Raw genomic sequence first — 57,006 nt, forward strand, 5'->3', positions numbered from 1 at the left:
GCGGTTCTGAATGTAGCGGTGGCTGAGCTTGGCCGCGGCCACGATCGCGGCGTCCTGGATGCGGATGCCGTGGTGGGCCTCGAACTTGTCGCGCAGGCCGCGGAGGATGGCGATCGTGTCGTCGACGCTGGGCTCGTCGATCATGACCGGCTGGAAGCGCCGCTCGAGCGCCTTGTCCTTCTCGATGTGCTTGCGGTACTCGTCGAGCGTGGTGGCGCCGATGCAGCGCAGCTCGCCGCGCGCGAGCGCCGGCTTGAGCATGTTGGCGGCGTCCTGAGCGCCCTCGGCCTTGCCGGCGCCGACGAGGGTGTGGAGCTCGTCGATGAAGAGGATGATGTTGCCGTTCGCGGCCGCGACCTCCTGCAGCACGGCCTTGAGGCGCTCCTCGAATTCGCCGCGGTACTTGGCGCCGGCGACCAGCGCCGCGAGGTCGAGCTGGAGGAGCTTCTTGTCCTTGAGGCTCTCGGGCACGTCGCCGGCGGTGATCCGCTGGGCGATGCCCTCGGCGATCGCCGTCTTGCCGACGCCGGGGTCGCCGATCAGCACCGGGTTGTTCTTGGTCCGGCGCGACAGCACCTGCAGCGCGCGGCGGATCTCCGTGTCGCGGCCGATCACCGGGTCGAGCTTGCCAGCCCGCGCGGCCGCGGTGAGGTCGCGGCAGTACTTCTGCAGCACCTCGTACTTCTGCTCGGGGTTGTCGTCCTGCACCGTCTGGGTGCCGCGGATCTCCGCCAGCGCCGACAGCAGCAGGTCGCGGTTGCCGCCGAGCTTGGCCAGCAGCTCGGCCGCGCGGATCTTCTGCTTCGCGGCCTTGGGGCTGAAGCAGGCGAGGATCAGGTGCTCGGTGCTGACGAAGCGGTCGTGCAGCTGCTCGGCCTCGGTCGCGGCGAGGTCGAGGAGCTCGCGCAGCTCGTGCGACGGCGGCGGCTGGTCGCCGCCCTGCACGCGCGGCTGGCGGCCGAGCTCGGCCTGGATGGCGCGCAGGACCGCGGCGCCGTGGATGCCGGTGCGCTCGAGCAGCGGCAGCGCGAGGCCGCCTTCTTGCTGCAACGAGGCGAGGAGGAGGTGCAGGCTGGTGGTCTCGGGATGACCGAGCTCGCGGCTGATGGCCTGGGCGTGCGCGAGCGCCTGACGGGTCTTGAGGGTCGCAGTTTCGGGGTTGAAGACGGCCATGGGGGTTCCTCGGGCGGGCGTCGACAGAGAACTCGGGGGACTGCGGTAGCCTGGGCTCGCGTGTCAAAATGGCAACGCGATGGCGCGATGGCGTGGGCGTCCCGAGACCTCACGCGCCGGCCGCACTTGCGCGAGCGCCTGCCAGGGCTCAAGCTTTTGAGCTTGCGCGCGCGGTGGCAGTTGCGGCCGGCGAGGTTCCCGGGCAGCTTCAAGCGAGCCATGGCTCGCGTCCCTGCCGTCGTCGGTCCGCTGCTCGCTGCCCTCTTCCTCGTGAGCTCGTGCGGCGCGCCGGCCTCGAAGGCCGAGGCGACGGGGTCGAAGACGGGCGCGCCCGCGACGGCGTCGACGCCCGCCGCGGCGAACCCGCCGCCGGTCGTCGCCCCGGGGGTGCAGAGCGACGGCGAGATCGTGTCGGCGGTGAAGTGGATCGAGGGCGATCTCGAGGCGGCGCTCGCCGCGGCGAAAGCGGAGGGCAAGCCGGTGTTCGTCGACGTCGGCGCGTACTGGTGCCCGCCGTGCCGCGAGCTCGAGGAGAAGGTGTTCGTCCGCGAGGATGTCGGCGCGGCGCTGGCCAAGTACGTCGCGCTGCACGTCGACGCCGAGAAGGGCGAGGGGCCCGAGCTGGTCGCGCGCTACAAGGTGCAGGCCTATCCGACGCTGCTGGTGCTCGACGCCAGCGGGGTCGAGAAGGGCCGCATCGTCGACGCGATGGAGCCGCCGGCCCTGCTCGCCGCGCTCGCGAAGATCGCCGCGGGCGGCGACGTGCTCGCCGAGCTCGAGCAGAAGGTCGCGGCCGCGCCCGACGACCTGCAGGCGCGCTACGAGCTGGGGGCCGCGTACGCGCTGGCGGCCCGTCGCGCGCAGGCCGACGCGGAGCTCGACCGCGTGATCGCGGGCGACCCCGACAACGCCAAGGGCCTCGCGGCCAAGGCGATGTCCGACCGCGCGGCCTTCCTCGTGGCGAAGATCGACGGCGACTCCGAGCGGGCGATCGCGCTCTACAAGGAGCTGCAGCAGAAGTTCCCCGCGGCCAAGGAGAGCGTGCGGGCGTACCGGGCGATCGGCCGCGAGCTGCACAAGCTCGGGCGCGACGACGAGGCGGTCGTGAGCCTCGAGGCGATGGTCGCGAGCGACCCGAACAACATCGACCTCAAGAGCTCGTTCGGATGGTTCGCCTTCCGCGAGCGTTGCGGGCAGGCGCAAGCGCTCGCGGCCGTCGACGCCGCGAGCGCGCGGCAGCCCGACAACGCCGAGCTCCACTACTTGCGGGCCGAGCTGCAGCACCAGCTCGGGCGCGGCGCCGAGGCGGTCGCGGCCATCCGCGAGGCGTCCCGGCTCGAGCCCGAGTCGGCCTTCTACAAGCGCCAGGTGCGGCGCTTCACCGAGCTGTCTGGAGGGACATGATGGCGATGACCACCGGCATCGTCGCGCTCGCGAGCGCGCTCGCGCTGGCGGCGCCCCCACCGCCGCCGAGCGACCCCGAGTCGATCGGCGGCTACTACGCTTTCGGCGAGAACCGCGAGCGCGAACCGGTCGACGGCCACGAGAAGGTCGTCACCGGCTCGATCATCATGCCGCTGGGCCTCTTGCGCACCGGCTTCGGCGTGGCGATGTACGTGATGGCCTCGCCGCAGTACTGCAACCGCATCTACGGCACCAACGCGAGCGACCAGACGTGCCGCGGCCTGCAGATCTACGGGCTCGTCGGCGTGGGCATGGGCGGCCTGATGGCGGTCACCGGCGCTGTGTTTCTCGCGTGGGGCCTGACCCAGCGGGCCCGGCACCATCGCTGGATGCGGGACCACGGCATGGCGATCGCGCCGATGATGTCCCGAGAGGTGCGCGGCTTTTCTTTCGGCTTCCGCTTTTGAGGCCGCTGCGCTGCGCGAGGGCTTGCGCGGTGTCGCCGTCGCATCGCCGTGACACGCGCGCGCCGAGGCGTGCATTTGCAGCGGCCGCTGGCCCGGATGCGCTCGCTATCAGGGTCAGGCCGACGTTTCGCACCGCGCGCCGCGCAGATCTGCCCTTCGCAGGAAAGCTGCGACCGGCCGGCGTGATCGGTATAGTGGCCGTCACGGACGCCCGGACACGGCCCGTGCTTCGGTGTCCAACTCGACGGGCCCCCGTCCTCGACCCTCAACTTCACCCAACTCTCGAAGGAACCTTCCGCTTATGAAGCGCGCGTTGATTTCTAGCCTCGTGGCTGTCGGCCTGGTCGGCTGCGGTGACGACGGCAAGTCAGTGGACACCACGGCCAGCAGCAATTCGATGACGGGCGGCATCATGACGCTGCCGGGCACCACCGTCGAGCCGACCACCACGACCAGTGCCAGCGACCCGACCACCGAGACGGTGCCGACCGGGACGGTGGGCCCGACCACCGACACGGAGACGGGCAACACCACGTTCGACCCGAACGACTGCGGCGAGGCGGTGGTCGACATCCCGGTCGTGACGCCGAACGTCATGCTCGTGCTCGACAAGTCGGGCTCGATGGTCACCCCCGACAAGGGGTACTGGGACCACGACGGCGACGACGCCAACGACGACGGCATCCAGGACGCCGATCCCATGATGATGGCGCAGGCGACCCCGAAGATCACGCGGTGGAAGTCGCTGTACAGCGTCGTCGACTTCATCACCGGCACCTTCCAGAACTCGATGAACCTCGGCGCGGTGCTGTTCCCGTCGAAGATGGCGGCCTCGGCCTACAACGCGACGGCCTGCCCGGTGAACATGACGCCCGAGGTGGAGATCGCGCCGATGAACGGCCAGGCGATCCTCAACGCCATCCCCGGCGCCGACGAGACCGACGCGACCATCAAGGGCGGCACGCCGGCGACCAAGGGCGTCAAGGCGGCGCTCGCCGAGCTGGCGACCATCCAGGACGGCCAGCCGCAGTTCATCATCCTCGTCACCGACGGCGCCGCCAACTGTCGCGAGGACGCGGCCAACAACTCCGAGCTGTTCGAGCAGTACGACGACAACCTGGGCATGGTGGTCGGTGACGCGTTCACCAACCTCAGCATCCCGACCTACGTCGTCGGCATCGCCATCAAGGACGAGACCAGCCCGACCGCCAACGACGGCAACCCGGACAACACCAACGCGTTCGGGAAGCTCAACGAGCTGGCCGACATCGGCGGCCGCCCGCGCGACGGCGACGTCAAGTTCTACGACACGCAGAACCAGGTCGAGCTGCAGATGGCGCTCGAGGAGATCTCGATGCAGATCCTGAGCTGCACGATCAGCCTCGACCCGGTGCCGAAGTACCCCGACTACGTCGAGGTCAGCGTCAACGGCACGATGTTCGGCAACACCCAGGTCACGACCTGCGACGGCAGCGAGAACGGCTGGATGTTCACGACGCCCGACAAGAACGAGATCATCCTGTGCGGCACGGCCTGCTCCGACTTCCAGATGAGCGGCGTCCTCGACGCGCAGTACCGCTGCCCCAACTCGGGCTAGCGCTCGCGGCGGCGTGACGGCGCTTCACCGCCGGTGAAGCTCCGCCGCGCTCGCCCGGGTCTCAAGTTCACGACCGCGGGGTCGCTGGAATGGCGGTCCTGCGGTTTCTCGTTGGGTCCCGGCCCGCGCGCGGGTCAGGGCTGGGGCTCGAACTGGGCGCAGGCCGAGACGACGTCGTCGAGCACGTCGCTGAAGGTGGCGGCGAGGTCGCCCTGGCAGATGTTCTGGAACAGGCCGCGCTCGCGGAAGCCGCGGGTGATCGAGATGATCCGGCGCCCGGGGGCGGCGTCGCCGTAGACGCCCTGACACACGGTCTCGGGCATCTCGAACACGCCCTGGCCGCCGGCGATGGCGAGCACCACCAGCCGTTCGAGGTCGCCGCCGACGGCGTCGACGACGCGCTGGCGGATGTTGACCGAGGTGTCGAGCACGAAGTCGTAGGTGTCCTCGTCGGTGAGGATGACGATGAACACCAGCGAATCGTCGCGCAGGAAGCCGTCGTTGGCCGGGTCGTGCAGCGCCTCGGCGAGGTTGTAGTAGGTCATCTCCTCGGTGCCGCTGCGGGTGGCGGCGACGCAGGCGAACTCGTCGGCGAAGCCCGGCGACGGGCCGACCAGCCAGCGCTGCCCGGGCGGCAGGCCGCAGTCGGTCTCCGGGCTCTCGGGGGTCATCGGGAAGTCGCGGTGCGTGTGCATGGCCGTGTAGCCCTGCTCGCTCGAGACCACGCCGACGTGGAAGTCCTCGACGTCGGTCAGCTCCTCCAGCAGCGCGTCGGTGAACTCGGCCAGCACCGGCGGCATGCCGTTCGCGCCGCGCAGCGCGTCCTGCTCCTCGTCCATGCTGCCCGAGCCGTCGATGGCGAACAGCAGGTCGATGCGCTTGCAGCCGGTCGGCGGCTCGTCCGGGTCCGGCTCCTCGTAGTCGAAGTCCTCGCAGGTCCGCACCGCCAGCGGGGCGAAGTCGGCCAGCGCCGCCGCGTACGAAGTCTCCGACTTCTCGTAGTGGCGGCTCTTGTCGCTGACCGCCAGCGAGAACATGTTGAGCTCGGGCGCGCCGTCGCCGTAGGTGAAGGCCGAGACCCGCCGGCGGTCGCCCTCGCCGACCAGCCGCAGGTACGCCTCCGAGGCCTGGCCCGGCTGGGCGTACATGTTGGACTGCTTGTCGTCGGTCGCGGCCACCAGCATGGCGAGGCCCGTGGCCCCGGGCGCCGGCCAGTCGGCGCGCTCTAGCACCGGGAACATCAGGCCCGAGAACATGTAGTTGCCGACGTCGAAGTCGCTGGCGTAGACGTTGAAGCGGTCGAGGGTGCAGCGCAGCGCGTCCGCGGCCCCGGGCGCGACCTCGCCGCCGGCGCCGAACACGAGGATCGGATCGTCCGGGGCGTTGCCCGCGGCCGGCAGGCAGTCGGTGGTCGCCATGAACTCGGTGCCGACGTTCGGCAAGATCCGGATCGTCGCGCCTGTCTCTTCGACCAGGTGCTCGAAGGTCTCGACCAGCGCGTCCTGATCGCCGGCGCCGTAGATCTTCGCGCTCGGGTGGAGCACCAGCGAGACGTCCATCTGGGCGCAGAAGGTCGGCGCCGGCGGGCCGCCGGTGTCGGTCTCGCCGCCCGTGGTCGGGGCGAGCGTGGTGGTCGGCGCGGGGCTGTCGCCGGTGGTCGCGGCCGTGAGGTCGATCGCGCCGCTGGTGCTCGTGGACGTGGCCCCGTCGGTCGCGGCGGCGCTGCCGTCGCCGCAGGCGGACAGCAGGGCCGCCAGCGACGGCGACAGCCATGGGCGCAGGCGCTGCATCGTCTGCCCCGAGCAATAGGCGATGTCGCGGGCGCTGTCGAGCGCGTGCTAGCGTGCGCCCATGTCCGCCGCGTCCTCGCCGGTCCCGGGCCTCGACCCGCTGCGCGCCCGGCTCATCGAGCGCCTGCCGAAGGCCGAATTGCACCTGCACCTGGAGGGCTCGGTCGAGCCGGAGCTGGCGCTGGCGCTCGCGCGCAAGCACGGCAAGCCGCTGCCCGGCGACGAGGCCGGCGCGGAGGGCCTGCGCCGCAGCTACGTGTTCAAGGACTTCGGCGAGTTCGTGCGCATGTACCTCGCCATCTCGGCGTGCCTCACCGATGCCGAGGACTTCGCGGCGATCGTCGTCGACCTCGCGCGCAAGCTCGCGGCCGAGAACGTGCGCTACGCCGAGGTCACGTTCACGCCGATGACCCACGTGAACCGCGGCGTGACCGGCGACACGCTGCTGGCCGGGCTCGCCGAGGGCCGCGCGCGCGCCCGGACCGAGCACGGCGTCGAGCTGGCGTGGGTGTTCGACATCGTCCGCCACCGCTTCGCCGAGGGCGCGCCGACGCTGGCGCTGGCGCTCGAGGGCCGCCAGGTCGGGGTGATCGGCCTCGGCTTCGCCGGCCCGGAGTCGCCGCAGTGGCCGACCGCGCCGTACGCCCCGCTGTTCGCCCGGGCCCGCGCCGAGGGCCTGCGCTCGCTGCCTCACGCCGGCGAGCTCGACGGGCCGGGGAGCGTCTGGAGCGCCCTGCGCGAGCTCGGCGCTGACCGCATCGGTCACGGCGTCCAGTGCCTCGCCGACCCGGCCCTGGTCGAACACCTGCGCGAGCATCAGGTCCCGCTCGAGGTGTGCCCGACCAGCAACGTCGGGATCGGTCTGTATCCAGCCCTGGCCGCTCACCCGCTGCCGCAGCTGCTGGCCGCGGGCCTGCACGTCTCGCTGGCCAGCGACGACCCGCCGATGTTCGCCACCTCGCTGGCCGAGGAGTACCGCCGCTGCGCCGCCGCGTTCGGGTGGGACGCGCCGCAGATCGCCGCCCTCGCCCGCAACAGCGTCGAGCACAGCTTCATGCCGGCCGAGGCCAAGGTGCGGCTGCTTGCCGAACAGGCGGCGGTGCTCGCCGAGCTGCACACACTGGCCGGCGCCCCGCCGATGTGACTAGGCGCTGCGCGGTCCCGTTCGCGGCGCTGGGCGGGGTGGCCGCCGGAGTCGGCGCATTCGCATGCCTGTCACGTAGAACGACGGTTCGGTTATCCTCCGCGCCCGGCAGCGATGCCAGGAGGACGTATGACCGACGACTCCAATGATCCCGAGGCGGTCTCGGTCGTGGTCCCGCGGATCGAGCGGATCCACGACCTGCTCGCGTCGATCTCCCTCGACGAGTTCGACCCGGCCGCCGATCTCTTGCCGCTCACGCACACGGACCGCTTCGGCGCGCTCGAGGAGACGATCAACCTGTTCGCGCTGCAGCTCGACGTCACCGTCCGCGAGCACCGGCACACCATCCGCGAGCTCGAGGAGTCGCGGCGCGAGCTCGAGGACAAGCTGACGACCATCGACGAGCAGCGCGCGGCGATCCGCACGATGTCGACGCCGGTGGTCGAGCTGTGGGACGACGTCCTGGCGCTGCCGATCGTCGGCGTCGTCGACTCCCGCCGCGCCGACGAGATGATCGCGGACCTGCTCGAGCGGGTCACGCAGGCGCGGGCCCGCTGCGTCATCATCGACCTCACCGGCGTCGAGCTGGTCGACACCGCCACCGCCGGGCACTTCCTGCGCCTCGTCGCCACCACCCGGCTGGTCGGGACCTTCTGCGTCATCACCGGGCTGAGCCCGCAGATCGCCGGGGCGATGACGGAGCTCGGCGTCGACCTGGGCGGCACGCCGACCCTCGCCACCCTCAAGGACGGGCTCAAGGCCTGCTTCGCGCACCTCGGCCGCGCCACCGCCCGGAGGTCGACGTGACCCCGTACGTGCCCATGGCGCCGAACATCACCGTGTGCGGCCAGACGACCAGCGTGTTCATCGACGTCCTCAAGTCGTTTACGGTGCTGCAGAAGGCGATGCTCGACGCCCTCGGGGTCGAGAAGCTCGATCCACAGGCCTGGTACCCGCAGGAGCGGATCCTGCGTGCCTACCAGAAGGTCGACTTCGTGCTCGGCGGCCGCGGCCTCGAGCGGTTCGGCCGTCAGGTGCCCGCGCTGGTCGCGTTCCCCCCGGGCATCGACGACGCGCACACAGTGCTGGCCATGCTCGACGCGACCTATCACCTCAATCACGCCCGGGACGGCGTCGTCATGTTCGATCTCGCCACCGGCGAGATGACCGAGGGAATCGGCCACTACTCCTACGAGCGCGTCGGCGAGCGCGAGGCGCTGATGTCCTGCGACAACGCCTACCCGTGCCGCTTCGACATGGGGCTCATCGCCGGCTTCGCCGAGCGGTTCGTGACCGGCGTGCAGATCGACCACGAGCCGGGCGAGTGCCGGGCGAGGGGCGGCGAGCGGTGCTTTTATCGGATCGGCTGGGTGGGGTGACCGGGCGGGCGTCCTGGTAGAGTGCGGCGAATGCGTCGCCCCGCCCCTCGCTGGTTCGCCCCGCTCCTCGCCGCCCCGCTGATGCTCGCCGGCTGCGGGACCGAGAAGTCCGAGAAGTCCGAAAAGACAGGTCCGAACGAGCAGGTGGCCGAGCAGCCGCGGGCCACCGTCGTGGACACGTCGGAGCCGCTGCCGGCGCTGCGGACCGGCAGCCTCGCGCCGGTCGAGCACGCCGAGCTCAAGGGCGCGATCGCGGCCTGGCGGGTCGAGGGCGAGGCCGAGTACGTCGAGGTCAAGCTGCCGATCACCGGCGACGACCTCTCGCTCGACTGGGACCGCCTGCACGTCGAGCTCGAGGGCGGCGGCCCGGGCCACGTCGGCGTGCTGGCCAACGGCACCGGGGCCAGCGAGGCCCAGGTACTGGTCCGCCGGCCCAAGTCGGCCGCCGCGCCCGAGGCGCTGCGCGGGGCGCTGTTCGCCCGCCGCTGGCAGAACGGGCGCAACGAGTGGGTGCGGGTGCCGTTCGGCGGCGTCGGCGGGGGCAAGCCGGCCGACGACGCGCAGCTGGTGGCCCGCTGGGCCGACGCGCTGGCGCACGTGCTCGGCGACGCGTGGACCGAGCCGCACCCGTGGAAGCAGTTCGCGGCCGGGCGGATCGCCACCTGGCTCAAGAAACAGCCGGTCGCCAAGTCGATCGCCGGCTCCGACCTGCTGCGCGCCCGGCCGGCGCGGACCGACCTGTCGCAGCTGATGGACACCACCACCGGGGTGCTGTCGATGCAGGAGGCGCTGCAGCACGACCGCGGCCTGCGCCTGTCCCGAGAGGAAGGTCCGCGCACGGTCGCGCTGGCCTCGCTCAAGCCGCCGCCGCTGGCCGCCCACCCGTTCGCGGCGATGCAGGCGGCGCTGCCCGACGCGAACGCCGGGACGCCCGAGCCGCTGGCCGCGGCGACGCCGGCGGAGTTCTGGTACGCCCGGGTCGACGACGTGCGCCTGCTGCTGCGCCTGCTCGACGAGGCCGACACGTGGATCACGCCGGTCGTGCAGATCTTGCAACAGAACCCGGAGGACCGCGGGCTGACCGCGCGATACCAGCGCCAGCTCGGCCTGCGCCGCAGCGACCTGGCGAAGCTGTTCGGCCACACTGTGGTCGGCGAGGTGGCGATCGTCGGCAGCGACCCGTACCTGCGCGAGGGCACCGACGTGACCCTGATCTTCGCGCTCAAGCAGCCGGAGGTGTTCGAGGCCGAGCTGGCCCGCCAGCTCGACGGCTACCGCGGCGAGATCGCCGGGATCGAGGCGAGCACGGTGAAGCTCGCCGGAGTCGAGGTCCAGCGCGCCGCCGACCCGGCCGGGCAGGTCCGCCAGCACCGCGCCCGCGTCGGCGACCTGGCGTTCGTGTCCAACAGCCCCGGCGCGCTGGCCCGCGTGCTCGCGGCCGCCCAGGGCCAGGCGCCCCGGCTGGCGGACGAACCTGACCTGAAGTACATGCTGGCCCGCGACCCGGGCGTCCACCAGGCGCTGGCGTTCCTCAGCGACAAGTTCATCGCCGCGGTGATCGGCCCGCAGCAGAAGATCCTCGCCGCCCGCCGCCAGGAGGCGCTCGCCGAGCTGCTGGTGCCCGGCTACGCGGCGTTGCTCCACGGATGGCTGTTCGGACATGCCCCGAAGGACACGCAGGAGCTGATCGCCGCCAACCTGCTGGCGGCCGACGAGCTGAAGCACGCCGGCGGCGAGGCGATCGCGTTCGCGCCCGGCCAGGCCGCGCGGTCGCTGTGGGGCTCGCCCGACGCCCTCACGCCGCTGGTCGACCTGCCGGCGATCGAGAAGGTCAGCGCGGCCGAGCAGACGGCCTACGACAACTTCGCCCTCGGCTACCAGAACTACTGGCAGCAGTTCATCGACCCGGTGGCGATCCGCCTCGACGTGCGCGGCGCGGTCGCGGACGTCGACGTGCGCGTGCTGCCGCTGATCTCGGCGACCGACTACAGCGAGATCGAGGGCGTGGTCGGCAAGTCGCGGGTGGCGGTGACGGCGAGCGAGCGCGGGGTGTCGGCGGTGTGGGCGGTCGGCCAGGACAGCGGCCTGCGCCGCGACATGGACCAGCTGATGCGCACGCTCACCGGCAAGGGCGACGTCGGCCTCGGCTGGCTCGGCGACTGGGTGATGCTCGGCCTCGACGACCGCGCCGGGCTGGTCGGCATGCTGTCGCAGTGGGACGACGCCGCCCAGCTGCCGCCGAAGCGCGAGCGCAGCCCGCTCGAAGACCAGGAGCTGTGGCGGCAGGTCGGCAAGTTCCCGATCTACGCGGCCGCCGAGGTCAAGAACCCGACGATGCTGGTGGCGACCCTGGCGGCCCTCAAGGCGACGCTCGAGTCGGTCGCGCCAGGGATGGTCCAGTGGGGCGAGGTGGCCCGCCACCGCGAGCTGCCGATCGTGCGCATCGGCATCAGCCCGAGCGCGCCGCTGCTGCCCGACAAGTCGATCGCCGACGCGGCCGGGATCTACTACGTGCAGACCGGCGCGGCGATCGTGGTCGGCCTCGACCGCCCGACCGTCACCCGCGTGATCGACGACCTGCTCGACGGCCGCCTGCCGAAGGCGGGCGCGGCGACCGACCCGCAATTCGTGATGCAGAGCCGCTCGACCGCCGGCGCGCCGCTGTGGACGGCGCTGTTGTGGACGCTGCAGGGCCAGGCCAACACCGCCAGCAAGTCGGCGCTGCGCTCGGCGGAGATCTTGCTGCGCGGGGACCCGCAGGCGACGCAGAGCGCGGAGGGGCTGGCACGCCTCGGTCTGCAGTACTTCGGCTTCGCGCCGCTCAACGCCCACGGCACGCCGGAGTTCACGCTCCGCCCCGAGGGCGCGGCCGACCCGCTGCAGGGCTCGGCGATCGCCCCGTCGTTCCCGCCGCTGCCGATCCCAGGCTCGCCGATCGAGCGCCTGATGCAGCGCCTCACGGCGGTCCGCGGCGAGGTGTCGTTCGACAAGGAGCCCGAAGCCGCCGGCCCCGACGCCCGCTCGCTGCGCACGAAGTTCTCGATCAACCTCGGCGCGGCGGCTCCATGAGCTGTCCGTAGGGACAGGGCGAGAGAGGAGAAGCCTCGGTCGACTGTTCGTTCGGGCAGGCGGCCAAAGGCCCCGATGATGGGCCTCGGCGGGTCGCCGAGCTGCCGATATGTCGGATGTCCTTCGGGACATGTGATGAGGAGGAGCGGCCGGAGCTCCTGGCCTTCGGCTGCCTGTCAGGACAGGTCGTGGCCGATCTCCTCGGATGACCTTCACGACAGGTCACTGTCGCCACGAACTCGGGCGGTTGGCCCCAGCGAGCAGCATTTGCGCGGGGCGAGTCGCCTCGGCGAGACGGCCGTGCGTGGCGGCCCGGCCGGCTGCTCGTTCGGACAGGTCGACGCCGGACGCAGGGTCGGCCGGGCTGTCCATTCGGACAGTGTTCGCGGACCTCCGTCTACGCAGGACGCATGCGGCCCAGCCCCGTCGAGGCCCCCGGCTGTCCGTTCGGACAGTGCGCGAAGTCGCGCGCTCTTTTAAAAAGACTCGCGCGTGGGCGTGGGCTCGGCGATCCTCGGGCTCGTGTCTCGCCGGTCGGTCCAGTTGGTGCGCACCGGGCTCGTCGCCGCGGTGCTGTTCTTCGTCGCCCTGATCGCCGAGTGGAAGCTCGCCGGGTTGTTTTTAAAACCGATCCCGGTGCTGTGCGTGCTCGCCTGGTTGTGGCCGGTGCGCGGCGCCGATGCGCGGCGGATCCGCCTCGGCCTCGTGCTCTCGGTCCTCGGCGACGTCCTGCTCGCCGAGGCGCTCGACCTGTTCATCGCCGGCCTGGCCGCGTTCCTGCTGGCGCACGTGGCCTACGTGGTCGCCTACGTCGGCCGCACCCGCTCGCTGCACCTGTTGCGGCTGGTGCCGATCGTCGCGTTCGGCTGGTCGGTGTTCGGCTGGCTGTCGCCGAACCTCGGCGAGCTGCGCGGGCCGGTGATGGCCTACGTGATCGTCATTTGCGCGATGATGTGGCGCGCGGCGGCCCAGGTCGGCGAGCGGCCGGGCCAGGAGGGTCGCGCCTGGGCCGGCCTCGCCGGGGCGATCGCGTTCGCGCTGAGCGACACGCTGATCGCCGTCAACCGCTTCATCGCCTGGTCGCTCGGCGTCGAGCTGCTGCTGATGGTGCTCTACTGGGGGGCGCAGGTGCTGATCGCGTCGTCGGTGGCGCGCGAGGACTGAGGCTCGTGGAGCCACGCGCCGCGGGCTCGACGGCGGCGCCCGTTGTGCCATCATGAGGTCATGAATTTGGCTTATCGGTTGCGAATGGGCGTGGTGGGTCTCGGCGTGGGCCTCGTGGCCGCGTTTATCGGTTGCAAGAAGGACAACTGCTTCCCCGACAACCACGTGGAGGTGACGCAGGAGCTCAGCCACGTGGAGGTGACGCTGCGCGGCGTGGCGGCCTCGGCCAACGACGGCGCGGTGGTCGTCGGCGACGCCGGCACGATCCTCCGCCGCACGGGCGCGGGCACGTGGCTGGCGCAGACGAGCGGCGTCACGGTCGATCTGTTCGCGGTCGCGTCGCCGCACCCGCTGTCGTCGACGATGGTGGCGGTCGGCGCCGGCGGGACGATCCTCCGCAGCGTCGACGACGGCCGGACGTGGAAGCCGAGCGCGTCGGGGACGACTGCCGAGCTGTACGGGGTGTGGCTGGCCGAGGACGAGGGGCTGGCGCTCGCGGTCGGCGAGCAGGTGGTGCTGCGCAGCGACAACGCCGGCTTCACATGGTCGATGGGACAGGTCCCGAAGGGCACGGGCGCGCTGCGCGGGGTGGCCGGCCGCGAGGGCGAGCTGTTTGCGGTCGGCGACCACACGCAGGTGCTGCGCAGCGACGACGAGGGGCGGACGTGGGAGCGCGTCGCGGTCGAGTCGGCGGGCGACCTGCTGGCGGTCGTCGTCGATCGCTACGACTTGCCGGTCGAAGGGGACACGGACCCGTTCCTCGTCGCCGGCCAATTCGGCGTGTTCCGGCTGTTCGAACGGTTCGGGCTGGAGCAGATCCAGAGCGTCGCGGCGCCGGTCTCCGGGCTCAGCGCGGACGGAGCCTGGTGGGTCGACGGCGCCGGGGCGATCTACCACCAGCATGCGAACGGCTCGGCGAGGTTGGAGTCGGACGAGCCGCCGGCCGCCTTGATGGCGGTCGACGGCTCGCGTGAGGCGGCGATCGCGGTCGGCGACGACGGGACGATCGTGCGCGCGGAGCTGCTCGAGCTCGGCTGCGTGAAGGGCTTCGACCGCTGAGCGGAGCGGGGGCCAAAATTAATCTGTCGCTCGGCGGCCGTTGATTCAGGGTCAGCGGCCGTCGTGGCGACGCAGGCGCTCCGCGGACATGCCTTTCTCTTCTTTTAATTTTTAAAGAAAAGTAGACATGTCCGATGGGTCAGGTCGGGGCGAGGTGGTGGGCGACGGCGGCGTTGAGCCAGTGCCACTCCTCGTTGGGTCCGGCCTGGGGCGGCTGGCCGTTGAGGATGGCGACGAGCTCCCAGTAGCGGCTGGCGCGTGGGTCGTGGCCCTTGCTCTTCTCGTGCAGGGTGGCGCGCCAGGCGGGCGTGTCGGGCTTGCTCATGGCGGCGGCGAGGCCGGCGGCCATGCGGTCGACGACGGGGCGCGCGGCCTCGTCGGTCGGCTCGACGCCGCGGTCGATCAGCGCGCGGGCGGCGGCGTTGGCCTCCTGCGAGACGCGCTGGTGGGCGGCGACGTCGAAGCCGGAGTTCCAGGTCTCGGCCGCGGCGGCGCGCATCTTGGCGATGAAGTCCTCGTTCTGGACGATCTCCGCCAGCTCGATCCACGCGTCGAGCTGCTCCGGCGTCGGCACCTCGGGCAGCTTCGGCGTGCTCGCCTGCATCATCTGGCGCTTCCAGGTGTCGTCGATCGGCACGCCCTCGGACACGCGCTCGTAGAAGCGCTCGATGACGGCCTTGCGTTGTTCGGTAGTAAGTCGGGTCACGGTACACAACCTCCTGATGTCGGCTCGATCGGGCTCGGAGCGAAGCGCGGCGCGCAGGGCCGCGGCGATGTGCTGCAGCGAGACGATGTGGGTCTCGATGGCGCTGAGCCGCAGGCGCAGGGCCTCGGCCAGAGTCATGTCGCGGGCGAAGATCGCCTTGATCGCGGGGATCCCCAGCCCGGCCTCGCGCAGTGTGCGGATCAGATCGAGCCGCACGACCGCGTCCTCGGCGTAGACCCGGTAGCCGCTGCGCGTCCGGCCGACGGGCGGCAAGAGCCCCTCGTCGGAGTAGAAGCGCAGCGTCTTGACCGGGACGCCCGACCGACGCGCGAGCGCGCCGATCGTGATTCGCTCGTTCACCATGCCGACACCGTGCAGCCTCCCGTAACTGGAGAGTCAAGCACGGATCGTCGCAAAAAATGAAGAGGAGGTCCGAAGGGCCGCGGGCGCCCGGTCGCCGGCTTTCGTCGCGCCCCCGGAGGTCGTATCGTCGCCGGGTCGTGAGCAGGGCAGGACGAGGCAGCGCGTGGGTGGTCGCAGTCGTGATCGCTGCGTGCTCCTCCGCCTGCACGACGCCGCCGGCGAGCGCGGCCGCGGCGAGCGCGGGCGAGGTCGCAGGCCCGAGCGGCGCGTCCGCGGACTCGAGCGCTGGCTCGGCGCACGCGCGCTCGGCGGTCGACGCGAACTCGGCGCCCGCGGACGTGAATGTCACGACGAGCTCGGCGCACGCGAGCGCGGCGTCCGCGAAGATGAGCGTGACGACGGCCGGTTCGCACGCGGGCTCGGGAGATGCTCGTGCGAACGCGACGACCGGCGGAAGCCGCCCGGAGGACGCGAGCGCCGCGAAAGGTCCTGCGGGCGTGGAGACGGGCGCGGGCTCGACGGAGCACGCGTCACAGCGGCCGCCGCTGGCCGTCGGGCCGTTGCGCCCCGGGCTGCCGGCGCAGCTGCCGAGCCCGCTGCGCTGGCTGGCGATCGGCGGCGGGGCCACCCCCGAGTCCAATCAGGTGTCGATCGAGCAGGACTTGCTGCTGGCGCAGGAGGTCTTTGGGACAGGTGGCGCGCTGCTGTTCGCCGGCGGGCCCGGCAGTCACGGGGTGCAGGTCGAGGACGCGGAGCCGCGCGGCGATCCGCTGCTGGCGACGCTCGCCGAGCTGTTCGCGCCGCGAGGCGGACGAGCCGCGACCTACCGGCCGACGCAGTCGTCGCCGATCGCGGCGGCCACCCGCAGCAACGCGCTCGAGGCGGTGAAGCAGGCGGTGGGGCAGCCGGGGCCGCTGCTGCGGCTGTACCTCGCCGGCCACGGCGAGCGCGGAGATCCGCCGCGCGAGGGCGGGCTGAGCCTGTGGGGCCAGACGTCGCTGCGAGTGGCCGAGCTGGCGGAGGTGCTCGACGCGGCGGAGCGCCCGGTGCAGGTCGTGGCGACCAGCTGCTTCTCGGGCGCCTTCGCCGAGCTCGTGTTCAAGGACGCCGAGCAGGCGGCCGGCCCGGCGCCGACGATCCGCTGCGGCCTGTTCGCGGCGACGGCCGAGCGCGAGGCGTCCGGCTGCGATCCGAACCCCGACCGCGCGGCCCAGGAGGGCTACGCGCTGCACTTTTTAAATGCGCTGCGCGGCCGCGATCGCGAGGGCAAGCCGCTACCGCCGGCGCAGCTCGACCTCGACGGCGACGGGGCGATCTCGCCGCTCGAGGCGCACGCGCGGGCGCGGATCGCCGGGCAGGGGATCGACGTGCCGACGACCACGTCGGAGCGGTGGCTGGTCGCGAATGCGCCGACCCGCGGGAGGTCGAGCCCGCCGGCGCTGCCGGAGGAGGACGCGGTGATCGCCGGGCTGTCGGCGGCGCTCGGCCAGGCCCGCGAGGGCGAGGCCGCGGCGGAGCTCGAACGTGTCTTGAAAGACATGTCCTCTGCGTACGAGCGCCTCGACGCGGCCAGCGGGCGCGAGGACGAGGCCTACCGCGCCGCGGGGGGCGAGCTGCTGGCCCGCTTCCCGGTGCTCGACGACCCGTGGCACCCGGACTTCGCGCCGACGCTGGCGGCGCACCGGGCGGAGATCGAGGCGCTGATCGGCGAGAGCGCGTCGTATGCGGCGTTCCGCGCGGCGCAGGCCGAGGTCGCCGCGGCGCAGGCCGATGTCGCCGAGCTGCTGGCCCGCAGCGCGCGGCTCGAGCGGCTGGTGCGGGCGTTCCGCGTCCGGAGCCTCGCGGGTCGCCTCAAGGCCCGCGGGGGCAAGGCGTGGGCCAGGTACGAGGCGCTCCTGGCCTGCGAGCGCGGCCAGATTTGAGGCCAGGTACGAGGCGGGGTGCGGCCAAGCATGCTCGAAAGAGCAGGTCCCCACGGGCCGGCCGCCTGAAGGCCGTCGGGTGGCAAAGCGTGTGCGAGCGCTCCTGGCCACGCGCGACCGCATTCGAAACATGTTCAAAAGAACAGGCTGATGCTGGCTGGCGTGGGCCAGGTACGAGGCGCTCCCGGCCAGGAGCGCGGCCAGATTTGAAGCATGCTCGAGAGGTCCGGACGATGGTCGCCCGTCTGAAGGTCCGGGGTGGCAAGACGTGGGCGCGGTGCTCCTGGCGCCGCGCGCGGGCGGGGCTTGAGGATGTCTTCAAGGAAATGTCTTGAAGGGCATGTCTCTTGGGAGATGTCGTGTAGGACATGCTCTTCAGGACATGTCCTTCAGTCGGGGCGCAGCGGGGCCGGGTCGGCGATCGTGATGGTGCGGTGGATCTCCTCGCTCATCAGGCCGAGGGCCATCGGGCGGCGGACGCCGGGCAGGACGGCCACGTCGTAGAGCTCCTCGACCACCCCGTCGAGGCGGAGCCAGTGGGCGACGTCGCCGGTGCGGGTGTCGACGACGAGCAGGCCGCAGCGGGGTTCGGCGCCGCGGGCGGCGAGGTTGGCCTCGAGCTCGAGGCCCCCGAAGGTGCGGCTGCCGCGGGGCTTCGACAGGCCGACGAACGCGTAGGGGCCGGCGAAGCACAGGCCGCGGGCGTAGCCGGGGCAGAAGCAGACCCGCTCGAAGCGCCCGGCGGCGTCGAGCTTGCCGAGGAAGCCGGTGCCCGCCTCGAGCAGCCACAGCGCGCCGGCGTGGAGGCGCGGCGAGTGGGGCATCGACAGGCCCTCGGCGACGACCGCGTCGGTGCGCACGTCGATCACCACGCCGCCGTCGCGGCGATGGTCACGCCAGCCGTCGGCGACGTCGCTGCGGGCCACCGCGGTGACGAACGCGGGGCTGCCGTCGGCCATGGCCAGGCCGTTGAGGTGGCAGCGGTCCTCCGCGGCCAGGCGCGAGACGAACGGCGGGCGCCACAGCGGGGCGAAGCTGGCGCGCGGGGCCAGGGTGGCCAGGCAGCTGAACAGGGTGTTGACGAACACGGGGTGGCCGGCGCGGTCGACCGCGAGGTCGTGGACGTCGAGGTCGCCGGTGGTGTGGGCGACGCGCGGGACGTACAGGCGGTCGTAGCCCTCGCGGACATGTCCCGAAGGCAAGGCGTTGTCGAGGCGCCACAACTGGTACAGGCTGGCCAGCCAGAGCGACTCGCCGTCGACGCACAGGCCCATGCAGCGGGCGAACGTGCGCTCGAACAGGGACAGCCGGCCGCCGTCGCCGCCGCCGAGGAGGAACAGCTTGCCGGCCTGGTAGGTGGTGAACGCGAGGCTCACGCCGAGCTCGGTGAGGAGGCCAGGGAGGTGGCGCGACGACAGGACCTCGAGGCGTTCGGCCATGCGCCCGACGATAGCAGGCGCGGGCGCGCGGCCGAAACGGGCCAGGACTCACGGTGCAGCCCGCACGAGCGGCGCGGCGTCCGGGACGCCGAGAACGGCCGAATGGCGCCGCTCATGGAGGGGAGCGAAGCGGCCGTCGGGCAGCCCGCGCGCGACGCTGATTGTGGCGGGGTCACGCGAGCGCACGGACGTCGCCGATGCGTCGGCGATGATGCTCGCTCGCCTGCTTCCCTTACTTCATGGTCGCGCTGCCGGACGAGTGGCAACAAGCCCGGCGCCGGCGCGCAGCTGCCCTGCCGACATGCTCGAAGAGACAGCTCATAGCGCGACCTGGGCTTCGACGGCGACGGCCACCCGGAGGGTGAAGACGGGGCTCTGGTAGACCTGGTAGCCGCCCTGGACCCCGGCGTCGACGAAGCCGGCGCCGCCGAGGTCGGCCGCGAGGACGCCGCCCTGGCCGTCGACGGTCAGTGAATGTGTCCGCTGGGACATGGCCCGGAGGTCACGCCACTCGAGCTTGAGGGTGTTGCCGTCGCCGAGGTCGACGACCTCGAGGTCGACGAGGTCGAGGTCGGAGCGGACGGTGAGGTCGAGGTCGAGGCCCTGGCCGGTGAGGCGGAGGGTGTCGAGGCCGGCGCCGCCGTCGAGGCGGACGAAGTCCGTCGCGGCGCAGTCGAGGTCGTCGTCGCCGGCGCCGGCGTAGACGACGTCGGGGCCGTCGACGGCGATGACGTCGTTGCCGCGGCCGGCGATCAGCGACTCGCCCTCGGGGGTGCCGGGGATGTTCTCGGGACCTGGCCCGTAGGACATGTTCGCCGCGCCGCTGAAGTTGCCGCCGAACACGACGTAGCTGCGGCCGGCGTCCTCGCCCTTGCCGTCGTTGCCGCGGGCGCCGACGATCACGTCGGCGTGGCCGTCGCCGTTGACGTCGCCGGCCGGCGCGACGGAGAAGCCGCAGTAGTCCTCGGTCGCCTCGCCGGCCAGGGAGAAGCCGCCGTCGCCGTTCTCGATCCACGCCAGCGAGGTGCTCTGGACCCCGGGCCCGCCGAACACCACGTAGCCGCGGCCGGAGTCGCCGCCGTGCGGGTTGGCCCCGGGGGCGCCGACCAGGACGTCGTCGTAACCGTCGCCGTCGACGTCGCCGGCGCGCTCGACCGAGGTGCCGGCGTAGTCGCGGCTCTGCACGCCCGAGAGGCTGAAGCCGGTCGGCGGCTGGGCGAGCTGCGACAGCGAGCCGGACTCGAGGTCGGGCCCGCCGAACACGACGTAGGCGCGGCCGTTGTCCTCGGGCCCGGCGTCGGCCAGCGGGGCGCCCATCGCCAGGTCGGCGAAGCCGTCGCCGTCGACGTCGCCGACGCCCGCGACCGCGAAGCCGGCCCGGTCGTACGCCGCGGCGCCGTCGAAGGTGCGCCCGCCCTGGCCGGCGGCGACGTCGGTCAGCAGCACCGCGAGCTGGTCGGGCTTGCCGTGGACGAGGTAGGTGCGGCCGGCGCTGTCGCCCGCGGTGTCGTGGCCGTAGGCGCCGACGAGGATGTCCGAAAGGCCATCTCCGTCGACGTCGCCGGCGCCGGCCACCGCGAAGCCGGCGAAGTCGAGGCTGACCTCGCCGTTGACCGCGAAGCCGTCGCCGACGCCGGCGCTGACGTCGGCGAGCAGGGTCGGCTTGTCCTCGCCGTGGCCGAACACCACGTAGGCCGCGCCCGAGAACGAGCCGCCGGGGTCGGCCCCGTAGGCGCCGACGACGATGTCCGCGAGGCCGTCGCCGTCGACGTCGCCCGCGCCGGCGACGCTGCGCCCGGCCGCGTCCCCGGCCTTCTCGCCGAGGATCGCAAACCCGCCGACGCCCGCGGTCACCGCGTCGAGGTAGACCGGGTCGAGGTTGTCCTTGCCGAACACCACGTAGGCCGAGCCCGAGGCGGTGCCATTCGTGGAGGCCTTGGGCGCGCCGATCACCAGGTCGGCGAAGCCGTCGCCGTTGACGTCGCCGGCGGCGGCGATCGTGGTGCCGGCGAAGTCGCCGGGCAGCTCGCCGTAGATGATGAAGCCCCTGTTCTGCGCCTCGAGCTTGCTCAGCGCGACCGACTCGCCGTTCACCTGGCCGCGGACGACGTAGACGCGGCCGGTGTTGCCGTCGGCGTTGCGGGCGGCGACGGCGACCTCGGCGAGGCCGTCGCCGTCGAGGTCGCCGACGGCGTGGACGTTGCGGCCGGAGTAATGCCCCGGGGCCTGGCCGTCGATGGCGAACCCGCCGATGCCGTCGGCGACGTACTCGAGGTCGATCGAGGTCGGGCGCACGTCGATGCGCGCGGGCGCCTGGGCGAAGCCGTCCTTGCCGTCCCAGATCTTGTAGAGAAAGGTGTCGCTGCCCCACAGCTTGGCCGGGGGCATGTAGGTGAAGCCGCCGTCGGCGAAGGCGGTGTTCATGGCGCCGCCGGGGGTGATCGGGTCGGCGGACACGAGGGTCAGAGAGTCGCCGTCGACGTCGTAGTCGTTCGCCAGCAGACCCGCGGCGGCGTCGACCGACAGCGCCTGCTTGGCCTTGGTGACGTAGTGATCGACCAGCGCGACCGGCGGCTTGTTGAGGGTGGGGAAGGGGCCGGTGGTGGCGGTCTCGCCGGTGGTGGTGGTCGTGCTCGGCTCACCGGTGGTCGGCACCGGGCCGGTGGTCGGGTCGGGGCCGCCGGTGCTGGTGCCGAGGCCGGTGGTCGGGACCTCGGTGTCGGTGTCGGTGGCGGTGCCGTCGGTGCCGGTCGCGGTGCTCGTGGTCTGGCCGTCGGTCGCCAGGGTCGTGGAGGTGTCGTCGGTGCACCCGAGCGGGATGGCGAGCGAGAGCGCCGCGAAGGCGCGGCGGAGCGGCGACCGCAACATGCCGACCACCTTATCGGACCCGGCACGCCGGCGCACGCGCGGCGCCGCGCCTCGCGTTTGTCACGGGTTTACCGGCCCCCGACGGCGTGGCCTCGTGTCTCGGCTTCACGCATCATGAGTCCGCCCGGAGATTGTCATGACGCCGATCGCCCTCCCCAACGCCCGCGCGTTCGCGCTCCTGCTCGCGCTCAGCGCGCCCCTCGCCTGCGGGGACTCGGACGGGTCGACTTCCGGCCTGTCCGCCGGCAACCAGCCGACCACCGCCACCACCGGCTCGGCCACCGAGACCACCACCGCCGGAGAGTCTGTCTCTTCGACCATGTCCGAACCGACAGACTCGGGCATGTCCGCGAGCGAGTCCGGGACGACCACCGGCCCGGCCTTGCCGACCACCGGGCCGGAGCCGACCACGACCACCACGACCGGCGAGCCCGAGACCACGACCGGCGACCCGGTCAGCACCAGCGTCGGCACCACCATGCCCGACAAGGTCCCGTGCGACAGCGAGGAGACCGAGGTCGTGCCGGTGCCGCCGAGCGTGCTCCTGATCCTCGACAAGTCGGGCTCGATGTCGATGGAGAAGTGGGACCACGACGCCAAGCCGCAGACCGCCGACGTGACCCGCTGGTACAGCCTCCACCAGGTGGTCGAGGGCGTGGTGACGATGTTCGACGCGATGGTCCACTTCGGCGTGAAGCTGTACCCGAAGATCGACGCCGGCTCGTTCATGAACGAGGGCGCGTGCGTGGTCGACCCCGGCGTCGAGGTCCCGATCGCGCCGATGAACGCCGCCGCGGTGCTGGCCGGCATCCCCGCGATCGACTACCAGGTGCTCGGCGGCACACCGATGGAGACCGGCCTGAAGCGCGGCTACGAGTACCTCAAGACCCTCGACCCCGGCCTGCAGCGGTTCGCCATCCTCGTCGCCGACGGCGAGATCTCCGACCCCTGCCAGGGCGAGAACTTCCTCGAGGCCCAGGCCGCCGTCGAGGAGACGTTCAACGACTTCGACATCCCGACCTACGTGGTCGGCATCGACGTCGACCCCTCCACCAGCGAGCAGCTGGCCACCCTCGCCATCGCCGGCGGCAAGCCCAAGCCCGGCCCCGACCCCTTCTACCAGACCAGCAACCAGAACGAGCTGCAGGCGGCCATCCAGCAGATCGTCAAGGACACCCTGTCCTGCGTGATCGCGGTCGACCCGGCCCCGAGCGAGCCGGAGCTGTTCGAGGTGTGGATCGACGGCCAGCCGGTGCCGCCGGTCGCCAGCTGCGCCGAGGACGGGTACTTCTGGAGCGTGCCCCACACCGAGGTCACGCTGTGCGGGGCGGCGTGTGACCTGCTCAAAGAGACAGGCAAGGTCCAGGCCCTGTACTTTTGCAACCCGGGCTGAGCGGCGTCGAGGCTGGCGCTCCGGACATGTCGTAGAGGACATGTCCTTCGCTGCGCGACGCTCCCGGGCCGAGGACCCACTCGCCCGACCGGAGCGATCGGCGGCCGCGACCGGCGACCTCCCGCGCGCGCCCGGCGGGCCGGTCTCGCGTCGAGCGGCGGCGCCGCCTGGCGTGAACGCCGTGCAAGGGCCTGCGCGGGCGCTGGCGCCGACAAAGTCACACCCGCGCGGCCCGCCGGCGCGACGCGGGCTTGCTACCCTCCGGCCACCATGAACGCCCCCGAGATCCGCGCGCCGCGCGGCACCGCGCTGTCGTGCAAGGGTTGGCCGCAGGAGGCCGCCCTGCGCATGTTGATGAACAACCTCGACCCCGAGGTGGCAGAGCGCCCGCAAGACCTGGTGGTCTACGGCGGCACCGGCCGGGCCGCCCGCTCGTGGCCCGACTACCACCGGATCGTCGCCAGCCTGAAGAGCCTCGCCGCCGACGAGACGCTGCTGGTCCAGAGCGGCCGGGCCCAGGCAATTTTTAAAACTCATGAGGACGCGCCGCGGGTGCTGCTGGCCAACAGCCTGCTGGTGCCGAAGTGGGCGACGCTCGCGGAGCACGAGCGGCTGTCCGCGCTCGGCCTGACGATGTACGGCCAGATGACGGCGGGCAGCTGGATCTACATCGGCACGCAGGGGATCCTCCAGGGCACGTTCGAGACGTTCGCGGCCTGCGGCCAGACCCACTTCGGCGGCGACCTGCGCGGCCGGCTGGTGGTCACCGGCGGGCTCGGCGGGATGGGCGGGGCCCAGCCGCTGGCGGCGACCATGAACGGCGCGGCGATCCTGTGCGTCGAGGTCGACCCGCAACGCATCGAGCGCCGGCTGCAGCACAAGTACCTGATGCGCAGCACGACCGACCTCGACGAGGCGCTGCGCTGGCTCGACGAGGCCCGCAAGGCCAAGGAGCCGCTGTCGGTCGGCCTGCTCGGCAACTGCGCCACGGTCCTGCCCGAGCTGGTCCGCCGCGGGGTGATCCCCGACGTCGTCACCGACCAGACCTCGGCCCACGACGAGCTGCACGGATATGTCCCCGACAACATGTCCCTCGAGGCAGCCGCGGAGCTGCGCCGCAGCGACCCCGAGGAGTACGTGCGCCGCAGCGTCGACGCGATGGGCCGCCACGTGGCGGCGATGCGGGCGATGCAGGACCGCGGGGCGATCGCGTTCGACTACGGCAACAACATCCGCGCGCAGGCGGTCCGCGCCGGGGTGACGGACGCGTTCGACATCAAGGGCTTCGTGCCGCTGTACATCCGCCCGCTGTTCTGCGAGGGCAAGGGCCCGTTCCGCTGGGCGGCGCTGTCGGGCGACCCGCAGGACATCGCGGTCACCGATGCCGCGGTCCTCGGGCTGTTCCCCGACAACGCGGGGCTGCGGCGGTGGATCGAGCTGGCGCGCACGCAGGTCAAGTTCCAGGGCCTGCCGGCGCGGATCTGCTGGCTCGGCTACGGCGAGCGCGAGCGGGCGGGGCTGCTCTTCAACGAGCTGGTGCGCACGGGCAAGGTCAAGGCGCCGATCGTGATCGGCCGCGACCACCTCGACTGCGGCAGCGTGGCCTCGCCCAACCGCGAGACCGAGGGCATGAAGGACGGCTCCGACGCGATCGGCGACTGGCCGATCCTCAACGCCATGATCAACGTCGCCGCCGGCGCGACGTGGGTCAGCGTCCACCACGGCGGCGGCGTCGGCATCGGCTACAGCCTGCACGCCGGCATGGTCGTGGTCGCCGACGGCACCGAGGGCGCGGCCCGCCGGCTCCAGCGCGTCCTCACCACCGACCCCGGCATGGGCGTGGTCCGCCACGTCGACGCCGGCTACGACGAGGCGCTGCAGTTCGCCCGCGAGCACGACGTGCGCGTGCCGGGCCGGACGCTCTTCGAGGACGGACGATGACCGGCGACCTGCTGCTGCGCGCGGCGGCGCGGATCTACACGCTCGCGGATGGTCCGAAGGACAGGCCCCGCGCCGGCGCCGAGATGGCCGCGCTCGGCGTGCGCGAGGGCTGGAGCGTGGTCGTGCGCGACGGGACGATCGCCTGGGCCGGGCCCGACGCCGACCTCCCCGCGGACAAGGTCCCGGCCGGCGCCGCCGAGCTCGACTGCCGCGGCCGCGCGCTGCTGCCGGGCCTGGTCGACAGCCACACGCACCTGGTGTGGGGCGGCGACCGCAAGGACGAGCTCGAGATGCGGCTCGCCGGCGCCGACTACGAGGCGATCTTCGCCGCCGGCGGCGGGATCCTCTCGAGCGTGCGCAAGACTCGTGAGCGCGACGACGAGGCGCTCTTCGCCGAGAGCGCGAAGCGGCTGCAGCGCATGCTGCGGGCCGGGACCACCGCGGTCGAGATCAAGAGCGGCTACGGCCTCGACCTCGACACCGAGCTGCGTCAGCTGCGGGTCGCGCGTCGCCTGGCCAAAGAGACAGGTGTTCGCGTGGTCACGACCTGCCTGGCCGCGCACGCGCTGCCGGCCGAGCTGCGGGACCGGCCGGAAGGGCGCGAGGAGTTCGTCGGCCGCGTGTGCGACGAGGTCCTGCCGGCGGTGGTGGCCGCGGGGCTGGCCGACTTCTGCGACGTGTTCTGCGACCGGGGGGCGTTCACGCCGGAGGAGACGCGGCGGATCTTGCACCGCGCCCGGGCGCTGGGGCTGCCGATCCGCCTGCACGCCAACGAGTTCGGCCACACCGGCGGGGCGCTGCTGGCCGCCGAGTTCGGCGCCCGCTCGGCCGACCACCTGCTCCACCTCGACGACGGCGAGCGGGCCGCGCTGCGCGACGCCGGCGTGGTCGCCACGCTCCTGCCCGGTACGTCGCTCGTGCTCGGCAAGGGCTTCGCCGACGGCCGCGCGCTGGTGAAGGCGGGCGTGCCGGTGGCGGTGGCGACCGACTGCAACCCGGGCTCGTGCGCGCTCGAGTCGCTGTCGATGGTGCTGGCGCTGGCGTGCTACGGCAACCGGCTGTCGCCCGCCGAGGCGGTGACCGCGACGACCCACAACGCGGCGGCCTCGCTCGGCCTGCACGACGAGCGCGGCCGCGTCGAGGTCGGGCTCGCCGGTGACCTCGTGCTGCTGGCGACCGACGACGTCCGCGACCTCGTGTACCACGCAGGCTCGCCGCTCATCGACGCGGTGGTCCACCGCGGTCGCGTGGTCGCCCGCTGACGGCCGAGTCCGGCCCCGTCGCGCAAAAATTTTGCCTTTGCGACCCCCGAGGTCCGGCCCATGGTTCTCCGCGCTGAGGAGATGATCATGTCGCTGCTCCCGTGGAAGAAGAACCAGCCTGCCAGCAACCTGATGGGGACGTCGACGCAGATGTCGCCGTTCCAACAGGACATGCACCGCATGTTCGACCGCGTGTTCGGCCGCTTCCCCCTCGGCTTCGAACAGGTCGGCAACTACCCGACGCTCAGCGTCAGCGACTGCGGCGACTCCGTGGTGGTGCGCGCCGAGGTCCCCGGCCTCGAGGCCAAGGACGTCGAGATCAGCGTCGAGGGCAACGTCTTGACCCTGCGCGGCGAGAAGCGCGAGGAGCTGCGCGACGAGAAGGAGAACTACTTCTACCACGAGCGCAGCTTCGGCTCGTTCATCCGCCGGGTCGAGCTGCCGTGCTACGTCGACTCCAACAACGCCGACGCCCACCTCGAGAAGGGCATCCTGAGCCTCAAGCTGCCGAAGATCGCCGGCGAGAGCTGCAGGACCATCAAGATCGAGGAGAGCTGAGCGCGTGACGCCTGGCGCCGGGCACGCCGGCCTGACGCGTGACGCCCGACCCCAGGCTCGCCAGCCAGGTAAATGAAGTCAGGTACCTGGCGGACATGTCCCCGAGGGCATGCTTGATGAAGCATGCCCGAAGGGACATGTCTTTTCGATCAGCCGATCTGGACCTCGGTGAAGTACTCGCGCGTGACCAGGTGCGACTTGCTGTCGACCATGAACACGTGGGCGCGGCCGACGTGGCCGTCGAAGTCGACCAGCAGCCACACCTCGATCGCCCAGTGCTTGCTCTGGGCCAGGCACGGCGGGGTCCAGCCGATCACCACCGGCGGGCCGAGGTTGTCGTGGCTGCGCTCCCGCATCGAGCGCTCGTAGCTCGGGCTGGCGCGCACGGCGGCGACCGCCTCGCGGGCGACCGACTGATGGACGCCCTTGCGCCAGTCGCTGAAGAACCGCAGGTCGCCGACCTCGTGGGTGCCGGGCCGCAGCACCGCGACGTACGACTCGCTGGCGTCGACGTCCGCGTAGTCGGGCACGTCGAACTCGGGGTAGAGGTTGCCGGAGTCGATCTCGCGGTCGCGGGACTTGAGCGCGCTCTCGATCGCGCCGGCCTCGCGGTCGGTGTACGAGAGGTAGAGCCGCAGCACCGCCGCGTCGCTCGGCAGGCGGTGGTCCCAGTCGAGCACCGCGTGGCACTGGGCGTAACGGCGGTCACCGAACGCCACCAGCTCGGGCAGCGAGGCGGCCAGGCGGCGGCGCTGGTCGGGGGTCGGCGCCAGGCCCTGCTGGGCCAGGCGGACGTGGACCTTCAGGCGCTGGAGCACCGCGGCGCGGACGAGGGCTGGGTCGTCGGGTTTGCTCATGCGGTCCCTTCAGACCCGGTGGGTCGAGCGGGCAAATCGTTGCGAGCGGAGGCCCCGGGCCCGTCGGTCGCGAGCGCGTCACGGAGGGCGGCGATGAGCGCGGTGATGGGCGCCTGCTTGAGCTTGAGGCTGGCCGGGTGCACGATGAGCCGGCTTGTCACGTACAGGATGGTCTCGACCTCCCGCAAGTTATTTTGCCGGAGCGTCTCGCCGCTCTCCACCAGATCGACGATCTGGTCCGACAGGCCGGTGATGGGCCCGAGCTCGACCGACCCGAACAGGGGGATGATCTCGGGCTGGATCCCCTTGGAGCGATAATGGTTCAGGGTCAGGCGGGGGTACTTCGTGGCCACCCGGAGGGCCATGCCGCGGCGGAGCGGGGTCGGGCGCGCGGCGGGCTCCGCGATCGCCAGGCGGCAGGCGCCGATGCCGAGGTCGAGCGGCTCGTAGAGGTCGCGGGCCTCCTCGCCCAGCGTGTCCGCCCCGGCGATGCCGACGTCGGCCACGCCGTGCTCGACGTAGGTGGGCACGTCGACCGGCTTGACCAGGAGCACGCGCGCGCCGCCGGATAATTCGAGGCTGGAGGGCCCTGGGGAGGGCGGTGGCGGCAGGTCGAACAGCAGGCGGCGGTCGTGTTCGCCCTCCCACACGGCGGCGAGGTCGATCCCGACCCGGCGCAGGAGAGGGAGCGCCTGCTTGAGGATCCGGCCCTTGGGGAGGGCCAGGGTGAGGCCGTCAGCTCGGGGCGCCATGGTACCTGCGGATCTTGGCGCCGACCTTGCGCAGGCGCTTCTCGATGGTCTCGTAGCCGCGGTCGAGGTGGTAGACCCGGCGGATCTCGGTCTTGCCCTCGGCGACCAGGCCGGCCAGCACCAGGCAGGCGCTGGCGCGGAGGTCGGTGGCCATGACGATCGAGCCGGTGTAGCGGGCCTTGCCGCGGATCACGGCGACGTTGCCGTTGACGTGGATGTCTGCGCCGAGGCGGCACAGCTCGGGCACGTGCATGAAGCGGTTCTCGAAGATGGTCTCGGTGATCACGCTCTGGCCGCGCGCGAGCGTCGCCAGGACCATCATCTGCGCCTGCATGTCGGTGGGGAAGCCCGGGTGCGGGCGGGTGACGAGGTCGATGGGAGCGAGCTCTTCGGGGCCGATCACGCGCAGGCCCTCGGGTTCGACCCGGCACTCGGCGCCGGCCTCCTCGAGCTTGGCGATGACCGCGTGCATGTGGGACGACGGGGCATCGAGGAGCAGGAGGTCGCCCCCTGTGATCGCGGCGGCGATGGCGAAGGTGCCGGCCTCGATGCGGTCGGGGAGGATCGCGTGGTCGATCCCCTGCAGGTCGTCGACGCCCTCGATCTCGATCGTCGACGAGCCGGCGCCGGCGATCTTCGCGCCCATCTTGCCGAGGACGATCGCCAGCTCCTGCACTTCGGGCTCGCGCGCGGCGTTCTCGAGCACCGTGGTGCCCTTGGCCATGGCGGCGGCCATCATGACGTTCTGCGTGCCGCCGACGGTGACCATGTCGAAGTTGATGCGGGCGCCCTTGAGGCGCCTGGCCTTGACCTCGACGTAGCCGTGGGACATGCGGATCTTGGCGCCGAGGGCCTCGAAGCCGCGCAGGTGCTGGTCGATGGGCCGGGCCCCGATCGCGCAGCCGCCGGGCAGCGACACGCGGGCGAAGCCGTGGCGGCCGAGCAGCGGGCCCATCACCGTGACCGAGGCGCGCATGGTCTTGACCAGCTCGTAGGGCGCCTCTTTCGGGCCCTCCTGGACGCCGGTGGGGTCGATGGTCAGGGTGCGGTCGCCTTCGACGGCGCAGCCGAGGCCGACCAGCAGCTGGTTCATCGTCTGCACGTCGGACAGGCGGGGGACGTGGCGGTAGGTCGTGGGGCTGTCGCCGAGGAGGGCGGCGCACTGGAGCGGGAGGGCGGCGTTCTTGGCCCCGAGGACCTGCAGCTCGCCGGTGAGTCGTGCCCCGCCGTGGATGACGATCTTGTCCATGGGCCCCTAACGCTTGCGGTGAGTCGCGCGTTCCAGCGCGGCCGTGAGGGCGGCGCGCTCGTCGACGATCGCCGCCGGCGCGGCCCACCCGGCCGCGACCAGTCCTCCGGGACAGGCGTCGACCGCGTCGATCACGACGTGGCGCTCGATCCCGGTGAAGTTGTGGTGGACGAACACCTCGGCGCGCAGCGGGCGGCCGTGGCCTGTGTCGACGAGCACGGTGCGCTCGGTCCACACGCCCTTGTCGAGCGGCTGGCCGTCGCTCCAAAACCCGGCGATCTGGGCCACGGTGGTGGCCTCGCCGCCGGGGCCGGCGAGCGTGTAGACGCCGTCGAGGCGCTCGCGCCACGACATCGTCGCGCACGGGCGCTCGTGGGCCGCGGCTCCGCCGGCGCCGCTGTCGGGGTCGACGCACGACGAGCGGTTGCAGCGGCCCTCGACCCGGGCGCCGCGCCAGACCTCGCCGACGCGGGCGCGGCGGCCCGGCAGCTGCGGGAAGGCCAGCGCCAGCGCGTCCTCGACCGGGTCCCACGTGCGCTCGTAACAGGCGGCGTCGGGCGAGGCCGGGCCGACCAGCTCGGCCGAGGCGGCCCACTCGCGCAGCAGCTCGCGGCCGGACGACTTGGGCCCGCGGAACATCAGCTGGCCGGCGAAGGGCATGTCCTTGGGGACAGGGCCCTCCGACCATTGCTCTGCGGACATGTCCCGAGAGCCAGAATCAGCGGAGCCGCGCGAAGACTGCAGGCCCCAGCCGAGGACCAGGAGCGACTGGCTGTGCTCCTCCTGGGCGTGGAGGAATTCGGCGAGGCCGGGCGGGAAGGTCTCGTCGATGCGGACGCGGTAGGCGAGGGGGCAGTCCGCGCGCGGGGTGTGCCAGGCGAGGTGGGCGACGGCGCTGGGGGCGTCGGTCAACACCAGGCCGTCGTAGTCGGCGGACAGGTCGACGGGGGTGGCGTCGTCGGCGGGGGCGCAGGCGAGGGCGGCGGCGAGGGTCGCGGGCAGCGCGCCGAGGCCGACGCGGTGGTGCAGGCGCGAGCGCATGGGCTCAGGGGACCAGGAATTGGCCCAGTCGGCGCTGGATCTCGGCCTCCGACATGCCGGCGTCGTCCTCGTCCATGGCGTTGAGCTCGTCGACGATGGCGGCGACCTCGGCGCGGGCGGCCTCCTTGCGGTCGTCGCCGACGAACCCGTGAAATACCGTCTCGCCAGCGGCCGCACGGGCGATCTCTTTGCCGCGGTTGTGTTCGTCGAGGTCCGTGAAGAAGACGAAATGGAAGGCGCGATTATAGTCGGACTCGCGGTAGATCTCGAACATCGTCTTGTTGTCCGAGGCGTGGCTGACCTTGGCGACCATCGCGGCGAACCATGCCAGACGCGGCCCGGAAGCAAAAGCCGGCGGGGCGTGACCTTGGCCGGCCCGTCCATTGGCAGATCCGGCCGCCTGGTGCGGGTTCTGCGACCCTGCGACGGGGCTCGGGCGGGGCCCAGCGCGTGCATCAGCCCGGTGCGCAGGGTCGTCCGCTCGTGCGGTTGACACCCCTCGCACCGCTCGGTATCCCTTTGCCCGCCAGGACGGAAGTTCCGCCGGAAATTTGCTTCCCGGACCCCCACACCCGAGAGTTCGCCCCCGGCACTTCCGTCCCAGCTCGCACGCTCGCCAGGTCACCACGGCCCTTCGGGTCTCCTGGCCTGAACCTCGCACCCCGGCCCTCCTGGCCTGAACCTGTCTCCCCGGCCGAACGGCCTCGAGAAACACCGCCTCCCCGGAGTCGCCCCTCATGCGCGCCATGTTCTCCCGCATCCAACCCCACCTGCTCGCTCTCGGCTTGGGCTTTGTCACGCTCGGCAGCGTGGCCTGCAAGGCGCCGGTCTACCCGGCCTGCAAGAAGGACAAGCACTGCAACGTCGACCTCGACGAGAAGTGCGTCGACAAGCAGTGCCAGAACTGCAAGACCGACGCCGATTGCGCCACCAAGGGGCCGAACGGGACGGCGTGGAAGTGCGCCGATTTCCGCTGCCAGGACCCGGCGCTGGCGGGCACCGGCGGCGGCGAGGGTGTGGGCGCGCCGTGCCAGCAGACGATCGAGTGCACCAACGGCCTCGTGTGCAAGGCCGGCGCCTGCGCCGCCTGCTCCGAGGACTTCGACTGCCAGCCCGGCACCTGCGACATCGGCTCGGGCCGCTGCAACGCGGTCGGCGACGGCTCCGGCTCGGGCGGCTGCCAGACCGACGACCAGTGCGCGATGGACGAGATCTGCAACATGGGCACCTGCGAGTTCTCGGGCAACATGGGCGGCGGCACCAACCCGTGCCCGGATGTCCCGAAGATCTACTTCGGGTTCGACAACCCGAACCCCGAGCCGGCCGACCAGGAGAAGCTCAAGGCGCTGGCCGAGTGCCTCAAGAGCAACCAGGCCCAGCTCATCCTCGAGGCCCACGCCGACTCGCGCGGCACCGAGGAGTACAACATCATGCTCACCGACAAGCGCGGTGTGACGGTCAAGGAGTACCTGCAGAACCTCGGCATCGACCCGTCGCGCATGACCGTCGTGTCCAAGGGCGACCTCGAGGCGACCGGGACCGACGACTCGAGCATGAAGGAAGACCGCCGCGTCGACTTCATCTACCAGTGACCCCCGTCCCCCACGGGACCTGAAGGACTCCATGCTTCAACCGCGCCGCCGACTCCTCGGCGGCCTCGGACGCCCAGGGGCGGTCGCGAGCCTGCTCGCGGCCGCTCTCGTCGCGCCAGGCTGCCTCACCCTCAAGGCCGAACACGACGACCTCGCCAAGAAGGTCGACAAGATCGAGACCCAGACCATCGACCGCAGCAAGGAGCTCGACGAGAAGGTCGTCGAGGCCGACAAGAAGCTCGCCGAGCTGCAGGCCAAGCTCGACCAGGCCGAGTCGCTGCTGCGCGGCAGCCAGGCCGGCATCGGCGTGCGCATGGACATGGTCGAGCAGGACACCCAGCAGCTGCGCGGCGCGACCGAGAACGCCGAACTGGTCGCCTCGTCGACCCAGCAGGCGCTGCTCGAGCTGCGCGCCGACATCGACGAGCGGCTCAAGAAGCTCGAGGAGAAGCTCAACGAGGCGACCAGCATCCCCGAGGGCAAGGACGAGCTGTGGGCCGAGGCCGACCGCCAGCTCCAGCGCAAGAACTTCAAGCAGGCGCGCACCCTGTTCCGCACCTTCATCTCGCGCTACCCGGGCGACCCCAAGCTGCCCGACGCCGACTTCAAGGTGGGCCTCACGTTCTACAGCGAGCGCGACTACAAGAGCGCCCTCGGCATCTTCTACAAGATCATCCAGGACCACGCCGACGCGCCGGTCGTCAGCGACGCGCTCTACTACTCGGGCCTGGGGTTCGCCAAGCTCGGCCAGTGCAAGAACGCGATCGCCTACTTCGAGGCGCTGAACCGGCCCAAGTCGACCGCGCCGGCGCAGTACCAGAAGGCGGCCAAGGACCAGATCGAGCTGCTCAAGAAGGACACCGGCGACCTCTGCTTCGACCGCGAGGACGCCGGAGCCGGCGCCGCCGCCAAGCAGGGCGTGCAGGAGACGCAGAAGCCGGCGGCCAAGGAGCCGGCTCCGGCGCCGGCCAAGACCCCCAAGAAGAAGTGATCAAGTACCTCGGCTCGAAGCGGCTGCTGATCCCGGAGATCTTGCGGGTCATCCGCGGCCTGCCGGAGGTCCGCACGGTCATCGACCTGTTCTCCGGGACATCCAGGGTCGGACACGCGCTCAAGGCCGCCGGCTACCGCGTCCTCTCCAACGACCACAACGCCTACGCCGAGACGCTGGCCCGCTGCTACGTCCAGGCCGACCGCGAGGACGTGCTCGACGACGCCCGCCGCCTGGTCGCCGAGCTCAACGCCCTGCCCGGCGAGCCCGGCTACGTCACCCGCACCTTCTGCGAGGAGGCCCGCTTCTTCCAGCCGAAGAACGGCGCCCGCATCGACGCCATCCGCCGCGCGATCGCCGAGAAGAGCCTGCCCCCCGAGCTCGAGGCCGTGCTCCTCGTCGCCCTCATCGAGGCCGCCGACCGCGTCGACTCGACCACCGGCGTGCAGATGGCCTACCTCAAGTCGTGGGCCGCCCGCGCCCACGGCGACCTCGAGCTACGTGTCCCCGAGGTCCTGTCCCGAGCGACATGGGGAAAAGGCCAGGCACACCGCCTCGACGCGCTCGCCGCCGCCGCCGCGCTCGAGGCCGACCTCGCGTACCTCGACCCGCCCTACAACCAGCACTCGTACCTCGGCAACTACCACGTGTGGGAGACGATCGTCCGTGGCGACGCCCCCGAGGCCTACGGGGTCGCGCGCAAGCGGGTCGACGTCCAGGAGCGCCGCAGCCCCTTCAACGCCCGCACGAAGATCCGCGCGACCATGGAGGCGCTGGTCGACGCAGTGCGCGCGCCGCTGATGGTCGTCTCGTTCAGCGACGAGGGCTACCTGAGCCGCCCCGAGCTGGAGGCGCTGCTGGCCCGCCGCGGCCCGGTGCGCGTGCTGTCGTTCGACTACAAGCGCTACGTCGGCGCCCAGATCGGCATCTACAGCCCGCGCGGCGAGAAGGTCGGCCGCGTCAGCCACCTCCGCAACACCGAGATGCTCTACGTGGTCGGCGAGGGCCGCCACGCCGACGCCGTCGCCGCGCTGCCCGAGCCGTGAGAGCGGCGGTCCCCGAGGACAGCCGACGCGCGCGGCGAGCCGACCCCTGCTCAGGTGCGGCAGCCCTACGGCCTGCCCCTGAGAAAGCGACGAGCGCGCCGCCGGGGCGACGCGCTCGAGTGAACCTGTCCCGAGGAGCAGGTCATTTCAGGCAGCCGCTGCAGACGTCGAGGAGGCCGCGCAGCTCCTCGGTCGGCTCGCCCTCGGACTCCGGCTTCCACATGTCCGGGTCGTCGACGAACGGGATCTTGGTGCAGCCGCCGCTCTCGACGGTGACGTTGAAGCCGGCGCCCGACGGAGCGGCCTCGCTCGGGTAGTTGAACTCGGCGGACGGGGAGTACTCGTCCTCGGTGTTGAGGACGCAGTTGCCGCCGTCGCAGGCCGAGATCTGCGGCTTGCAGTCGTGCGGCTTCATCACCTCGGTGTTCTTCAGCGTGGTGTTCAGCCACACCGTCTCGGGGATGTCGATGGTGATGTTGGCCGCCCACGGCTGCGGCGCGCGGACGATCAGCTGGCCGAACAGGCTGCCGTCGCCGCACTGGCAGTCCTTGGACCAGGCGCCGTCGGGGTAGTTCTCGCAGTCCTCGATGCCGGCGGGCGGACAGGCGGGCGCCGGGGTCAGCTCGCGGCACATCTTGATCTTGGCCCAGCCGGCCTCCATCGCCACGTCACCGTGCGTGCACAGGTTGTCGAGGGTGATGTTGCCGCGGCGCGGGTACGTCTGCTCGGTGATGTTGTCTTCGGTGCTGACGAACAGCTTGCCGCGGTAGCCGGTCGGCAGGTGGACGCGGAAGTCCATGCCGGAGCGCTCGGGCTGCGACTTGCCGTCGTAGTAGACGTAGATCGCGCAGCTGTCCTTCCAGGTGTCCTTCGTGCAGTCGTCGGCGTCGTCCTGCGAGGAGGGCTTGCTCGGGTTGCCGGTGCTGACGTAGGCCCACAGCGACAGCTTGTCGAACGCACCCTCCCGGTCGAGCTCGTCGCCGAACACGTACTTGCGGGTCTCGACGGTGATCGTCTCCTCGGCGTGGTCGAACAGGACCTCGATGTTGCCGCGGTTGGCGAAATTCTCGTCGAACTCCTTGCGACCGATGGTCAGCGTCGTGATCCTGCCGTCGCCGTTCAGCGGGAACGGCAGCGCATCGACTTCCGTCTCCCATTTGCCGACCTGCGGCTTGCGCTCGGCATCTCCACCCGTTTCGGTCGTGGTGGTGCTGTTGTCGCCGCAGCCGGCGGCGAGCGCGGCGACGAGGAAGGCAGGGGTCAAATGTTTCATGGTCATGGTCCGGAGAGGCCTCGCGCGAGGGTGAGAGACAAGTTACCAAGCCGTGAGCGTGACGACAACGTCACGACAGCCTTGCCTGAGACGGGTCCGAAGGCGGTCGGGTTTCACGGCGCGACGGGCGACCTCGCCGTGTGCGCGGCGGGGCTTGACCTGTGGCCGCCGGCGAGCCATGCAGGCATTTCAGGCCGTATGACCGCCCCGAAGCCCGCATCCCCGTTCTTGAGGCCCAATTCGCAGCTCGACCTCCCGCGCCTCGAGCAGGAGATCCTCCAACTTTGGCGCGACGGGGACATCGAGGGCAAGAGTTTGCGCACCACCACGCGCGCGGACGGCTCGGGGCGACCCGCGTTCGTGTTCTACGACGGCCCGCCGTTCGCCACCGGGCTTCCTCACTACGGCCATCTCCTGGCCGGCACGATCAAGGACATCGTGCCGAGGTTCTGGTTCATGCGCGGCCGGAGCGTCGAGCGCCGGTTCGGCTGGGACTGTCACGGCCTGCCGATCGAGAGCCTCGTCGAGGGTGAGCTCGGCCTCCACGGCAAGGCGGAGATCGAGCGCTACGGCGTTCCGCAGTTCAACGCCGCCTGCCGCGCAGGCGTCCTCCGCTTCACCGCCGAATGGGAGAAGGTCGTCGGTCGCATGGGCCGGTGGGTCGACTTCCGCGACGACTACAAGACCATGGACTTCACGTTCATGGAGTCCGTCTGGTGGTGCTTCGGCCAGCTGTGGGACAAAGGCCTCATCTACGAGGGTTATCGCGTCCAGCCGGTCTCGCCGGCGCTGGGGACGCCGCTGTCCAACTTCGAGGTCGCCCAGGGCCCGCAAGAGAAGGACCCGGTGACCCGCAAGGAGGGCCACAAGCGCCGCCAGGACCCGAGCCTCACCGTCCGCTTCCGCCTCGAAGACGAGGACGCGAACTTGTGGGCGTGGACCACGACCCCCTGGACCTTGCCGAGCAACCTGGCGCTCGCGGTGCACCCCGACATCGACTACGTCAAGGTGCGCGTGGTCGACACCGGCGAGGTCGCGTACCTCGAGCCTGGCCGCCTCGCCGATTATCAGGCGCGCGGGCGCGTCGGCGCCACGGAAGAGCTCGCTCGCCTCAAGGGCCAGGACCTGGTCGGCCGGCCCTACGAGCCGCTGCTGCCGTTCTTCGCCGACTTGCGTCAGCGCGCCGATGGCAGCCGCTGGTGCTTCAAGGTGCTCGGCGCGACCTACGTGTCGACCGACAGCGGCACCGGCATCGTCCACCAGGCCCCGGCGTTCGGCGAGGACGACTACCAGGTCGGCCAGGCCAACGGCTTGCCGGTGGTCTGCCCGGTCAACCTCTCGGGCATCTTCGACGACCGCGTCGGCGAGTTCTCCGGCATGTTCGTCAAGGACGCCGACAAGCCGATCGTCGACCGCCTCAAGCGCGAGCACAAGGTCGTCGACCAGGACACGATCGTCCACCCGTACCCGCACTGCTACCGGACCGAGCAGCCGCTGATCTACATGGCGCTGTCGACGTGGTTCATGCGCGTCGAGGGCATGCGCGACGAGCTGGTCGCCAACAACAAGAAGATCCGGTGGGTCCCGGAGCACGTCGGCAGCGGCCGGTTCGGCAACTGGCTCGAGAACGCCCGCGACTGGAACCTCAGCCGCAACCGCTACTGGGGCTCGCCGCTGCCCGTATGGCGCAACGACCATGACCCTTCGGACATGGTCTGCATCCACAGCGTCGCCGAGCTCGAGCGGCTCGCCGGCCTCGCCCCCGGCAGCATCACCGACCTCCACCGCGAGAACGTCGACGGCATCACCTGGCCCGCCGCGGGCGGCGGCACCTATCGCCGGATCTCCGAGGTCTTCGACTGCTGGTTCGAGTCGGGCAGCATGCCCTACTCGCAGAACCACTACCCCTTCGACGCCGACAAGAAGGCCTACGTCGAGGACAACCTGCCGGCCGACTTCATCGCCGAGGGCCTCGACCAGACGCGCGGGTGGTTCTACACCCTGCACGTGCTGTCGACCGCGCTGTTCGGCCGGCCGGCGTTCAAGAACGTCATCGTCAACGGGCTGATCCTCGCCGCCGACGGCAAGAAGATGGCGAAGCGGCTCAAGAACTACCCCGACCCGGGGAAGGTCATCGACAGCTTCGGCGCCGACGCCCTGCGCATCTACCTCATCAACAGCGCGGTGGTCCACGGCGAGCCGATGAAGTTCGGCAAGGACGCCAACGACATCACCGGCGAGTGCGTCAAGGACACGGTCCGCCTGGCCATTCTGCCGCTGTGGAGCGCGTACTACTTCCTCACCACCTACGCGCTGGCCGACGGCTGGACGCCGACGGCCGCCGACCTGGGGCCGCAGGCGCTCGAGCACCCGCTCGACCGCTGGGTCACCTCGCGCGTCGGCGGCTTCCTCGCCAACCTCACCCGCGAGTACGAGGCCTACGAGCTGTCGAACCTGGTCCCGCACTTCCTCGAGATCTGCGACGACCTCAACAACTGGTACATCCGCCGCGGCCGGCGCCGCTACTGGCGCGCCAACAACCCGGCCGACGTCGACAAGCAGCGGGCCTACGCGACGCTGTACCGCGCGCTGGTGACGATCGCGCGGGCGATGGCGCCGGTGATGCCGTTCTTCACCGAGCACCTGTACCAGCGGCTGGTGGTCGACGCGGGCCTGGCCGCGCCGGGCGAGGAGAGCGTGCACTTCACCCGCTTCCCGGAGGCCGACGTGTGGGCCCGCGACGAGGCGCTCGAGCGCGAGGTCGCGGCTCAGCGCCAGATCGTGGGCCTCGGGCTCGGCCTGCGCGAGCGCGAGCGTATCAACGTGCGCCGACCGCTGGCCCGCTTGACGATCGTCCACGAGCGCCCGGAGGAGCTGGCGCGCTACGCCGACCCTGCGGTGCAGGAGGAGCTCAAGGGCGAGCTCAACGTCGAGGAGATCGCGGCCTCGGCCGACGACAGCGCGCTGGTCGAGCTCAGCGCCAAGGCCAACTTCAAGACGCTGGGCAAGCGCCTCGGCGGCAAGATGAAGGCGGTCGCGGCCGCCGTCCAGGGGCTCGACCAGGCGGCGCTGCGCCGCTTCCTCGCCGAGGGCCGCGTCGAGGTCGAGGGCGAGACCCTGGGCGTGGACGACGTCCTGCTCACCCGCACCCCGCGCCCGGGCCTGGTGGTCGCGCACGAGGCCGGCGTGACGGTCGTCCTCGACACCACGCAGACCCCGGCGCTGCGCCGCAAGGGCCTGGCGCGCGAGCTGACCAAGCGCGTGCAGGACCTCCGCCGCGACCACGAGCTCGACATGAACGAGCGGATCGTCGTCACCTTCCGCTGCGGCGGCGAGCTGGCCGCCGCCCTCGCCGACGCCGCTCACGCCGCGGAGATCCGCAGCGAGACCCGCGCCGACGCCCTGCAGGTGGTGGCGCCGGGGACCGAGCTCGCCGGGGAACGTGTGCTCGAGGACACGATCGACGACGAGCACGTCGCCATCACCCTGACGAAGGCGTGAGCCGGTGCGCGGAGCGACCTGGCTGAAAGGTCAGGTCGAGCCGCGCGAGCATCGGCGCGGATGGCCTCGGCCTGGCTGAAAGGTCAGGCGTGGCGCCCTGAGCGCCGGCCGAGTGCGGTCGCCTTGACCTGGCTGATAGGTCAGGTCGAGCCGCCCGCTGCTCGGCGCGGATGCGTCGACATGGCTGAAAGTCATGTGCGGAGCAGGACCGTGAGCGCTGAGTGCGGATGCCGGGGACCGCGGGCTAGCGTCTCGGCGCGGATCTCGTCTGCTTGTCAGGTGCGTTTACACCTCGCGGCATGGAAGTCCCCCCGGAATAGCGACAGTTACCCGGGGTCTGCGGACGGCGGGACTGGGACTGAAAGGGCGTCAGCGGCGCAGAGCTGCGAGCTCGGCGCGCAGGCGCTCGAGCTCGGCCTGCGCTGCATCTGCACGCTCGGCCTCGGTGGCGGCGCGAGCGGCTTCGGCGGCAGCGCGCTCGGCTTCAGTGGCGGCGCGAGCGGCTTCGGCGGCAGCGCGCTCGGCGGCAGCGCGGGCGGCTTCGGCGGCGGCGCGGGCGGCTTCGGCGGCCACGCGTTCGGCGTCCGCGGCGGCGCGCTGGCTGGCCTGGGCGATGCGTTCCTGCGCGGTCGGCCACAGCGACTCGCCCTTGGGCCTGACGCCGAGGCGAAGTTCGTCGTGGGCGCCGCGCACCAGCCACAGGTCGTAGGAGACGAGCTGGATGCGATCGCCGATGGTCGGCCGGCGGACGAGTTGCCCGCACTCGTCGCGGACGAAGTGCGCGAACATTTCACGTTTGCGGCGCGACAGGTGGACCGGATCGTAGCGGACCAGTTCGGCCACCCCGAGGTCCTGGTAGCGCTCGAGGAGGCGGTCGCTGTAGTCCTTTTGATACTCGTCGGACACGATCTCGAGCGCCAGCGTCGGCGCCTTGCCGTCGTGCTCCCAGGTCTTCCAGTTCTTGACCTGGGTCAGGTGAAGCGAGACGCCGTCGAGCACGTAGACGTCCGGCGCGACCACCGAACGCGGGTCGCCCTGTTTGTAATAGAAGAACTGGTTGGCGCCGACGAACACCTCGCGCTCGTCGGTAGCGAAGTAATCCTCCAGGAGATCGAGCAGGAGGTGGATCACGAACGACTGGAGACCGCTCTGGCCCGCATCGTCGCTGACCGGGTAAAAAACTCCGGGCGGCTCGCGCGGCGGGTTCGATTCGGGCGCCACGGCCCTCTTTTTGGCATAAAGCCGCGCTGCGCGCGACGGCCTTGCGCCCGCGGCACAGTCCTGGCATGGCAATGACCCGGGCGAGCCGACCGCTGCGCCCCGACACGCCTCTTCGGACCGCCATGAACGCCCCCAAGATCTCTACCAAGCCGCCGAGCGGCATGCGTGACTTCCTGCCCGCCGACATCGCGCGGCGGCAGCACGTCATCGACGTGGTCCGCCGGATCTACGGCAGCTACGGGTTCGTCCCGCTCGAAACCCCCGCGATCGAGAACCTCAGCACCTTGCTGGGCAAGTACGGCGAGGAAGGGGACCAGCTGCTGTACCGCCTGCTCCACCGGCGCGACGCGCTCCATCGCGGGCTCGAGGCGGGGGCCAAGCTGGTCGCCGGCTTGCCGGAGGACGCGAAGGGGTCGGGGAGCGACGATCCGAACCGCGAGGCGCGGGCCGACGTGCGCCTGTACGAGAGTCAGCTGGCCGACCAGGGCCTGCGCTACGACCTCACCGTCCCGCTGGCCCGCGTCGCCGCGCAGTACGACCTGCCCAAATATTTTAAGCGCTACCAGATCCAGCCGGTGTGGCGCGCCGATCGGCCGGGCAAGGGCCGGTTCCGCGAGTTCTACCAGTGCGACGTCGACGTCACCGGCACCGCCAGCCTGGTCGCGGAGGCCGAGGTGTGCGGCGCGGTCGCGGAGGTCCTGCACGCGCTCGGCTTCACCGACTTCAAGATCCGCGTCAACCACCGCCAGCTGCTGCGGGCGATGATTCACCACGCCGGCATCGACCTCGCCCACGAGGCGGCCGCGCTGGTGGCGATCGACAAGCTCGACAAGCTCGGTCACGGCGGCGTGCTCGAGGAGCTGGCGGCGCGCGGGATCAGCACCGAGACCGCCAACAAGTTGATGATGCTGGTGCTCACCGCCGACGGCGAGCAGCTGTTCGGCTTCGACCTCAACAAGGTCGCGGAGGGGCCGAAGACGCCGATCAAGCGGGTGCGCAAGCAGATCACCGACGAGCGCGGGCTCAAGGCGCTGGACGACCTCGACGAGCTGTTCGACCTGCTGGCGGCGACGCCGGCCGGGCCGCACGTCCAGGTCAGCCTCGACCTCGCGCGCGGGCTCGGCTACTACACCGGCTCGATCTTCGAGATCGCAGTGCCCGACCTCGCCGGCAGCCTCGGCGGCGGCGGGCGCTACGATAACCTCGTCGGCATGTTCGGCAAGAAGCAGGTGCCCGCGGTCGGCTTCTCGCTCGGGCTCGAGCGGATCCTCGTGGTCATGGAGGAGCGCGGCATGTTCCCCAACCTGTCCATCGGGCCAGATGCCCTGCTGTGCTGGATGGAGGGCACTCCGCGGGCCGAGGTGCTGCGCGTCGCGCATACGCTGCGGCGTCAGGGCATCAAGGTCGAGGTCTTCCCGGAGGACGCCAAGCTCGGCAAGCAGCTGCAGTACGCCGACGCGCCGGGCGTGAAGGCGCCGGTGGCGGCGATCGTCGGCGGCGAGGAGCTCAAGGCCGGGCAGGTCACGCTCAAGCACCTGGCGAGCGGCACGCAGGAGCGGGTCGCGCTCGAGGGCGCGGGCGAGGCGGTGCGCGCGTTGATGCGCCAGTGAGCGCGGCGAGCGGCCGATCGTGCGGCGCGAACGAGCGGGGCACGGACGCGCGGTGAGTGAGGCGAGCCGGGTGCAGCAAAACAGACGGAGAAGGGCTCGCTGCGGGCGCCGCGCACTTCGACGTGTGGCGATCGCAGGGGGCCGTCGCGGGCGCCTTCGTGGCCGGGGCGAGGCCGCCGCCGGCGGTGCTAGGATCGTGCCGGCATGAGCGAGACCACGGGCCTGGGCGGCACGATCCTCGTCATCGACGACGAGCGCAACATCCGTCGCACGCTCCGCATGGTGCTCGAGGGCGAGGGCGCCACGGTGCTCGACGCCGACAGCGCGGAGGAGGGCCTGGAGATGATCCAGCGCGCCCTCGTCGAGGGCCCCGAGGGGCAGCGGCCGATCCAGGTCGTGATGGTCGACGTCTGCCTGCCCAACATGTCGGGCCTCCAGCTGCTCGAGAAGTTGTGCGAGATCGGCGGCGGCGCCCCGCCGCTGCCCGTCATCCTGATCAGCGGTCACGCGACCGTCACCGACGCCGTGCGGGCGACGAGGCTCGGCGCGTTCGACTTCTTCGAGAAGCCGCTCGCGCGCGACCGCGTGATCGTCAGCGTGCGCAACGCCCTGCGTCACTACCAGACCGAGGCCGAGCTGCGCAGCCTGCGGGCGCGGGCGCGGCGGGAGATCATCGGCGAGTCGCGGCCGATGCAGGAGCTGCTGCGGCAGGTGATCAAGGTCGGCGGCACGCGGGCGCGGGTGCTGATCGAGGGCGAGAGCGGGACCGGCAAGGAGCTGGTGGCGCGGGCGATCCACGACGCCAGCGAGCGGCGGGCGGGGGCGTTCGTGAAGGTCAACTGCGCCGCGATCCCGCGCGAGCTGATCGAGAGCGAGCTGTTCGGCCACGAGCGCGGGTCGTTCACCGGCGCGACCGCGCAGAAGCGCGGCCTGTTCGAGCTGGCCCACGGCGGGACCCTGTTCCTCGACGAGATCGGCGACATGGACCTGAACGCGCAGGCGAAGGTGTTGCGCGTGCTGCAGAGCGGCGAGCTGATGCGCGTCGGTGGCGAGCGGCCGATCAAGGTCGACGTGCGTGTGCTCGCGGCGACCCACCGCAACCTGCGCGAGCTCGTCGGCACCGGCGAGTTCCGCGAGGACCTGTACTTCCGCCTCGCGGTGGTGCCGATCTCGGTGCCGCCGCTGCGCGAGCGCCCCGGCGACGTCGCGCTGCTGTGCCGCTACTACCTCGACCTCGCCTGCCACGAGAACGGCATCGCGCCCAAGCGGATGTCGCCGGCGGCCCAGGCCGTGCTCGAGGCGTACCCGTGGCCGGGCAATGTCCGCGAGCTGCGCAACGTGATGGAGCGGATCGCCATCCTGTCCGACGGGGACATCGAGATCGGCGACGTGCCGCTGGAGATCCGCGGCGACCTGGAAGAAGAGGCGGCGGCGCCGGTCGGCGGCGATGCGGTGGTCCAGTTCGGCGAGGGAGCTGTCCCTCCGGGCATGTCCCTCAAGGCATTTCGTGATTCGGTCGAGCGCGCGTTCATCCTCCAGCGCCTGAGCGAGCAGAACTGGAACGTGTCGAAGACCGCCGAGACGCTCGACGTCGAGCGCACGCACCTTCATAAAAAGATGAAGCTCCTCGGCATCGCCCGCGGCGGTTGATGCGTGGGGCGTGGTGACCGGGCTGCGATGCTCGGCCACATCGTGCGTCCTGAGGCGCGGCCCGGTGTGACGGCCATGTCATGCCTGCACTGTTGGAGCGGGTGAGAGTTGCATCCGGGCAGCCGGTGGAGCGGGGGCGTCCCGGGCCTTTGCAGAGGGAGCAAGCACGCGGAGCGCAACATCGAGAGAGCGTTCGACCGCGAGAGAGAAACCTTGGAGGAGCCGAGCCGGTCAATTCATCTGCAGTGTGTTGAAAGGAAAATAGGCTTACCCATGAACTCCTTTAATCGCTTATCCCTGTCTCTTGCCGCGCTGTTTTCGAGCCTGCTGTCCGGTTGTGGCGACAGCATGGGCACCTGCCAAGGCGCCCAGTATGCTCCGAAGGTCGAGCTGACCCCCGAGGAGTACGCCGAGTTTCAGCGGAACAATCCCTTCTATCCGGACGACGGGTCCCATCCGACCACGTCGGCCGGCGAGAGCACGACGGACGCGAGCACCGGCACGACGGATGGGGACGCGAGCACGACGGACGCGAGCACCGACACGACGGATGGGGACGCGAGCACCGACACGACGGATGGAGACGAGAGCACGACCGGGGGCGAGCTGCTGTCCGAAGCAGAGACCTGCGAGCTGGTGTGCCAGTACATGGTCGACGAGTACGAAAAGCCGCAGGCCTGCGAGGTCACCAAGGCGGCGAACAAGGTGATCGTCGAGTGCGCGTATCCGGCCACTTGCGGGGGGCGGCGCCACGCTTGCGTGACCTCGTGGGGCGAGCGGGCGGAGGCCGACCCGGCCGGGGCCTGGCTGGCGCGCGCGGCTCACGACGAGGCGGCCTCGGTCCACGCGTTCCACGAGCTGGCGCGCGAGCTGGCGGCCTGGGGCGCGCCGGCCGAGCTGTTGGCGCGCATCGACGCCGCCGCGGCCGACGAGGTGCGGCACGCCGAGGTCGTGGCGAACGCGGCTCGGGTCCGCGGGGCCGAGGTCACGCCGCCGACCCACGTGGCGCTGGCGGTGCGCGAGCTGCAGGCGATCGCGGTCGAGAACGCGGTCGAGGGCTGCGTGCGCGAGACCTGGGCCGCCCTGGCGGCCGCGCATCAGGCTCGCTTCGCCGCCGAGCCCGAGCTGCGAGCGATGTACGCCGAGATCGCCGCCGACGAGGCGCGCCACGCCGAGCTGGCGTGGGCGATCGACGCCTGGCTCATGGGACAGCTCGACGCCGCCGGCCGCGAAGCGGTGGCGACCGCCCGTCGCGCGGCGATCGCCGAGCTGCTCGCGTCGCTGGCCGGGTTCGAGGAGCCCGCGCTGCACACCCTCGGCCTGCCGCCGGCGGTCGCGGCTGTCCGCCTGTGCGGCGAGCTCGACGCGGCGTTGTGGTCCCGGGCGGCTTGACGCTCGCGGCGAGGTCACGGTCGGTCTCAGCAGTCCGATCCGCGGGCCCTCGGCCTGGCGCCGGCGGTCGCGGCTGTCCGCCTGTGCGGCGAGCTCGACGCGGCGCTGTGGTCCCGGGCGGCTTGACGCTCGCGGCGAGGTCACGGTCGGTCTCAGCAGTCCGATCCGCGGGCCCTCGGCCTGGCGCCCATGCGGCGAGCTCGGAGCGGTGTTGGGTCCCGCGGACTGACGCTCGCGGCGAGGCCAGGGTCGGCCTCGCGCGAGCTCGGACTGGCCGGAGCGGCAGCGTTCGCGGCGGCCGTCACGCCTCGTCCTGTCCTCGCCGGGTCCTCTGTCGCGGCTTCCGCGGCGAGGAAGGGTCATCATCGGGCCGGGCTCGTTCGCCCTCGCGCATGACCTTATGAGCATGTACTCGGAACCATGCCCCATCAGACATGCTCCAAGGAGCATGTCGAATAGAACATCTCCGAAGGTCAAATGGCGAACTCGACGCGCAGGCGGTGGCCGGCGAAGGTCGAGCCGTCGAGGGCGCGACGGGCCCCGTGGGCGGCGGCCTCGTCGGCGAAGGTGACGTAGGCGATGACGAGCTCGCGGCGGGGGATCAGGCGGACGTCGTCGATGACGCCGAAGTGGCCCCAGGCCTCGCGCAGCGCTTCGGGGGAGGCCGAGGGGGGCAAGCCTCCGATGTAGAGCGTGCGGGTCTTGGGGGCGGGCATAAGTCAGGACGAGGCTCTGCGCGAGCGGGACAGCTCGCGGAGGTTGCCGCGATGCCGGACCCAGATCAGGGCGGCGATCGCGACGACCAACCCTTTGTAGGCCGGCGGCGCGTCGGTGATCAAGATGTGGAGCGCCGCAGCGTTCACGGCCGTGAGCGAGCCGATCGCAGACACGCGGGTGAGGGCGAGGGTCTGCACGTAGACGACCGCGGCCATGAGTCCGGCGAGCGGCACCAAGGCAGAGAACACCCCGAGCGCGCAGGCGACACCCTTGCCGCCGCGGAACCCGAGATAGACGGGGAAGATGTGGCCGAGGGTCGCCGCAAGACCGACCCAGGCGAGCGCCGACGGCGAGTCCGGAAGGTCGCCCAGGCCGGAGTCCATGGCCATGCGGACGGGCAGGTAGGCCTTGAAGACGTCGAGCAAGAAGACGACGAGGCCCCACTTCGCGCCGAGCACCCGCGACGCATTGGTCGCGCCGATGTTGCCGGAGCCGAGCTGCCGGATGTCGACTCCGCGCAAATATCCGACCACCACGCCCATCGGGATCGCAGCGATGAGGTAGGCGAAGAGACACCACCCGAGGACGCTCAGAGCCATGGCGCGCCCAGCATATCCGCTCTCCGCCGCGCCGTCCCGGTGCCGCGGCCCGACCCGTGGGGGCCGTCGACGGCGTGCCGCCCGAGCTGCGCCCTCCTCGCGCCGCGCCCGGCGGACACCTGCGTCGTGGGTGCCCGCCGGCGAGCCGCTCGCAAGCGCCGAGGTCGCCGCGTGGTCGCTTCGCGCGTGCCCGTCGCCGTGGACCGCTCACGCTCGCCGAGGTCATCGCACGGGTCTTCGTGAGTGTCCCGGCGAGCCCGCTCGCGCTCGCCGAGGTCGCTGCGCGGGCGGCTCGTGGGTGCCCCGTCCGGCCAGCCCGCTCGCGCTCGCCGAGGCCGTCGCGGCGATCCCTTCGCTGCCGCTGTCGACGGCTCCCGGTCGCGCTCGCCGGTCCTCGCGCCGGTAGCCTCGCGGCCGTCGCCGGCGAGCCCGGTCGCGCTCACCCAGGTCCCCGCGCGAGCGCCTGCCTGCCGCCGGCGAGGCCGGTCGCGCTCGGCGAGGTCGTCGCGGCGGTCACTTCGCGGCTGCGGTCGACGGGCCCACTTGCGCTCGCGGGGGGTCGCCGCGCCGGAGGCTCCCCGGCTGCTGCCGTCGGCGAGCCCGCTCGCGCTCGACAAGGTCGGCGCGCCGCCGAGGTCACCGTTGTCGTCGGCGAGCTCGCGCTCGCCGGGAGGCCCGCCTCATCGCGCGCGGGTGTCTGCGAATTTTTCGCGACACAGCAGACTCTTCGCGCGCGAAGCCGGCGTCCGGCCTGTCCGGCGGACACGTGCCTGGCCGTCGGTGTCAGCCCGACGGCGCGCGATCGTCCGGCTCGCCGGCCCGGGCGGGTACGCGGGCCGCCTTCTCGTCGAGGCCGCTGCGGCCCATGCGGCGCGCGAGCTCGGCGGCGACGTCGGCCAGCGGGACGTCGCGGTGGGCCAGGCCGACGAGGGCGTGGAACAGCAGGTCGGCGGCCTCGCGGGCGATGTGGCCGCGGTCGTCCTCGGCCAGCGCCTCGGCGAGCTCGCCGGCCTCCTCGTCGAGCTTGGCGGCGATCTTCGGCACCCCCGCGGCGAGGAGGTCGCGGACGTAGCTCTTGCCGTCGCGGTTCGTCATCCCGCGCCCGGCCTTGCGCTCGCAGATCTCGGCGAACAGCTGCTCGAACACCGCGCTCGGCCGCGGCGCCGGCGGCTCGCCGACGGGGCGGAAGAAGCAGCTCGGCGCGCCGGTGTGACAGGTCGGCCCGCGCGGGGCGGCGCGGACCAGCAGCGCGTCGGCGTCGCAGTCGACGTACAGGCCGCGCAGCTCGAGGGTGTGCCCCGAGGTCTCGCCCTTCTCCCACAGCTGCTGCCGGCTGCGGCTCCAGAACGTCACGCGCCCGCTGGCCAGGGTGCGCGCCAGCGCCTCGGCGTTCATGTGGCCGAGCATCAGCACCTCGCCGGTGTCCACGTGCTGGACCACGGCGGCGACCAGGCCGTCGGGGCCTGGCGTCAGCGCCGACCACAGGGCGGCGGGGTCTGTCGGGAGGGACATGTCCGTGACGACAGGTGCGGAGGAGCAGGTCCTCGCGGACATGCCCTCGCGGGCATGTCCGTTCGGTCAGCCGGTGATGAGCACCCCGCGCGGCGCCTCGTGGGGGCGGACGGGGATGCCGTGGTCGGCCAGGTAGTGCTTGGCCTGGGCGATGGTGTAGAGGCCGAAGTGGAAGATCGACGCGGCGAGGGCGGCGTCGGCGGCGCCCTCCTTGGGGTCGAGGCCCTGGCGCAGGTGCTCGAGCGAGCCGACGCCGCCGGAGGCGATCACCGGGATCGGCACGCGCCGGCTGACCTCGCGGGTGATCGCCAGGTCGTAGCCGTCGCGGGTCCCGTCCTTGTCCATCGAGGTCAGCAAGATCTCCCCGGCGCCGAGCGCGGCGGCCTGCTCGCACCACGACAGCGCGTCGAGGCCGGTCGAGCGGGTGCCGCCGTGGATCACGACCTCGTACAGCGGGTCGGTCTCGCCGGGCAGCGGCTTCAGCTGGCGCACGTCGACGGCGACGACGATGCACTGGCTGCCGTAGCGGTCGGCGAGCTGGCGGATGAGGAGCGGGTTGGCGACGGCGGCGCTGTTGACGGCGACCTTGTCGGCGCCGGCGCCGAGCAGGCGGCGGACGTCGGCCTCGCGGCGGACCCCGCCGCCGACGGTCAGCGGCGTGAAGATCTGCCCGGCCACGCGGCGGACGACGTCGACGAAGGTGTCACGCCCCTCGGTGGTCGCGGTGATGTCGAGGAGGCACAGCTCGTCGGCGCCTTGCGTGTCGTAGGCGCGCGCGGCCTCGACGGGGTCGCCCGTGTCGCGCAGGTTGGCGAAATGGACGCCCTTGACGACCCGGCCGTTCTTGATATCGAGGCAGGGGATCACACGGCGCTTCAACATCGAGCGAGGGCCTCCTCCAACGTAAAGCTACCTTCGTAGAGCGCGCGCCCGAGGACCACCGCGCGCACGTCGGCGGCGCGCAGGGCGTCGAGATCGGCGAGCGAGCCGACGCCGCCGCTGGCGATCACGAGGACGCTGGGGACGGCGCGTTGCAGGCTGATGGTGGCGTCGACGGCCGGCCCGCACTGCAGGCCGTCGCGGGCGATGTCGGTGTGCAGCAGCGCTGCTGCGCCCCAGATCGCCGCGGTCTTGGCGAGCGCGAGCGCGGGCACGGCGGTCGGCTCTTGCCAGCCCGCGAGGGCGACCAGGCCGTCGCGGGCGTCGATGGCGACGATGATGCGGCCGGGGTGTTGCCGGCACAGCAGCGACACCGCGTCGGGGTCGCGGACGGCGAGGGTGCCGACGACGACGTAGTCGGCGCCGGTATCGAGCACGGCGATCACCGCGGCCGGGTCGCGCAGGCCGCCGCCGACCTCGACCTCGGCGCCGCCCTCGTGGGCGATGTCGACGAGCTGGCGGATGAGGTCGGTCTGGACCGGGCGGCCGGCGAAGGCGCCGTCGAGGTCGACGATGTGGACGCGCCGGGCCCCCGCGGCCAGGAAGTCGCGCAGGGCGCCGCGCGGGTCGTCCGCGTAGACCGTGGCCTGTCGCGGGTCGCCCTCGCGCAGGCGCACCGCCTTGCCGCCCATCAGGTCGATGGCGGGGATCGCCAGCATCAGGCGCGGCCTCCGAGGATGAAGCTGCGGAGGAACCGAAGCCCCGACCACTGGCTCTTCTCGGGGTGGAACTGACAGCCGAACACGTTGCCGCGGGCGATGGTGGCCGGGAATTCGACGCTGCCGTAGCGGCACCACCACATCACCAGGCTCGGGTCCGTGGTCTCGACGTAGTAGCTGTGGGCGAAGTAGAAGTGCTCGCCGGTCGGCTGCACGTCGCTCCAGCCCATGTGGGGGATCTTCAGGCGCGCCGCGTCGGGCTCGTCGCCGGCCCGCATGTCGCTCGGGAACCGGCGCACGCGGCCCGGCAGGACCTTGAGGCCGTCGAAGCCGCCGGACTCCTCGCTGGTCTCGAACAGCAGCTGCATGCCGAGGCAGATGCCGAGGAACGGGTCGCCGCGCTCGATGACCATGCGCAGGGCCGCGCCCATGGCCCCGTCGACCAGCGCCCGGGTGGTCGGGCCGAACGAGCCCTGACCGGGGAACACGACCATGCGCGCGGTGGCGACGCGGTCGGGGTCGCTGGAGACGATCACCGAGGCGCCGACCTGGATGAGCGCGTGTTCGACGCTGTCCAGGTTCCCGAGCTGACTGTCGACCAGGATGACTTCGCGCGGCATGAGGGAACAGCGGGTTTTTATCACAGGTCCGCTCAGATCCAGCGCGGCTTTTACGTGACACGGTACGTAACCGCGTACCGGGCCCGCAGCGCGAAGAACTCGAAATGTCAAGCGCTGAATTCGTGGTCACGCGCGCTCGCACGGCGAAAGTGGGCGGGGCCGCGCGCGAGCCCGGTGGGTTCGGCTGTCCTCGCGGACATCCGCGGGCCGTGGCCGCGCAAAGGGGCCGGATTTTCGTGGTATAGCCGCGTTCGACCGGCAGGAGGCACCATGCGCGTCGCGGCTCGTCGAGGCATGTGGAGGGTTCTCGTGGCGCTGCTGCTGGCAGCATGCGGCGAGCCGGGCACCCGCGCGGCGACGGGCCCGGCGCCGGTGGTCGACCCGGCCGCAGAGGTGGCGCTCCTGGCCGTGGTCGAGGGCACCGTGACCGTCCGCGACGCCCAGGGGGTCGAGACGCCCGGGCGCCCCGAGCTGTCGCTGCGCCGCGGCGACACCGTGATCACCACGCCCGGCGCGCTGGCGGTGGTGGTGCTGGCCAACGGCTACGTGATCAAGCTGGAAGACGACCAGTCGACCCCGGTCCGCGCCCTGGCCCACCTCGACGACCCGCCGCCGGCCGAGAGCGTGGCCGAATTGTTCGAGAAGGCCCTCGGCGCCGAGGACTTCGCCCGCGTCGGCGGGGCCGACCGGCTCGAGCGGATCGCCGGCTGGAACGCCCGCAGGGCCTCGGGGGAGACCCCGGCCCCGGTCGCCAAGCTGGACGACCCGCCGGCCCCCGTGAAGTCCGCCGAGCCCGCGAAGGCCGAGGAGGCCGACAGGGCGCCCGAGCAGCCCGACGCCCCGCTGACGGACTCCAAGCGCGGGATCGGCGAGCTCGACGGCGACGGGCCCAAGGCCGACCCCAAGAGCGTCGGCAAGCAAGGCCGCGGCACGACGCCGCTGCCCGGCAAGAAGACCGACGACGTCGCCGGTCCGTCCGACCCGATCGCGCCGCCGCCCTCGCAGAAGCCGGTCGACGACGACGAGAAGAAGGCGTCGACGTCGAAGAAGAGCAGCGAGCCGCCGCCGCCCAGCCAGGGCGTGCCCCCGCCGGGCGGCGCGCCGGAGCCGGAGAGCTCGTCGTCCGCGGCCGACCTGGCCGACTCGTGGATCTTCGAGACAGGTCCGGAAACCCAGGTGACGCGGACCAGCCTGCCCGAGGCCCTCAAGTCGCGGCGCCAGGCGCTGGCGCAGTGCGTCGTCGATGCGCTGCCCGGCGTCGCGGCGCCCGAGCTGCGGCTCAAGGTCGCGGGCGGGGTCGTGAAGGAGGTCGCGCTCGGCGGCGGCAAGTCGGCGCCCGCGTGCGCCCGCGTGCTGCTGAACCAGCGCCTGGCCGGGGTGGGCGACGGCTGGGTGATCGTGCGCGTAAGGCGGTGATGCGCGGCGCCCCGGCGAACCCCTCCTCGGCCTCGCGCCGCCGGCGGGCCCTGTCGCGCTCGCCGGCGCTGCTGGCCGCGCTGATCAGCGTGGCGATCGCCCTGTTGTGCGCCCTGGAGCGCACGAGCTGGCGGATCGGCTGGGTCGACGCCCTCGAGCGGACCAGCCTCGACCAGCGGTTCCGCTGGCGCGGGCCGATCGCCACCACCGGAGAGGTCGTGATCGTGGCGATCGACGACGACACGCTCGAGCGCCGGCCCGAGCTGTACGAGCGCCGCGCCGGCACCGCCGCGCTGGTGCGCGCGATCGCGGCGGCCCGGCCGGCGGCGATCGGCATCGACCAGGTCTACGTCGACCCCGAGGAGGTGCTGTCGCCGGGGCTCGGTCGACGCATCAAGGAACATGTTGCAAGAAACATGTTCTTCAAACCAGGTACGAAAGGACAGGCCGACGCGCTGCTGCAGGAGGTCGCGCGCGAGCTGATGGGCGACGCCGAGCTGGCCGACGCGGTCGAGGCGGCGGGCAACGTGGCGCTGGCCATTCACCTGACCCAAGAGGCAGGTGAGGGGCGGCCGCTGCCCGAGCCGGCGAGCCTGCGGCACGGCCGCTACGGCCAGCAGGACGCGCGCTCGCCCCCGACCCGGATCGCCGAGACCGGGCTGGTGTCGCTGCCGGAGCTGGTGTCCCGGGCCCGGGCGCTCGGCGGGATCACCGTCGAGGAGGAGAGCGACCGCGCGGTGCGGACGATCCCGGCGGCCTGGCGGGTCGGCGACGCCGCCTACGCGCCGCTGGCGGTCCAGCTGGTGGCCCTGCGCGACGGCCTGGGGCGCGCCGAGCTGGCGTTCCTCGGCGGCGAGTCGAGCCTGCAGATCGGCGCACGCCGGGTCCCGCTCGGCGCGGACGAGGCGGTCGTGCTCAACTTCCGCGGCGGCGGCGGCACCTTCACCACGGTGTCGGCGGTCGACGTCGTCGACGGCCGCGCCGACGAGCTCCTGCGCGGCAAGATCGTCCTCCTCGGCGTGACCTACTTCGGCCACGACGTCGTCCGCACCCCGTTCGCCCGCGACCTCCCCGGGGTCGAGCTGCAGGCCACCGCGGTCGACACGATCCTCGCCGGCGACACGCTGGTCCGCAGCTCGGCCCTGACCGACGCCCTGGTCACGCTCGCGTCTGGCTTTTTGGTCAGCTTGCTGTTCGCGGCGGTCCTGCGCGCCGGGCCGCTCGCGCGCATCGCCGGGGTGCTGGCGGTGGTCGGCCTCGACGTCGCCGCGGCCTGGCTGGCGTTCACCCGCGCCAACCTGTGGCTGGCGCTGGTGTGGCCGCTGCTCGCCGCGGTGGTGGCCGGCTCGGCGGCGCTGGCGGCCGCCTACGCCGGCGAGGCGCTGCAGCGGGCGCGGCTGCGGCGGACCTTCTCGAGCTACCTCGGGGCCGAGGTGCTCGACGAGCTGCTCGCCGACCCGACCGCGCTCGGCCTCGGCGGGGCGCGGCGCGAGCTGACGGTGCTGTTCTCGGACATCCGCGACTTCACCAGCGTGGCCGAGCGGCTGTCGCCCGAGGACCTGGTCGCGCTGCTGAACACGTTCCTCACGCCGATGACGCAGGAGGTGATGACGCGCGCCGGCTACCTCGACAAGTACATCGGCGACGCGATCATGGCGGTGTTCGGCGCCCCGGTGGCCCGCACCGACCACGCCGAGCGCGGCCTCGCCACCGCGCTGGCGATGCACGCCGCGCTCGCCCGCCTGCGGCCGAGCCTGCGCCAGTTCGGGACCGAGGCGCTGCAGATCGGCGTCGGCATCAACACCGGCGAGATGGTGGTCGGCAACATGGGCTCGGCCGACCGCTTCGACTACACGGTGTGCGGCGACGCGGTGAACCTGGCGTCGCGCCTCGAGGGCTTGACGAAGACGTACGGGGTGTTCTGCCTGGTCGGCGCGAGCACCCGCGCGGCCGCGCCCGCGAGCTACCAGTTCCGGGAGATCGACCTGGTCCGCGTGAAGGGCAAGGGCCGGCCGGTGGCGATCTTCGAGCTGCTCGCCGGACCCGGCGGGGCGGTCGCCAGCTACGCGGCGCTCGACCGCTGGGGCGCGGCGCTGGCGGCCTTCCGCGCCGGCGAATTTTTAAAAGCGCGCGCGGAGTGGCAGGCGTTCCAGGCCGAGAACCCGGACGACCCGGTGGTGCGGCTGCACCTCGGGCGGCTCGCCGAGCTCGGCGAACAGGCCCCGCCCGACTGGGACGGCGTGGTCGTGTTCACGCACAAGTGAGCGCGCTCGAGCCGGCCGCACTTGCTCCGGCGCACGTCCGGCGACGCCGGCGTGAAGTCAAGGACATGTCCTTGGGGGCCTGTCCGGAAGACCAGGCGCACCTGAGATGTCAAGGCGCGGCGGGCTTCGCCTCGGGCTGCTTGGCCTGCTGCACCGTCGGGTCGCGCTCGAGCTTGCGGCCGGCGACGTCGTTGTCGAGGTGGAGCATCATGTAGACGACGGCGACGGCGAGGATGACGAGGACGTTGATGATCTGGAACGGCAGGCTGAGGGCGATGAGGTACTCGCCGCGCAGCCAGCGGCGGCGGCGGATCTTCTTCGCCACCTTCTCGTAGAAGTCGGGCGGGGCCTGCTCCTCGGGCAGGCCCTTGACCAGCCGCAGCATGCTCTGCAGGCCGGACAGCTCCTTCTGCGCCTCGGGCGAGCTGGCGAGCATCGCCTCGAGCTTGCTCTTGCCCTCGGCGTCGAGCTCCTCGTCGAGGTAGGCGCTCATCAGCGCCTCGGCGTTGTCGGTCTCGGGCTTGGCCATACGAACGATCCTCGGCGCGTCAGCGCATGAAGGGCTCCAGGCGCTCCTTCAGCGCCAGGCGCGCCCGGTGCAGGCGCGACTTGAGCGTGCCCTCCTGCAGGCCGGTGATCTTGATGATGTCCTGGTACGACATGCCTTGCACGTCGCGCAGCACGATGAGCAGGCGATGGTCGGGATCGAGGGCGGCGAGCTCGCGCTGGACGATCTTCTCCATGCGCATGCCCTCGGTCACGGCTTCGGGGCCCGGCACCTGGCTCTGGAAGGTGATGACCGCGCCGGTCTCGGCGGCCGGCATCTGCGCCTGCGGCGTCTCGTCGATGTCGAGGCTGCGGTGGAAGTTGCGGCCCTTGAGGTACTTGATCCGGTTCTTGCAGGTGTTGGTGGCGACCCGGTAGAGCCAGGTGTAGAAGCGACCCTCGCCGCGGTAGTTGCCGATCGCGCGGTAGACGATGATGAACACCTCCTGCGCGAGATCTTCGGCCTCCTGGCGGTTGCCGATCATGCGCAGCATGAGGCCGAAGATCCGGTTCTGATAGGTGTGCACCAGCTCGCGGAACGCGGCCTCGTCGCCTTGCTTGAGGCGGCGGACCAGCTGGCGATCGCGGCGGTCCTGCTCGGCGCGCCGGGCGTTCTCGGCCCGCTGCTCCGGCGTCAGCGTCTCGTCGGGAGCCGGCGCCGGCTCGGGCTCGTCGGGCGGGGCGGCAGCGGCGAGCTCCTCGGCGCTGTACACTCGCTCGGGGTCGGTCACGCGACTCACTGTCGTCCAGACCGCGGGGCCGGGGCAAGGTTCCTGTGCGGATGACGGTCGCGGGCACGTCCGCGCGCGCGGGCGGGTCGGGCGCGGGCAATATTCGCCCGCGAGCCGGCTTATCCTCGCATCATCGAGGCATCATTGAGGATTGATGCGGATGCCGAGGTTGACGGCCAGGCGGGTCTCGGGGTTGGGCCCGGTGATTTGGCGCGAGAACCCGAACCCGAGGTCGAAGCCGATCCCCCGCTTGGGCGCGTCGCGGACGAAGCCGATGCCGCAGGCGATGAAGCCGCGGTCGTCCTGCTTGCCGCGCCCGCGGCTGTCCCAGTAGCCGCCGAGGCGCAGCGGCACCGTGTTCTTGATGGTGTACTCGGCGCCGCCGGAGAACACCATCCGCGTGTACTTGTCCTGGTGACGGAACGACGTGAAGTCGTACATGCCGTCGAAGTTGAGCGAGAAGCCGTGCTGGCGGGTGGGGAAGACGGCCAGGCCGTGGGCCACGGTGCGCGGGAAGTCGGACAGCAGGCTGACCCGGTGGCGGTCGAGGCTGTCGGGCGCGACCACGAACGGGTCGAGCTTGAGCGCGGTGACCGGCGGCGTCGGCCCGACCAGGTTCTGGCCGACCACCGAGACGTTGACGAACTGCTTGATCGACAGCGTGACGGCGAGGTCGAGGCCGAAGGCGTAGCGCTGCTTCTTGGCGTCGTGCGGGTCGCCCTGGGCGTCGACGAAGCGCAGGCTCGACTGCAGGAACTTGGGCCGCACGCCGAACGCGAGCCACCCGGGCGCCGCGTTGATGGCGATCGGCAGGCCGACCTCGTGGGCCATGTGGAACAGCTCGAGCTCGTGCTCGCCGCCGCGGTCGTCCTTGAAGCCGACCTTCGGCAGGCCCAGCGTGGCCACGTAGCCGAGGCCCACGGCCACCCGCGGGTTCAGCAGCGAGTCCATCGCCTGGATGCCGACCCCGTGGGTGTTGTTCTCGAGCTGCACCTGATAGACCGGGTCGATCAGGAACTGGCGCGTGAACCCCATGTTGGCCGGGTTCGCCAGCATGGCCCCCGAGCCGGTCGACGAGGCGCGCGTCGCCCCGCCCATCCCGAGGTTGCGCGTGCCATCGAGTCCCGGCGAGGCCAGCGCCTGTGACGGGATGACAACCGCCGCGACGACCGCGAACACGGCCGGGATGCAGGCGCGGCGGCCCGGGAGGGCAGGCGAGAGGCGAAGAGCACGGCGGGTTTCGGGCATGTCGGCGGGGCCGCCTCGCCGTAGCAAGATCGGGGCCAGGCAGAGGGTGTCAGACGGTGCGGCGCGAGGCCAGGCCGAACAGCGCGAGGACGAGCACGCACATCGCCAGCAGCAGCCACAACTGGTGGTCGCTCCAGCGCTGGGCCTCGGCGAGGAGGTCGACCGGGCGAGCGGCGACGACGTCGACGCGGGCCCACAGCCGGTCGAGGTGCGGCACGAGCAGCAGGCGGTGGGCGAGGGCGGCGGCGATGAGGACGAGGGCGATGGTGGTGCCGGCCCTGGAGGCGATCCACCGCGGCGAGGCGAGGGCGAGGACGACGCTGGCGACCACCACGAGGTCGGCGAGGCGCTGACCGAGCGGGGCCGAGAGGGCGCGCGCGAGGTTGGCGTCGATCAGCGGCGAGGCCGACAGCGCCGGGATGGCGACGAAGTAACCGACGACGAGCGCGCCGAGCAGGAGGGCGGCCGCGGCGAAGCCGATCAGGGCAGCGGGTCTCACGACCGCGGCCTATGCCACGGTCCTCGGCCCCGGCCAAGTTTGCGGCGCGACGCCCGGGCGGTGCGCTACAGTCGCGCGGTGCAGCGGCGGGGCTTTCTCCAGCAGCTCGGCGGAGCGGTCGTCACCGGCCTCGGCGGCGCGCTCGCGACACGGACGGGCCGGGCGGCCGGCAGTCACATGTCCTCCGGGACAGGCGACGAGGAGCGGATCCTCGGCGAGGGCCGCTCGCGTTACAACCACGTGCGCGTGGTCGAGCGCGGCTCGGTGCGGACCATGCTGTTCATCGGCGACGACGGCACGCAGTACATCGAGACGCGCATCGACGCGGCGCACCGGCGCAGCCTCGACCTCGACGTCTTCCGCACCATGCTGGCCGGCTTCGT

General features: G+C 71.8%; 46 protein-coding genes (2 of these 46 cut by a window edge). 24 read left to right on the forward strand and 22 right to left on the reverse strand.

All coding sequences use genetic code 11. The annotated features are described in order from the left end of the window. On the reverse strand, positions 1–1,173 hold the 5' end (the start) of the coding sequence (gene clpB / locus O0S08_RS00610; protein ID WP_269036969.1) for an ATP-dependent chaperone ClpB. The gene continues 1,446 nt to the left of window position 1, outside the view; the window shows 1,173 of its 2,619 coding nt (coding positions 1–1,173); it begins with the start codon at positions 1,171–1,173; its stop codon lies beyond the left edge, outside the window. 219 nt (positions 1,174–1,392) lie between these two features. Between clpB and O0S08_RS00615 the strand changes: the two genes are divergently transcribed. The 3 genes from O0S08_RS00615 (at position 1,393) to O0S08_RS00625 (ending at position 4,641) form a co-directional block, all read left to right on the forward strand. After that, positions 1,393–2,577: a tetratricopeptide repeat protein gene (locus O0S08_RS00615; RefSeq protein ID WP_269036970.1), complete on the forward strand. Its 1,185-nt coding sequence runs from the start codon at positions 1,393–1,395 to the stop codon at positions 2,575–2,577. Next, a complete protein-coding gene (locus tag O0S08_RS00620) occupies positions 2,574–3,044 on the forward strand; it encodes a hypothetical protein (RefSeq protein WP_269036971.1) in 471 nt (156 codons plus the stop codon). The genes O0S08_RS00615 and O0S08_RS00620 overlap by 4 nt, the downstream gene beginning before the upstream one ends. Positions 3,045–3,345: 301 nt before the next feature. After that, positions 3,346–4,641 carry a vWA domain-containing protein gene (locus tag O0S08_RS00625; protein ID WP_269036972.1) on the forward strand — a complete coding sequence of 432 codons (1,296 nt, stop codon included), beginning with the start codon at positions 3,346–3,348 and terminating at the stop codon, positions 4,639–4,641. Positions 4,642–4,775: 134 nt separating this feature from the next. Here O0S08_RS00625 and O0S08_RS00630 read toward each other — a convergent pair whose 3' ends face one another. Next, positions 4,776–6,431, reverse strand: coding sequence for a hypothetical protein (locus O0S08_RS00630; protein WP_269036973.1), 1,656 nt, complete (start codon positions 6,429–6,431; stop codon positions 4,776–4,778). Between the two features lie 61 nt (positions 6,432–6,492). On the opposite strand from O0S08_RS00630, the gene add reads away from it, so the two are divergent. The 6 genes from add to O0S08_RS00660 all read left to right on the forward strand — a co-directional run bounded on the left by add (position 6,493) and on the right by O0S08_RS00660 (position 14,246). Beyond that, positions 6,493–7,575, forward strand: a complete 1,083-nt coding sequence (gene add / locus O0S08_RS00635; RefSeq protein WP_269036974.1) for an adenosine deaminase — start codon at positions 6,493–6,495, stop codon at positions 7,573–7,575. 129 nt (positions 7,576–7,704) lie between these two features. Next, positions 7,705–8,382, forward strand: coding sequence for an STAS domain-containing protein (locus tag O0S08_RS00640; RefSeq protein WP_269036975.1), 678 nt, complete (start codon positions 7,705–7,707; stop codon positions 8,380–8,382). Further along, positions 8,379–8,954 carry a hypothetical protein gene (locus tag O0S08_RS00645; protein WP_269036976.1) on the forward strand — a complete coding sequence of 192 codons (576 nt, stop codon included), beginning with the start codon at positions 8,379–8,381 and terminating at the stop codon, positions 8,952–8,954. Before O0S08_RS00640 ends, O0S08_RS00645 begins: the two co-directional genes overlap by 4 nt. Positions 8,955–8,984: 30 nt before the next feature. Next, positions 8,985–12,023: a hypothetical protein gene (locus O0S08_RS00650; RefSeq protein WP_269036977.1), complete on the forward strand. Its 3,039-nt coding sequence runs from the start codon at positions 8,985–8,987 to the stop codon at positions 12,021–12,023. A gap of 522 nt (positions 12,024–12,545) precedes the next feature. Further along, positions 12,546–13,187, forward strand: coding sequence for a lysoplasmalogenase (locus O0S08_RS00655; protein ID WP_269036978.1), 642 nt, complete (start codon positions 12,546–12,548; stop codon positions 13,185–13,187). A gap of 60 nt (positions 13,188–13,247) precedes the next feature. After that, positions 13,248–14,246, forward strand: a complete 999-nt coding sequence (locus O0S08_RS00660; protein ID WP_269036979.1) for a WD40/YVTN/BNR-like repeat-containing protein — start codon at positions 13,248–13,250, stop codon at positions 14,244–14,246. A gap of 139 nt (positions 14,247–14,385) precedes the next feature. Here O0S08_RS00660 and O0S08_RS00665 read toward each other — a convergent pair whose 3' ends face one another. Next, entirely contained in the window at positions 14,386–15,315 is a 930-nt protein-coding gene (locus O0S08_RS00665) for a helix-turn-helix domain-containing protein (RefSeq protein ID WP_269036980.1), read from the reverse strand. A gap of 497 nt (positions 15,316–15,812) precedes the next feature. On the opposite strand from O0S08_RS00665, the gene O0S08_RS00670 reads away from it, so the two are divergent. Further along, positions 15,813–17,237 carry a hypothetical protein gene (locus O0S08_RS00670; RefSeq protein ID WP_269036981.1) on the forward strand — a complete coding sequence of 475 codons (1,425 nt, stop codon included), beginning with the start codon at positions 15,813–15,815 and terminating at the stop codon, positions 17,235–17,237. A gap of 389 nt (positions 17,238–17,626) precedes the next feature. Here O0S08_RS00670 and O0S08_RS00675 read toward each other — a convergent pair whose 3' ends face one another. Beyond that, a complete protein-coding gene (locus tag O0S08_RS00675; protein ID WP_269036982.1) occupies positions 17,627–18,676 on the reverse strand; it encodes a TIGR03032 family protein in 1,050 nt (349 codons plus the stop codon). A 318-nt stretch (positions 18,677–18,994) separates the two neighbouring features. Next, entirely contained in the window at positions 18,995–21,544 is a 2,550-nt protein-coding gene (locus O0S08_RS00680; RefSeq protein ID WP_269036983.1) for a cadherin-like domain-containing protein, read from the reverse strand. 136 nt (positions 21,545–21,680) lie between these two features. Here O0S08_RS00680 and O0S08_RS00685 point away from each other — a divergent pair, with 136 nt between their 5' ends. The 4 genes from O0S08_RS00685 to O0S08_RS00700 all read left to right on the forward strand — a co-directional run bounded on the left by O0S08_RS00685 (position 21,681) and on the right by O0S08_RS00700 (position 26,698). Further along, entirely contained in the window at positions 21,681–22,937 is a 1,257-nt protein-coding gene (locus tag O0S08_RS00685; protein WP_269036985.1) for a vWA domain-containing protein, read from the forward strand. A 270-nt stretch (positions 22,938–23,207) separates the two neighbouring features. Continuing rightward, complete coding sequence (gene hutU / locus O0S08_RS00690) at positions 23,208–24,878, forward strand: urocanate hydratase (RefSeq protein WP_269036986.1); 1,671 nt, start codon at positions 23,208–23,210, stop codon at positions 24,876–24,878. Next, positions 24,875–26,140 (forward strand): imidazolonepropionase, encoded by a 1,266-nt coding sequence (gene hutI / locus O0S08_RS00695; RefSeq protein ID WP_269036987.1) that lies wholly within the window; start codon positions 24,875–24,877, stop codon positions 26,138–26,140. The genes hutU and hutI overlap by 4 nt, the downstream gene beginning before the upstream one ends. 60 nt (positions 26,141–26,200) lie before the next feature. Further along, entirely contained in the window at positions 26,201–26,698 is a 498-nt protein-coding gene (locus tag O0S08_RS00700) for an Hsp20/alpha crystallin family protein (protein ID WP_269036988.1), read from the forward strand. A gap of 149 nt (positions 26,699–26,847) precedes the next feature. On the opposite strand, the gene O0S08_RS00705 is transcribed toward O0S08_RS00700, so the two are convergent. Genes O0S08_RS00705 through O0S08_RS00725 form a run of 5 tightly spaced genes read right to left on the reverse strand, consistent with a single transcriptional unit; the run spans position 26,848 to position 30,910 of the window. Continuing rightward, positions 26,848–27,555 (reverse strand): hypothetical protein, encoded by a 708-nt coding sequence (locus O0S08_RS00705; protein WP_269036989.1) that lies wholly within the window; start codon positions 27,553–27,555, stop codon positions 26,848–26,850. Beyond that, on the reverse strand, positions 27,552–28,307 hold the full coding sequence (gene hisG, locus O0S08_RS00710) for an ATP phosphoribosyltransferase (RefSeq protein ID WP_269036990.1): 756 nt from the start codon (positions 28,305–28,307) through the stop codon (positions 27,552–27,554). Before hisG ends, O0S08_RS00705 begins: the two co-directional genes overlap by 4 nt. Beyond that, positions 28,291–29,556 (reverse strand): UDP-N-acetylglucosamine 1-carboxyvinyltransferase, encoded by a 1,266-nt coding sequence (gene murA, locus O0S08_RS00715; protein WP_269036991.1) that lies wholly within the window; start codon positions 29,554–29,556, stop codon positions 28,291–28,293. Before murA ends, hisG begins: the two co-directional genes overlap by 17 nt. 6 nt (positions 29,557–29,562) lie before the next feature. Next, positions 29,563–30,597: a hypothetical protein gene (locus O0S08_RS00720; protein WP_269036992.1), complete on the reverse strand. Its 1,035-nt coding sequence runs from the start codon at positions 30,595–30,597 to the stop codon at positions 29,563–29,565. Positions 30,598–30,601: 4 nt separating this feature from the next. Then, positions 30,602–30,910 (reverse strand): hypothetical protein, encoded by a 309-nt coding sequence (locus O0S08_RS00725; RefSeq protein ID WP_269036993.1) that lies wholly within the window; start codon positions 30,908–30,910, stop codon positions 30,602–30,604. A 433-nt stretch (positions 30,911–31,343) separates the two neighbouring features. On the opposite strand from O0S08_RS00725, the gene O0S08_RS00730 reads away from it, so the two are divergent. From O0S08_RS00730 to O0S08_RS00740, 3 genes are read left to right on the forward strand one after another with little or no spacing between them, the layout of a single operon-like run. Then, a complete protein-coding gene (locus O0S08_RS00730; protein WP_269036994.1) occupies positions 31,344–32,189 on the forward strand; it encodes an OmpA family protein in 846 nt (281 codons plus the stop codon). A gap of 31 nt (positions 32,190–32,220) precedes the next feature. Then, complete coding sequence (locus O0S08_RS00735) at positions 32,221–33,180, forward strand: tetratricopeptide repeat protein (protein ID WP_269036995.1); 960 nt, start codon at positions 32,221–32,223, stop codon at positions 33,178–33,180. Beyond that, on the forward strand, positions 33,177–34,226 hold the full coding sequence (locus tag O0S08_RS00740; RefSeq protein WP_269036996.1) for a DNA adenine methylase: 1,050 nt from the start codon (positions 33,177–33,179) through the stop codon (positions 34,224–34,226). Before O0S08_RS00735 ends, O0S08_RS00740 begins: the two co-directional genes overlap by 4 nt. 142 nt (positions 34,227–34,368) lie before the next feature. On the opposite strand, the gene O0S08_RS00745 is transcribed toward O0S08_RS00740, so the two are convergent. Further along, the gene (locus O0S08_RS00745) at positions 34,369–35,499 is read right to left on the reverse strand and encodes a hypothetical protein (protein ID WP_269036997.1); all 1,131 of its coding nucleotides are present in this window, start codon (positions 35,497–35,499) and stop codon (positions 34,369–34,371) included. A gap of 198 nt (positions 35,500–35,697) precedes the next feature. Here O0S08_RS00745 and ileS point away from each other — a divergent pair, with 198 nt between their 5' ends. Then, positions 35,698–39,000: an isoleucine--tRNA ligase gene (gene ileS, locus O0S08_RS00750; RefSeq protein ID WP_269036998.1), complete on the forward strand. Its 3,303-nt coding sequence runs from the start codon at positions 35,698–35,700 to the stop codon at positions 38,998–39,000. 369 nt (positions 39,001–39,369) lie between these two features. Here ileS and O0S08_RS00755 read toward each other — a convergent pair whose 3' ends face one another. Beyond that, positions 39,370–40,221, reverse strand: a complete 852-nt coding sequence (locus tag O0S08_RS00755; RefSeq protein ID WP_269036999.1) for a Uma2 family endonuclease — start codon at positions 40,219–40,221, stop codon at positions 39,370–39,372. Between the two features lie 122 nt (positions 40,222–40,343). Here O0S08_RS00755 and hisS point away from each other — a divergent pair, with 122 nt between their 5' ends. The 3 genes from hisS (at position 40,344) to O0S08_RS00770 (ending at position 44,873) form a co-directional block, all read left to right on the forward strand. After that, on the forward strand, positions 40,344–41,831 hold the full coding sequence (gene hisS / locus O0S08_RS00760) for a histidine--tRNA ligase (protein ID WP_269037000.1): 1,488 nt from the start codon (positions 40,344–40,346) through the stop codon (positions 41,829–41,831). A 204-nt stretch (positions 41,832–42,035) separates the two neighbouring features. Then, positions 42,036–43,481, forward strand: a complete 1,446-nt coding sequence (locus tag O0S08_RS00765; RefSeq protein WP_269037001.1) for a sigma-54-dependent transcriptional regulator — start codon at positions 42,036–42,038, stop codon at positions 43,479–43,481. Positions 43,482–43,829: 348 nt separating this feature from the next. Continuing rightward, a complete protein-coding gene (locus tag O0S08_RS00770) occupies positions 43,830–44,873 on the forward strand; it encodes a ferritin-like domain-containing protein (RefSeq protein ID WP_269037002.1) in 1,044 nt (347 codons plus the stop codon). A gap of 473 nt (positions 44,874–45,346) precedes the next feature. Here the strand turns inward: O0S08_RS00770 and O0S08_RS00775 are convergent, their stop codons facing one another. From O0S08_RS00775 to hisH, 6 genes are all read right to left on the reverse strand, one after another. Further along, entirely contained in the window at positions 45,347–45,589 is a 243-nt protein-coding gene (locus O0S08_RS00775; protein WP_269037003.1) for an RNA recognition motif domain-containing protein, read from the reverse strand. Positions 45,590–45,592: 3 nt separating this feature from the next. Then, positions 45,593–46,189, reverse strand: coding sequence for a glycerol-3-phosphate acyltransferase (locus tag O0S08_RS00780; protein ID WP_269037004.1), 597 nt, complete (start codon positions 46,187–46,189; stop codon positions 45,593–45,595). 783 nt (positions 46,190–46,972) lie between these two features. Then, entirely contained in the window at positions 46,973–47,701 is a 729-nt protein-coding gene (gene hisIE / locus O0S08_RS00785; protein ID WP_269037005.1) for a bifunctional phosphoribosyl-AMP cyclohydrolase/phosphoribosyl-ATP diphosphatase HisIE, read from the reverse strand. A gap of 66 nt (positions 47,702–47,767) precedes the next feature. Continuing rightward, positions 47,768–48,583 carry an imidazole glycerol phosphate synthase subunit HisF gene (hisF, locus tag O0S08_RS00790; protein WP_269037006.1) on the reverse strand — a complete coding sequence of 272 codons (816 nt, stop codon included), beginning with the start codon at positions 48,581–48,583 and terminating at the stop codon, positions 47,768–47,770. After that, on the reverse strand, positions 48,577–49,299 hold the full coding sequence (locus O0S08_RS00795) for a 1-(5-phosphoribosyl)-5-[(5-phosphoribosylamino)methylideneamino]imidazole-4-carboxamide isomerase (RefSeq protein ID WP_269037008.1): 723 nt from the start codon (positions 49,297–49,299) through the stop codon (positions 48,577–48,579). The genes hisF and O0S08_RS00795 overlap by 7 nt, the downstream gene beginning before the upstream one ends. After that, complete coding sequence (gene hisH, locus O0S08_RS00800; protein ID WP_269037009.1) at positions 49,299–49,919, reverse strand: imidazole glycerol phosphate synthase subunit HisH; 621 nt, start codon at positions 49,917–49,919, stop codon at positions 49,299–49,301. Before hisH ends, O0S08_RS00795 begins: the two co-directional genes overlap by 1 nt. A 294-nt stretch (positions 49,920–50,213) precedes the next feature. Here hisH and O0S08_RS00805 point away from each other — a divergent pair, with 294 nt between their 5' ends. Next, positions 50,214–51,335, forward strand: coding sequence for a FecR family protein (locus O0S08_RS00805; RefSeq protein ID WP_269037010.1), 1,122 nt, complete (start codon positions 50,214–50,216; stop codon positions 51,333–51,335). Further along, on the forward strand, positions 51,335–53,599 hold the full coding sequence (locus tag O0S08_RS00810) for an adenylate/guanylate cyclase domain-containing protein (protein WP_269037012.1): 2,265 nt from the start codon (positions 51,335–51,337) through the stop codon (positions 53,597–53,599). Before O0S08_RS00805 ends, O0S08_RS00810 begins: the two co-directional genes overlap by 1 nt. Positions 53,600–53,708: 109 nt before the next feature. Here the strand turns inward: O0S08_RS00810 and O0S08_RS00815 are convergent, their stop codons facing one another. The 4 genes from O0S08_RS00815 to O0S08_RS00830 form a co-directional block, all read right to left on the reverse strand. Further along, the gene (locus tag O0S08_RS00815) at positions 53,709–54,128 is read right to left on the reverse strand and encodes an anti-sigma factor family protein (protein WP_269037013.1); all 420 of its coding nucleotides are present in this window, start codon (positions 54,126–54,128) and stop codon (positions 53,709–53,711) included. A gap of 19 nt (positions 54,129–54,147) precedes the next feature. Then, complete coding sequence (locus O0S08_RS00820) at positions 54,148–54,876, reverse strand: sigma-70 family RNA polymerase sigma factor (protein ID WP_100792782.1); 729 nt, start codon at positions 54,874–54,876, stop codon at positions 54,148–54,150. A 141-nt stretch (positions 54,877–55,017) separates the two neighbouring features. Beyond that, complete coding sequence (locus O0S08_RS00825; protein ID WP_269037015.1) at positions 55,018–56,055, reverse strand: hypothetical protein; 1,038 nt, start codon at positions 56,053–56,055, stop codon at positions 55,018–55,020. Between the two features lie 118 nt (positions 56,056–56,173). Next, the gene (locus O0S08_RS00830; RefSeq protein WP_269037016.1) at positions 56,174–56,623 is read right to left on the reverse strand and encodes a hypothetical protein; all 450 of its coding nucleotides are present in this window, start codon (positions 56,621–56,623) and stop codon (positions 56,174–56,176) included. 78 nt (positions 56,624–56,701) lie between these two features. On the opposite strand from O0S08_RS00830, the gene O0S08_RS00835 reads away from it, so the two are divergent. After that, positions 56,702–57,006: the 5' end (the start) of a spermidine synthase gene (locus O0S08_RS00835; RefSeq protein WP_269037017.1), read on the forward strand. The gene runs 685 nt beyond the window's last position; the window shows 305 of its 990 coding nt (coding positions 1–305); the start codon lies at positions 56,702–56,704; the stop codon falls past the right edge of the window.

The sequence above is a fragment of the Nannocystis punicea genome (assembly GCF_026965555.1).
In the GTDB taxonomy this organism is placed as follows: domain Bacteria; phylum Myxococcota_A; class Polyangia; order Nannocystales; family Nannocystaceae; genus Nannocystis; species Nannocystis punicea.

What these genes read in the sequence shown, in the direction of transcription:
- hisIE (WP_269037005.1), bottom strand. Translation starts at nt 47,701, where the DNA reads ATGTCCCTCCCGACAGACCCCGCCGCCCTGTGGTCGGCGCTGACGCCA.
- O0S08_RS00770 (WP_269037002.1), top strand. Translation starts at nt 43,830, where the DNA reads ATGGGCACCTGCCAAGGCGCCCAGTATGCTCCGAAGGTCGAGCTGACC.
- O0S08_RS00775 (WP_269037003.1), bottom strand. Translation starts at nt 45,589, where the DNA reads ATGCCCGCCCCCAAGACCCGCACGCTCTACATCGGAGGCTTGCCCCCC.
- add (WP_269036974.1), top strand. Translation starts at nt 6,493, where the DNA reads ATGTCCGCCGCGTCCTCGCCGGTCCCGGGCCTCGACCCGCTGCGCGCC.
- O0S08_RS00650 (WP_269036977.1), top strand. Translation starts at nt 8,985, where the DNA reads ATGCGTCGCCCCGCCCCTCGCTGGTTCGCCCCGCTCCTCGCCGCCCCG.
- O0S08_RS00700 (WP_269036988.1), top strand. Translation starts at nt 26,201, where the DNA reads ATGGTTCTCCGCGCTGAGGAGATGATCATGTCGCTGCTCCCGTGGAAG.
- murA (WP_269036991.1), bottom strand. Translation starts at nt 29,556, where the DNA reads ATGGACAAGATCGTCATCCACGGCGGGGCACGACTCACCGGCGAGCTG.
- hutU (WP_269036986.1), top strand. Translation starts at nt 23,208, where the DNA reads ATGAACGCCCCCGAGATCCGCGCGCCGCGCGGCACCGCGCTGTCGTGC.
- O0S08_RS00630 (WP_269036973.1), bottom strand. Translation starts at nt 6,431, where the DNA reads ATGCAGCGCCTGCGCCCATGGCTGTCGCCGTCGCTGGCGGCCCTGCTG.
- O0S08_RS00615 (WP_269036970.1), top strand. Translation starts at nt 1,393, where the DNA reads ATGGCTCGCGTCCCTGCCGTCGTCGGTCCGCTGCTCGCTGCCCTCTTC.
- O0S08_RS00620 (WP_269036971.1), top strand. Translation starts at nt 2,574, where the DNA reads ATGATGGCGATGACCACCGGCATCGTCGCGCTCGCGAGCGCGCTCGCG.
- hisH (WP_269037009.1), bottom strand. Translation starts at nt 49,919, where the DNA reads ATGCCGCGCGAAGTCATCCTGGTCGACAGTCAGCTCGGGAACCTGGAC.
- hutI (WP_269036987.1), top strand. Translation starts at nt 24,875, where the DNA reads ATGACCGGCGACCTGCTGCTGCGCGCGGCGGCGCGGATCTACACGCTC.
- O0S08_RS00725 (WP_269036993.1), bottom strand. Translation starts at nt 30,910, where the DNA reads ATGGTCGCCAAGGTCAGCCACGCCTCGGACAACAAGACGATGTTCGAG.
- hisS (WP_269037000.1), top strand. Translation starts at nt 40,344, where the DNA reads ATGAACGCCCCCAAGATCTCTACCAAGCCGCCGAGCGGCATGCGTGAC.
- O0S08_RS00815 (WP_269037013.1), bottom strand. Translation starts at nt 54,128, where the DNA reads ATGGCCAAGCCCGAGACCGACAACGCCGAGGCGCTGATGAGCGCCTAC.
- O0S08_RS00705 (WP_269036989.1), bottom strand. Translation starts at nt 27,555, where the DNA reads ATGAGCAAACCCGACGACCCAGCCCTCGTCCGCGCCGCGGTGCTCCAG.
- O0S08_RS00720 (WP_269036992.1), bottom strand. Translation starts at nt 30,597, where the DNA reads ATGCGCTCGCGCCTGCACCACCGCGTCGGCCTCGGCGCGCTGCCCGCG.
- hisG (WP_269036990.1), bottom strand. Translation starts at nt 28,307, where the DNA reads ATGGCGCCCCGAGCTGACGGCCTCACCCTGGCCCTCCCCAAGGGCCGG.
- O0S08_RS00795 (WP_269037008.1), bottom strand. Translation starts at nt 49,299, where the DNA reads ATGCTGGCGATCCCCGCCATCGACCTGATGGGCGGCAAGGCGGTGCGC.
- O0S08_RS00780 (WP_269037004.1), bottom strand. Translation starts at nt 46,189, where the DNA reads ATGGCTCTGAGCGTCCTCGGGTGGTGTCTCTTCGCCTACCTCATCGCT.
- O0S08_RS00745 (WP_269036997.1), bottom strand. Translation starts at nt 35,499, where the DNA reads ATGAAACATTTGACCCCTGCCTTCCTCGTCGCCGCGCTCGCCGCCGGC.
- O0S08_RS00660 (WP_269036979.1), top strand. Translation starts at nt 13,248, where the DNA reads ATGAATTTGGCTTATCGGTTGCGAATGGGCGTGGTGGGTCTCGGCGTG.
- O0S08_RS00680 (WP_269036983.1), bottom strand. Translation starts at nt 21,544, where the DNA reads ATGTTGCGGTCGCCGCTCCGCCGCGCCTTCGCGGCGCTCTCGCTCGCC.
- O0S08_RS00805 (WP_269037010.1), top strand. Translation starts at nt 50,214, where the DNA reads ATGTGGAGGGTTCTCGTGGCGCTGCTGCTGGCAGCATGCGGCGAGCCG.
- O0S08_RS00735 (WP_269036995.1), top strand. Translation starts at nt 32,221, where the DNA reads ATGCTTCAACCGCGCCGCCGACTCCTCGGCGGCCTCGGACGCCCAGGG.
- O0S08_RS00625 (WP_269036972.1), top strand. Translation starts at nt 3,346, where the DNA reads ATGAAGCGCGCGTTGATTTCTAGCCTCGTGGCTGTCGGCCTGGTCGGC.
- O0S08_RS00730 (WP_269036994.1), top strand. Translation starts at nt 31,344, where the DNA reads ATGTTCTCCCGCATCCAACCCCACCTGCTCGCTCTCGGCTTGGGCTTT.
- O0S08_RS00640 (WP_269036975.1), top strand. Translation starts at nt 7,705, where the DNA reads ATGACCGACGACTCCAATGATCCCGAGGCGGTCTCGGTCGTGGTCCCG.
- O0S08_RS00765 (WP_269037001.1), top strand. Translation starts at nt 42,036, where the DNA reads ATGAGCGAGACCACGGGCCTGGGCGGCACGATCCTCGTCATCGACGAC.
- O0S08_RS00675 (WP_269036982.1), bottom strand. Translation starts at nt 18,676, where the DNA reads ATGGCCGAACGCCTCGAGGTCCTGTCGTCGCGCCACCTCCCTGGCCTC.
- O0S08_RS00665 (WP_269036980.1), bottom strand. Translation starts at nt 15,315, where the DNA reads ATGGTGAACGAGCGAATCACGATCGGCGCGCTCGCGCGTCGGTCGGGC.
- ileS (WP_269036998.1), top strand. Translation starts at nt 35,698, where the DNA reads ATGACCGCCCCGAAGCCCGCATCCCCGTTCTTGAGGCCCAATTCGCAG.
- O0S08_RS00810 (WP_269037012.1), top strand. Translation starts at nt 51,335, where the DNA reads ATGCGCGGCGCCCCGGCGAACCCCTCCTCGGCCTCGCGCCGCCGGCGG.
- hisF (WP_269037006.1), bottom strand. Translation starts at nt 48,583, where the DNA reads ATGTTGAAGCGCCGTGTGATCCCCTGCCTCGATATCAAGAACGGCCGG.
- O0S08_RS00685 (WP_269036985.1), top strand. Translation starts at nt 21,681, where the DNA reads ATGACGCCGATCGCCCTCCCCAACGCCCGCGCGTTCGCGCTCCTGCTC.